The sequence below is a fragment of the Bacteroides timonensis genome (assembly GCF_000513195.1).
Lineage (GTDB): Bacteria > Bacteroidota > Bacteroidia > Bacteroidales > Bacteroidaceae > Bacteroides > Bacteroides timonensis.
In genome coordinates this window covers 1-46,085 of sequence record NZ_CBVI010000171.1, presented here as the reverse complement: position 1 = coordinate 46,085, position 46,085 = coordinate 1, and the positions used below count along the sequence as shown (strand labels likewise).

General features: G+C 41.2%; 34 protein-coding genes and 2 tRNA genes. 29 read left to right on the top strand and 7 right to left on the bottom strand.

The window, feature by feature from the left end:
• Positions 1 to 463: 463 nt before the first annotated feature.
• Together BN161_RS26960 and BN161_RS26955 are read right to left on the bottom strand one after the other, a co-directional pair.
• The gene (locus tag BN161_RS26960; RefSeq protein WP_044272183.1) at positions 464 to 1,831 is read right to left on the bottom strand and encodes a sensor histidine kinase; all 1,368 of its coding nucleotides are present in this window, start codon (positions 1,829 to 1,831) and stop codon (positions 464 to 466) included.
• Entirely contained in the window at positions 1,828 to 3,180 is a 1,353-nt protein-coding gene (locus tag BN161_RS26955; RefSeq protein WP_044272182.1) for a sigma-54-dependent transcriptional regulator, read from the bottom strand. The genes BN161_RS26960 and BN161_RS26955 overlap by 4 nt, the downstream gene beginning before the upstream one ends.
• 207 nt (positions 3,181 to 3,387) lie before the next feature.
• Between BN161_RS26955 and BN161_RS26950 the strand changes: the two genes are divergently transcribed.
• Genes BN161_RS26950 through BN161_RS26935 form a run of 4 tightly spaced genes read left to right on the top strand, consistent with a single transcriptional unit; the run spans position 3,388 to position 8,360 of the window.
• Positions 3,388 to 4,173: a UDP-2,3-diacylglucosamine diphosphatase gene (locus tag BN161_RS26950; RefSeq protein ID WP_044272179.1), complete on the top strand. Its 786-nt coding sequence runs from the start codon at positions 3,388 to 3,390 to the stop codon at positions 4,171 to 4,173.
• A gap of 45 nt (positions 4,174 to 4,218) precedes the next feature.
• A complete protein-coding gene (locus BN161_RS26945) occupies positions 4,219 to 5,334 on the top strand; it encodes a glycosyltransferase family protein (RefSeq protein ID WP_044272178.1) in 1,116 nt (371 codons plus the stop codon).
• Complete coding sequence (locus BN161_RS26940; RefSeq protein ID WP_044272176.1) at positions 5,327 to 7,420, top strand: RNA degradosome polyphosphate kinase; 2,094 nt, start codon at positions 5,327 to 5,329, stop codon at positions 7,418 to 7,420. The genes BN161_RS26945 and BN161_RS26940 overlap by 8 nt, the downstream gene beginning before the upstream one ends.
• A gap of 28 nt (positions 7,421 to 7,448) precedes the next feature.
• Complete coding sequence (locus BN161_RS26935; protein ID WP_007218577.1) at positions 7,449 to 8,360, top strand: Ppx/GppA phosphatase family protein; 912 nt, start codon at positions 7,449 to 7,451, stop codon at positions 8,358 to 8,360.
• On the opposite strand, the gene BN161_RS26930 is transcribed toward BN161_RS26935, so the two are convergent.
• The gene (locus BN161_RS26930; protein WP_244436633.1) at positions 8,357 to 13,024 is read right to left on the bottom strand and encodes a translocation/assembly module TamB domain-containing protein; all 4,668 of its coding nucleotides are present in this window, start codon (positions 13,022 to 13,024) and stop codon (positions 8,357 to 8,359) included. The two genes, BN161_RS26935 and BN161_RS26930, sit on opposite strands and share 4 nt — an antisense overlap.
• Before the next feature lie 32 nt (positions 13,025 to 13,056).
• Between BN161_RS26930 and tsaD the strand changes: the two genes are divergently transcribed.
• From tsaD to BN161_RS26840, 19 genes are all read left to right on the top strand, one after another.
• Complete coding sequence (gene tsaD / locus BN161_RS26925) at positions 13,057 to 14,079, top strand: tRNA (adenosine(37)-N6)-threonylcarbamoyltransferase complex transferase subunit TsaD (RefSeq protein WP_044272174.1); 1,023 nt, start codon at positions 13,057 to 13,059, stop codon at positions 14,077 to 14,079.
• Between the two features lie 173 nt (positions 14,080 to 14,252).
• Positions 14,253 to 14,720: a CinA family protein gene (locus BN161_RS26920; protein WP_044272172.1), complete on the top strand. Its 468-nt coding sequence runs from the start codon at positions 14,253 to 14,255 to the stop codon at positions 14,718 to 14,720.
• Between the two features lie 121 nt (positions 14,721 to 14,841).
• The gene (gene rpmB, locus BN161_RS26915; RefSeq protein WP_007214256.1) at positions 14,842 to 15,102 is read left to right on the top strand and encodes a 50S ribosomal protein L28; all 261 of its coding nucleotides are present in this window, start codon (positions 14,842 to 14,844) and stop codon (positions 15,100 to 15,102) included.
• 21 nt (positions 15,103 to 15,123) lie between these two features.
• Positions 15,124 to 15,312: a 50S ribosomal protein L33 gene (gene rpmG, locus BN161_RS26910; protein WP_002560155.1), complete on the top strand. Its 189-nt coding sequence runs from the start codon at positions 15,124 to 15,126 to the stop codon at positions 15,310 to 15,312.
• 13 nt (positions 15,313 to 15,325) lie between these two features.
• Positions 15,326 to 15,484 carry a DUF4295 domain-containing protein gene (locus BN161_RS28990; RefSeq protein WP_074435197.1) on the top strand — a complete coding sequence of 53 codons (159 nt, stop codon included), beginning with the start codon at positions 15,326 to 15,328 and terminating at the stop codon, positions 15,482 to 15,484.
• 139 nt (positions 15,485 to 15,623) lie between these two features.
• Entirely contained in the window at positions 15,624 to 16,583 is a 960-nt protein-coding gene (gene ftsY / locus BN161_RS26905; RefSeq protein ID WP_007214254.1) for a signal recognition particle-docking protein FtsY, read from the top strand.
• The gene (rimO, locus tag BN161_RS26900) at positions 16,580 to 17,878 is read left to right on the top strand and encodes a 30S ribosomal protein S12 methylthiotransferase RimO (RefSeq protein ID WP_044272169.1); all 1,299 of its coding nucleotides are present in this window, start codon (positions 16,580 to 16,582) and stop codon (positions 17,876 to 17,878) included. Before ftsY ends, rimO begins: the two co-directional genes overlap by 4 nt.
• Positions 17,879 to 17,955: 77 nt before the next feature.
• Entirely contained in the window at positions 17,956 to 18,228 is a 273-nt protein-coding gene (locus BN161_RS26895; protein ID WP_007218570.1) for an HU family DNA-binding protein, read from the top strand.
• 31 nt (positions 18,229 to 18,259) lie between these two features.
• Positions 18,260 to 19,675: an HU family DNA-binding protein gene (locus BN161_RS26890; protein WP_044272167.1), complete on the top strand. Its 1,416-nt coding sequence runs from the start codon at positions 18,260 to 18,262 to the stop codon at positions 19,673 to 19,675.
• 264 nt (positions 19,676 to 19,939) lie between these two features.
• Complete coding sequence (locus BN161_RS26885; RefSeq protein ID WP_044272165.1) at positions 19,940 to 20,935, top strand: AAA family ATPase; 996 nt, start codon at positions 19,940 to 19,942, stop codon at positions 20,933 to 20,935.
• Between the two features lie 129 nt (positions 20,936 to 21,064).
• Complete coding sequence (locus tag BN161_RS26880; protein ID WP_044272163.1) at positions 21,065 to 21,934, top strand: DUF58 domain-containing protein; 870 nt, start codon at positions 21,065 to 21,067, stop codon at positions 21,932 to 21,934.
• Positions 21,935 to 21,942: 8 nt separating this feature from the next.
• Positions 21,943 to 23,022 carry a membrane exported protein gene (locus BN161_RS26875; RefSeq protein ID WP_044272161.1) on the top strand — a complete coding sequence of 360 codons (1,080 nt, stop codon included), beginning with the start codon at positions 21,943 to 21,945 and terminating at the stop codon, positions 23,020 to 23,022.
• 58 nt (positions 23,023 to 23,080) lie between these two features.
• The gene (locus BN161_RS26870) at positions 23,081 to 24,064 is read left to right on the top strand and encodes a vWA domain-containing protein (protein WP_044272160.1); all 984 of its coding nucleotides are present in this window, start codon (positions 23,081 to 23,083) and stop codon (positions 24,062 to 24,064) included.
• A 42-nt stretch (positions 24,065 to 24,106) separates the two neighbouring features.
• Complete coding sequence (locus BN161_RS26865; RefSeq protein ID WP_044272158.1) at positions 24,107 to 25,153, top strand: VWA domain-containing protein; 1,047 nt, start codon at positions 24,107 to 24,109, stop codon at positions 25,151 to 25,153.
• The gene (locus BN161_RS26860; RefSeq protein ID WP_007214244.1) at positions 25,137 to 25,853 is read left to right on the top strand and encodes a tetratricopeptide repeat protein; all 717 of its coding nucleotides are present in this window, start codon (positions 25,137 to 25,139) and stop codon (positions 25,851 to 25,853) included. Before BN161_RS26865 ends, BN161_RS26860 begins: the two co-directional genes overlap by 17 nt.
• Positions 25,854 to 25,875: 22 nt before the next feature.
• Positions 25,876 to 27,720 (top strand): BatD family protein, encoded by a 1,845-nt coding sequence (locus BN161_RS26855; RefSeq protein ID WP_044272156.1) that lies wholly within the window; start codon positions 25,876 to 25,878, stop codon positions 27,718 to 27,720.
• A gap of 12 nt (positions 27,721 to 27,732) precedes the next feature.
• The gene (locus tag BN161_RS26850) at positions 27,733 to 28,572 is read left to right on the top strand and encodes a tetratricopeptide repeat protein (RefSeq protein ID WP_044272154.1); all 840 of its coding nucleotides are present in this window, start codon (positions 27,733 to 27,735) and stop codon (positions 28,570 to 28,572) included.
• 197 nt (positions 28,573 to 28,769) lie between these two features.
• On the top strand, positions 28,770 to 29,042 hold the full coding sequence (locus BN161_RS26845; protein ID WP_007218563.1) for a hypothetical protein: 273 nt from the start codon (positions 28,770 to 28,772) through the stop codon (positions 29,040 to 29,042).
• Positions 29,043 to 29,125: 83 nt separating this feature from the next.
• Positions 29,126 to 30,256 (top strand): universal stress protein, encoded by a 1,131-nt coding sequence (locus tag BN161_RS26840; RefSeq protein ID WP_044272153.1) that lies wholly within the window; start codon positions 29,126 to 29,128, stop codon positions 30,254 to 30,256.
• A gap of 323 nt (positions 30,257 to 30,579) precedes the next feature.
• On the opposite strand, the gene BN161_RS26835 is transcribed toward BN161_RS26840, so the two are convergent.
• Together BN161_RS26835 and gyrA are read right to left on the bottom strand one after the other, a co-directional pair.
• The gene (locus BN161_RS26835) at positions 30,580 to 31,839 is read right to left on the bottom strand and encodes a tetratricopeptide repeat protein (protein ID WP_007214239.1); all 1,260 of its coding nucleotides are present in this window, start codon (positions 31,837 to 31,839) and stop codon (positions 30,580 to 30,582) included.
• On the bottom strand, positions 31,823 to 34,390 hold the full coding sequence (gene gyrA, locus BN161_RS26830) for a DNA gyrase subunit A (protein WP_044272151.1): 2,568 nt from the start codon (positions 34,388 to 34,390) through the stop codon (positions 31,823 to 31,825). The genes BN161_RS26835 and gyrA overlap by 17 nt, the downstream gene beginning before the upstream one ends.
• 333 nt (positions 34,391 to 34,723) lie before the next feature.
• Here gyrA and BN161_RS26825 point away from each other — a divergent pair, with 333 nt between their 5' ends.
• From BN161_RS26825 to BN161_RS26805, 5 genes are all read left to right on the top strand, one after another.
• The gene (locus BN161_RS26825) at positions 34,724 to 37,246 is read left to right on the top strand and encodes an ATP-dependent Clp protease ATP-binding subunit (RefSeq protein ID WP_044272149.1); all 2,523 of its coding nucleotides are present in this window, start codon (positions 34,724 to 34,726) and stop codon (positions 37,244 to 37,246) included.
• Positions 37,247 to 37,371: 125 nt separating this feature from the next.
• The gene (gene htpG / locus BN161_RS26820; RefSeq protein ID WP_044272148.1) at positions 37,372 to 39,417 is read left to right on the top strand and encodes a molecular chaperone HtpG; all 2,046 of its coding nucleotides are present in this window, start codon (positions 37,372 to 37,374) and stop codon (positions 39,415 to 39,417) included.
• Between the two features lie 186 nt (positions 39,418 to 39,603).
• Positions 39,604 to 41,895, top strand: a complete 2,292-nt coding sequence (locus tag BN161_RS26815) for a patatin-like phospholipase family protein (protein ID WP_044272147.1) — start codon at positions 39,604 to 39,606, stop codon at positions 41,893 to 41,895.
• Positions 41,896 to 41,970: 75 nt separating this feature from the next.
• Positions 41,971 to 42,044 (top strand) — tRNA-Arg (locus tag BN161_RS26810).
• A gap of 17 nt (positions 42,045 to 42,061) precedes the next feature.
• Positions 42,062 to 42,135 (top strand) — tRNA-Arg (locus BN161_RS26805).
• Between the two features lie 227 nt (positions 42,136 to 42,362).
• Here the strand turns inward: BN161_RS26805 and dapA are convergent.
• Together dapA and ligA are read right to left on the bottom strand one after the other, a co-directional pair.
• Positions 42,363 to 43,256, bottom strand: coding sequence for a 4-hydroxy-tetrahydrodipicolinate synthase (dapA, locus tag BN161_RS26800; protein WP_044272146.1), 894 nt, complete (start codon positions 43,254 to 43,256; stop codon positions 42,363 to 42,365).
• A 104-nt stretch (positions 43,257 to 43,360) separates the two neighbouring features.
• The gene (gene ligA, locus BN161_RS26795) at positions 43,361 to 45,358 is read right to left on the bottom strand and encodes an NAD-dependent DNA ligase LigA (protein ID WP_044272145.1); all 1,998 of its coding nucleotides are present in this window, start codon (positions 45,356 to 45,358) and stop codon (positions 43,361 to 43,363) included.
• Between the two features lie 79 nt (positions 45,359 to 45,437).
• On the opposite strand from ligA, the gene trmD reads away from it, so the two are divergent.
• Positions 45,438 to 46,085, top strand: a 648-nt coding sequence (gene trmD, locus BN161_RS26790; RefSeq protein ID WP_044272185.1) for a tRNA (guanosine(37)-N1)-methyltransferase TrmD, incomplete at its 3' end; no start/stop codon positions are given.

Sequence of the window (46,085 nt, the reverse complement as noted above, 5' to 3'; positions counted from 1 at the left end):
GGATAACCCGGATTATCCAAACTTTTGGATAATTTAGCTGAAAAGTAAGATAGAACCAATTAAAAGAATGTTTTCTGCTGTAAAAATCATAAATTCGGTATTATTTAAGTTGTCTATTCAAAGATTTAGTTGCTCGCAAAGCAAAGTTACGTCTATTTTTAAACAAATGCAAGATGTAAAATGTTCAGATTGGGAAAGAAAGGAACAAAAAGTAATAAGGTGGTAAGGTGATAGGGTGATAAAGTAGCTGCGCTATATATCACAGGGCGTTATCCCGCTATCACTTTATCACTTTACCATCTTATTACATTTTGTTCATTACCGCTCAATAATGAACATAATCCAAATCTTGGTTCGCATTATTAGTCTATCATTGAATTATTTTTCTCCTATTGGGAAAGAGTTTTTCTCTTACTGGAGAAAATAGAATTCCATTAATACCACTTTGTTTTTTAGACGTTACTTAATTGAATTTTAGTACAAACATGGTTTCCTTTCCGGGATGTAGGGAAAGGCTGCCACCTGACAGGCGCATAATCTGACGGGAAATGCTCAATCCGATGCCGCTGCCACCTTCTTTTGTGGTGAAGAAAGGTATGAAAATGTGTTCTGCTACTTCAGGAGGAATGGCAGGACCGTTATTGGACACTTCGATGAGTACGGCTTCATTTTCATTGCAATAAGCGTGTAAGGTGATGATACCTTCTTGAATTCCTGCTGCCTCGATGGCCTGAATGGCATTTTTCAATAAGTTGATGAGTACCTGTGAGATAAGGTTTTCATCTGCATAAAGAATAAGGTCATCCGGAGTGATGTGGGAGTGGAAGGTGATATGGGAATCAGGATATTGATGCCGTGCCAGTTCTACCATACGATTGATAAAACCTTTGACATAGAACAAGGAAGGTTCCGGTTTGGGGATACGGGTGAAACGGCGGTAATTTTCTACAAAAGAGAGAAGTCCTTTGCCTGTAGTGCTGATGGTGTGCAGGCCATTGCGGATCTCGTCAGCAGTTTCTTTGTCGGAAGAGATGGATTCACTTTTCGCTTTTAATTCTTCGCTTCCTTGTATCAGTGTCAGCAATGTGTCGCTCAATGAAGTGATGGGAGTGACGGAATTCATAATTTCATGTGTCAGTACACGAATCAGGCGTATCCAGGAGTCGATTTCCTTTTCGTCCAGTTCGTTATTGATATCATTTAGGGCAAGGATACGGAAATGCTCCTGACGGATAGTTATGTCGGAGACGCGGATGGAGAGATTGACCGTACCGCGTTCGTTGGACAGGCGGGTTTGCAGCTTATCTCCGGGACGGCAATGGGTGAGAAGTCCCATAAGGTTTGCATCAATACGGCTTAGTTGGCTGACATGGGTGAAGACTTCCAACCCTAACAGGCGGAGGGCTTCATTATTTTTCTGGTAAACAGCACCTGCATCGTTCAGCACCAGGATACCGGTATTGATGCAGTCGAGAATGAGTTCGTAATATTTTTCCTGTTGTGCCGTTTCGCTCTTTACATTATATAATATAGAAGCAACGCGATTCAGGGCCTGGTTTACAATACGGTTGTCCGGAATGTCTTCGTGTTCGGAGAAATGGATGGATGCATCGTTGTTTTCAATGGCATCGAGTAGAAACAGAACCTTCTGCGTATGCCGACGATACAGTTTCCATTGCCAGCGCAGACTTGTCAACAGCAGCAAGGAAGAAATGACGCTCCATAGAAGGTCTTTATAAATAATGGATACCGTGACAGCTCCTGCCAGCAGGAGAGAGATGACGATACGGAGAAGGTAGCGGTCGGTGATGTATCGGTAGTAATGTTTCATAATCCGAACTTTTTCATTTTGTTATAGAGAGTTTGCCGGGTGATGCCGAGTTGTGCGGCAACAGCGGATAGATTGCCGTTACAGGTGTCCAGAGCTTTCTGTATCATTTTTCGTTCCATTTCTTCAAGGGTGGCTGCTTCTGTACCGGCATCGCTTCCGGTGCGTGAGGTTTCGGTACGTTTGGGCAACTGGAACAGTTCTGCCGGCAGTTCGTAGCCATCGCAGATAATGACTGCTTTCTCTATGGCATGCTCCAGTTCGCGGATATTTCCGTACCAGGAGTGTGTTTTCAATTTGGTACAGGCAGCATCGGAAAGCCGTAATAATGCTTTGTCATATTGCTTGCAGAAGCGTGTTATAAAGCGTTCGGCAAGAGGAAGAATGTCTTCCGGCCGTTCGCGCAAAGGCGGAATTTCAAGATGGATAGTATTGATACGGTAAAGCAAGTCTTCACGGAATTCATTGCGTTGTACCATCTCGTTCAGATTGCGGTTGGTGGCACAAATCAAACGGATGTCAACGGCGATAGGCTGGTTGCTGCCTACACGGACAATACAGCGGCGTTGCAACACAGTCAGTAGTTTGGCTTGCAGGTGATAGGGTAAATTGCCGATTTCATCGAGAAACAGAGTGCTATGGTCTGCTGTTTCGAACTTACCGGGACGGTCAGCGTATGCATCTGTGAAAGAGCCCTTTGTATGTCCGAAAAGCTCACTTTCAAAGAGGCTTTCGGTGATGGCTCCCATGTCTACGGCAACCATTTCCTTCGTACGGCGGGAAGAAAGTGCATGAATTTCACGTGCCAGCATCTCTTTTCCCGTACCGTTTTCTCCGGTGATAAGGATATTTGCATCGGTTATGGCGACTTTTTCCACCAGCGAGCGCAGTTGCTGCATGATGGGACTTTCTCCCCAATGCATGGCAGGGGTTACGGGAGAGGCGCTTTTCCCGTTATTCTTATTATGAATGGCTTGGGCTGCATTCAGTAAGGTCTCCACCAGTTTTTGATTATCCCATGGCTTGACAATAAAGTCCGTAGCCCCTTCTTTAATGCCACGTACCGCAAGGTCGATGTCTCCATAAGCAGTGAAAAGAATCACAGGCAAGGAGGGACGAAGGCGTTTGATCTCCTGCAACCAGAATAATCCTTCGTTTCCGGTATTGATGCCTGATGTAAAGTTCATGTCAAGTAATACCACCGATGGAGTTTCTTCACGCAACACAGAGGTGAGTGTGACAGGTGAAGTGAGCGTGATGATCTTTTCGAAATGGGGTTTCAACAGCAGTTGCACAGCGGTGAGCACACCGCGGTTATCATCAACAATGAGGATATTTCCGGACTTTTTCATACGAGAGTTTCTTTTGAGGGAGTAAAGATAATGCAAATCGAAGGTATAACTTTCATGCTTGCATGAAAAAGTTATGCTGAGATGCAGCTTATCTTCTGTAAAGATAAGGAAGTTCAGCGAAAAAAATGAAAGATACTTGTCATATTTTCTACATACCGGCGTAATACGAATAACTGACCTTTGCCTGCAACTAAAAATACAGGCACTATGAGATTACGTACTTTTTATTCTACCATTGTGTTGTCTGATATCCATTTGGGTACCTCTCACTCAAAAACTGTTGAAGTAAGCAACTTTCTGAAATCCGTCAACTGCCGGCGATTGATACTGAATGGTGACATTATTGACGGCTGGGCTTTGAGCAAAGGCGGCACCCGGAAATGGCAGGCAAAACATACGGATTTCTTCAAAGTTATCATGAAGATGATGGAAAAACAGGGAACAGAAGTGATTTATGTTCGTGGCAACCACGATGATTTCTTGGATGGGTTGGCACCGATGACATTCTATAATATAAAGATTGTAAGGGATTTCATTCACGAGAGTCACGGCCGGCGTTATTTTGTGACGCATGGAGATATTTTTGATACCGTCACTACACGGATGAAGTGGCTGGCACAGTTGGGAGATGTGGGATATACGTTTATATTATGGCTGAACCGTATTTATAATGTGTATCGTGCGCGTCATGGACAACCTTATTATTCTTTGTCACAAGCGATTAAACAAAAAGTAAAATCCGCTGTTTCTTATATTTCCGATTTTGAAGAGGAACTGGTGAAGTTTGCCCGTACACGTAAATGCGACGGTATCATTTGCGGGCACATTCATCATCCGGCAAATACTTATTATGATGATATACATTATCTTAACTCCGGTGACTGGGTGGAAACTCTTTCGGCACTCGTAGAGGATGAGGAAGGAAATTGGGAAGTGTTACGGTATGAGGATATGCTGATGAACGAAAAGCCTGAAGAGCGCCTCTGTAGTTGAAGTCGTGAATTACAAATCGTAAATTACTAAATTATAAATATAAAGATGAAAGTTCTTTTTATAGTTCAAGGAGAAGGCCGCGGTCATCTGACGCAAGCCATCACGCTGGAAGAAATTCTACGGCGCAACGGGCATGAGGTAGTAGAAGTACTGGTGGGGAAGAGCAATACTCGTCGCCTGCCGGGTTTCTTTAACCGTAGCATACAGGCACCTGTGAAACGCTTTCTCAGTCCGAACTTTCTGCCTACGCCTGCCAATAAGCGGGTCAGTATGTCTCGCAGTATCGCATATAACCTGATGCAGGTTCCTGCTTATCTGCGTAGCATCTGTTATATTCACCGGCGTATCCATGAAACTGATGCGGACCTCGTAATCAACTTTTATGAGTTGTTGACGGGCTTGACTTATCTTTTTTTCCGCCCTTCTGTACCGCAGATCAGTGTCGGCCATCAGTATCTTTTCCTGCATCATGACTTTGAGTTTCCCCAAAAGAATCCCGTGAGCCTGCTGATGCTCCGTTTTTTTACGCGACTCACGTGTATCGGAGCCAAAGAGAAGCTGGCTCTCTCATTCCGTCCGATGGATACGGATGAAGAAGCGCATATACACGTAGTACCGCCTTTGCTGCGGCGCGAAGTGCTTTGTTGTGAAGCTGCTGCCGGAGAGTATGTGCATGGCTATATGGTTAATGCCGGATTTGGAAAAAGTATCTCCCAGTGGCATGAGCAGCATCCAGAAGTGCCTTTGCACTTCTTCTGGGACAAACCGGATGAGCCGGAAGTATGCAGGATGGATGAAACATTGTCATTTCATCAGTTGGATGACGAAAAATTCCTTCGCTATATGTCGGGTTGCCGGGCGTATGCCACTACGGCAGGTTTTGAATCCGTTTGCGAGGCTATGTATCTGGGTAAGCCTTTGCTGATGGTACCGGCGCACATTGAACAGGATTGTAATGCTTATGATGCGGCACGCGGCGGAGCAGGTATTATTTCCGATAATTTTGAGGTAGACCGTTTGTTGGAATTCGCCCGGAGTGAGTATCAACCCGAAGAGAATTTCCGTAGCTGGGTACGCAGTTGCGAGTGGCGGTTACTGAACTGTATAGAAACGGTGGAAGGAATAGGCTTTATAAATGATTATAAATTGATATATGAATAAGAAAATAGCCTCTGCTCCACATATAGATCGTGATTTAAGCTGGATGTATTTCAACCGTCGTATCTTGCAGGAAGCGATGAAACCGAACGTTCCTTTACTTGAGCGACTTTCTTTTCTTGGAATTTATTCGAATAATCTGGATGAATTTTTCCGTGTGCGTATGGCAACTCTCAGTCGCATAGCCGAGTGTGAGGATAGAAGTTTACGCTCGGAAAGCGAACATGCCAAGCAGCTTATCAAGCAAATCAACAAACTGAATAACAGGTATGCCAAAGAGTATGAACGGACTATCCATGAAGTGACCGACCGCTTGCGTGAAGAGAACATCTTTCTTCTAAAGGAAAATGAGCTGGACGAAGAACAACAAACTTTCGTCAGTGACTTCTTCCGCCGCCAGCTCAGTGGTTTTGTCAGTCCTGTTTGGCTTTCTGCCGTGAAACAACTGACGGAAGCAACGGATGAGAATATCTATCTTGCTGTAAAAATGCAAGTTTCCGAAGCTCGGAAGGCATCCGTTATGCGGAAGTTACCGACTCGTACCGATTATGCTCTGATAGAGCTTCCGGTTTCTGTTTGCGGACGTTTCATTCGTCTGCCCGATCGTGAAGAACGCAGTTATCTGATGTATCTGGATGATGTGATCCGTTTTTGCCTGCCGATGATTTTTTCCGGTATGGAATACGATTGCTTCGAGGCGTATGCTTTCAAGTTTACAAAAGATGCTGAAATGGAGATAGATAATGACCTGCGCAATGGCACGCTTCAGAAGATTTCGAAGGCGGTAAAGAGCCGTAAGAAAGGAGATGCCCTGCGGGTTATCTACGATGCGGAGATGCCAAAGGATTTACTAAAGAGGGTGATGAATCGCCTGAATCTGGATAAGTTGGATACTGTGCTTGGCGGAGGGCGTTATCATAATCATAAAGACCTGATGGCTTTTCCCGATTGCGGGCGTTGCGATTTGAAATATCCGCGCTGGCTTCCTATATTGAAGCCGGAACTGAAAGAGAATGTGAGTTTGCTGCGTCTTATTCAGAAGCAGGACAGATATATCCATGTACCTTTTCATTGTTTTGATTACTATATCCGTGTGCTTCAGGAGGCGGCTCTTAGTAAGGATGTCAAGAGTATAAAGACGACTCTTTACCGTCTGGCAAAAGACTCTAAAGTGGTGAAAGCGCTGATTTGTGCTGCACGGAACGGTAAGAAGGTGACTGTAGTAATCGAACTCCTGGCACGTTTTGATGAAGCATCCAATATCGATTGGTCCAAGAAAATGCAGGATGCAGGCATTCATGTGATTTTTGGGGTGGAAGGGCTGAAAGTCCATTCCAAAATAACCCATATCGGAATGAAGACGGGAAGTGATATTGCTTGTATCAGTACAGGGAACTTCCATGAGGGAAATGCACGCATGTATACGGATTATATGCTGATGACGGCATCCCGTTCCGTAGTACGTGATGTAAATTCTGTGTTCACTTTTATAGAGAAGCCTTATTCGCCCGTTCATTTCAAAGAACTACTGGTATCTCCCAATGAAATGAAACTACGCTTTATCCGCCTGATTAATGATGAAATAAAGAACCGGCAATCAGGGCGTCCGGTGTATATCCGCGTGAAAGTGAACCATATAACGGATTCTGCTATTGTCAAGAAGCTATATGAAGCTTCGGCTGCCGGAGTGCCTGTAGATATGTTAGTGCGTGGAAATTGTTCGCTGGTAACGGGGATTCCCGGAATAAGTGATACTATCCATATCAGTGGTATTATCGACCGGTATCTGGAACATTCACGCATCTTCATCTTTGCTGCCGGTGGTGAGAATAAGACATTTATCGGTTCGGCGGACTGGATGCCCCGCAATCTCGATAATCGTATAGAAGTGATAACTCCTGTCTACGATGCCCGAATCAAAGAAGACTTGTGGAAGGTAATAGATTTCGGTTTACGTGATACTTGCCAGGGAAGTGTTGTAGATGGGACAGGGGAGAATCGTCCCTGGATGGGAGAAGATGGAAGCGGTGCGCCGTTCCGTTCACAAGAAGAATTATATAAATATTATCTTGCAGTAAATGAATTATAGTTTATCTGCATAATTTTAATAAATAGATATGCCAACTACTCATACTTGCTATGCCGCCATTGATATCGGCTCTAATGCCGTGCGGCTTTTAATTAAGAAAGTAAAAGAAGACGAGACTGTATTGAATAAGCGTCTCTCCAAAGTTTTGTTGCTTCGTGTGCCATTACGGCTTGGTTTCGATGTGTTTTCTTTAGGCGAAGTGTCCGAAACGAAGGCTGTAAAGCTACGCCGGTTAATGAAAGCTTTCCGCCAACTGATGAAGATTTATGATGTGACGGATTACCGTGCTTGCGCCACTTCGGCCATGCGGGATGCCCGTAATGGGAAATCCATTATCAAGAAGATATTGAAAGATACCGGTATCTCTATTGAAGTCATTGACGGTCAGGAAGAAGCTAGAATGATCTACAACAACCATATCGAGTGTATGGCCGACCGTACAGGTAATTATATTTATGTAGACGTCGGTGGTGGCAGTACTGAGATCAATCTGCTAGTTGACGGAGAACTGCAACATTCCCTGTCTTACAATATTGGTACGGTACGTATGCTTAGTGGCGCGGTCCGCGAGGAGGTGTGGGGACAAATGCATGATGATCTGGAGCGATTGACTGAAGGTTTGGGAGAGGTGAATATCATCGGTTCCGGTGGCAATATCAATAAGCTCTATCGATTGGCGGAGAAGAAAGATAAGAAGAAGCTGCGTTTACCCGTCACTTCACTGCAAACGCTGTATGATAAACTGGTGCCTTTGACACCTGAACAGCGTATGGATACATTTAGTTTGAAAGCTGACCGTGCAGATGTTATAGTTCCTGCTGCTGAAATCTTTCTGACTATAGCCAAGGTGGTACGTTCCGAATATATACATGTTCCGGTGATTGGATTGGCGGATGGTATTATAGATAGTTTGTATGAAAATAAAGAAGGGGAAAATTAACTTCCCCCTCTCTTTTCTTTTGCTTTTGCTGCCGCCTGGGTAGCAGTGGTTTCAGTTTCTTCGGTTTGTTCTTCGGTATTCTTTTCCGCTTCCTTTTGTTCCATTTCCCGTCTCAGTCTTTTCAACCTCCATTTATTCCAGAACATAAGCTCTTTCCATCGGTTGAAGTCCTTCTTGAAAATGATACCGATGCCTTGCGTTGTCAGATTGGTTCTTGTGTAATAGCGGTCGTTCGTCTCATTATACGCTTTCAGTCGGATATCTCCGCTACGGTTCACAAGCCATTCGGCTTCAAAGTCACCTACAAAGTTTGTATTTGCCATTGGATTGTCGCGGTATCCGAAGTTACCATTGATAAGCAGACGATTGTTCAGTAATTGCCCCGATAGCATTCCTTCGAATTCCATATCCGTCCAGCCTTTTTCTCCGGTGCTGAGGTTGGTACCTATATTCCAGTTGTTACTATTAATAATGTTGGAAAGTGCATTATTTAGTTGTCCCGAAAGGGTGGATGAAAGTACAGAAGTCATCATGTTCGAATTTTGTGTGGCATCTACATTCTCGGGTGTATAGAATTTGCCGATACCTAACAGATAGAGAATCTGCATATTCATTTGTTCGTCCGTTGAAATGTAGTTACGGATAAGGGCTTGTACTTCATCCCGTTCATTAGGCACTTCCAGACTTAATTTGATGTCCGGAGAAGTTAGTTGCCCCGTCAGGTTCATGATACAGTTTACACGGATACTCGTTGGAATTCCGTAGTTGCTTACATTCGGCACCAAGTCATTCAAGGATGCGGAATTCACCATATAACTTGCTTGGATATCCATGGTGGCATCCAACGGAGGACCATTGAAACTGATAGTACTTCCATCTTTGATGGTAAAGTCCTTGCGTATTACCTCTTGCAGGCTGAATTTATAAACTCCCTGGCTGATACGATAATTACCGAACATCTTCACATCGTCAGCCTTGTTATAAAATTCCGTGCGGATATTTCCGGATCCTCGTCCACTGATGTAATCACCGGCGATGGGATCCATCACTATCTTCATGCTTGCATCCGGTGTAGCTTCTACAAGCAGGTTCAGGCGGATATCCGTGTCACTTTCTTCCTCCTGCTGTATCTCCTGTTGCGCCAGTTCATAGTCGGAAATCAGATTGATAGAATCCAGCACAGCCCGGCGTGGTGTCTTGTCCACGAATTTGATGAATTGGTTGCTGGCGGCTGAAGATACATTATCCTTTATATATACGAAGTTGGTATTCCGGTTGGTCGTCATGGCTACATCGATATTGACTCCATCCCTTGCGTTACCTGCTATCAGGGCATTACCCGTTCCGTATACCGTTCCATAAAAAGGAAAATCCAGCGACTCCTTCGTATTCATTACCAGCATGTTGTTCACTCCAAACTGGAAACGGTATTCCAGGTTCTTGAAGTGTTCATAATGCAGATAGCCGTCTACATGTCCTTGATTGCCTTGTGTATCGAATATCCGGTTATCTTGGAAAGTCAGTCCATTCGGTTCTATACGAATACTGTCTTTTATAAAGAAAGTGGTATTCAGTACGTCTACCTTCATGGAGGCATTGCCAAGTACGCGCCCTTCCATGGTAAGCCCTTTGAATTTGCCATAGAAATGTACGTGACCGCTGGCACGTCCGTTAAATTCAGGTGTGATACTGCTCATGTAGTGTTCTATGAACTTCAGGTTGGTGTTGTCAGCTTCAATCTGTAAGTCAAGCGCACTTTTAGGTTTTATGGGATATATGTAGCCATATACATGACTTTTGGCTGTATCTTTTTCATGGATATGGGCATCGAGATAGATGCCTTCTACTTCATGGTGCCATTCTCCGTGAATGTTGGCATCGCCCAATAAACCGTCATTTAGTCCAAGGCCCCGGATGAAAAGGTCAGTATACATAACAGGCTTCTCCAATATTCCGCTGGCATAGGCAGGACCAGTAGCTTCTCCTTTAAAATTCACTCCAAGGTCGGCAATATCAAATACGTAGCCTATATTGATATCTTTTAAATCCAGGCGTAGCGTATCCTGAGATTGTTTTGAGATAGTTCCGTTGATGCGCAGGTATCGGTCTTTATGGCTGAAATAAAAATCGTCTATATATATCTTTCCGGAGTCGATTACCACTTTTGACGGATGTATTTCCCATAAAGTGTCATTCAGGATAATATCCGTTTTTTGAACATCGACGACGGTTTTCAAAGCCGGAATACTCTTGTTTGAGCGGGAACGCTTTTTGTTCTGATCCTCAGCTTGTGTGCGGATGAAATGTGTAGCAGCAGCTAATTTGCCACTATATGTGACAGCGCTACTGTTTCCCCAATTCAAAGAGGTCTGAATAAGGTCATCTTTGGCTTGTGCGTCTAACGATACGTTGATGGAACCTTCCGGTTTACGATTGCTGAATCGTACACGTGCATGAAATTTATCACCGGGATTCTCACACAAGATCATACCCGATTCAAGGAACTTGTCTCCATAGCGCAGACGCGGGAAATATCCTTCTACTCGCAGGCGCTGTGCTTTGTCATTAAAGTATCCTTTTAGGGTAGAATGTGTATAGACCTTAACCGGAATATTAAAGATGGTGGAGAATAAATCCGTATTAAAGATATTTATGTCGAAATGGAAGTTATTCTCACTTTCTATGGGGTTCTTGTCCGGCAATATTAGAGCAGGAATATATCTTCGCATGATGTTCAGTACACTGGCGGGCAGTGTACGATAGGAATAATCTCCTTCAATACTTGCATTCAGGAAATTAGAGGCTATTTTTAATTGTTTATGCGATTCATCTTCCCGGGTGGCGATTATTTTTAAGTTGTCCAGAAAATAGTTTCTATCGGGTGCTGTGAATTGCAGGCTGTCAATATTGATCTCTCCATTCATTTCATCGATGGAACCACCGGTGAAATCAGCCGTTAACTGAATAGAAACTGCCGTATCTTCATATTTAGGTGTCAGGTGAAGCTCGTGGGGGCGTACATTACGGATATCGGCATGGAAATTAAAAGTCGGTACACGACTGGCTGTATTAATGCTACCATTTAGCAGAACAGAACCGTTTTCGTCATCCAATGCTACCTTTCCGTTGAAACCGCCTTGTTTATATTCTCCGTCGAGTGTGATGTTCTCATAGTTATAATCACTATAGTCAATGGAAGCGATTAATCCCTTCATTACTATGGAAGGATATTGCTTTTCGTAGTGGCTGCCTTCGACTTTGAGATTGAATGTAACCTTTCCTAAATGGTCGTTTGCCAGCATATTGCCTAACTCAAACTCTTCAGTCTTTACTGCACCCGAATAAGAAAAATAACCTTTTTCTTTATTTGAACTTAATTTTAAGTCGGTCTTGATAGAACCTATATCGGTACGCACCAGACCATAAGTTACAATATCTGTGAAATATCCCGAGACTTCCCCATTAAACGAGATGGTGCCTAAGCGTTGCAGTACCGGAGGAACACCTTCGTAGTTCTTACTCAAATTGCGAACGAAAAATGCAATGCCTTCCGGATCAGCATATAAACTGGAAAGGTTGCCGAATACGAATGCATCCTGAGGATGCGACAGGTCTTGCAAGGAAACATCTCCCCTTAAATGAAAATGCTGGTTTCCTGTAATCGACAGATGAGGACAATTCAACTGGTTGATAGTACCGTTAGCTTCCAAAGCCACTTGCAAATTTTCCTTGAAAGGGGAAAAGGCCGGAACAAAAGGGGCGAGGTCACAAAGAGTAATGTCCGAAGGCAATATCCGCAAGGAAAAGCGTACATCATTGGTAAAGTTTCTAAAAGCTCCCAGACTGTCATATTCCATACGGATGGTATCCATTGCAAGCGAAGTATTCGGCAAATCAATCGCGAAGTTCTCAATGCTCATCTTCTGATTGTTTGCTACAATCTTGAGACTTAGTTTTTTTAACTCAAAACCGGAATTTTCTTCTTCAATGCTCAGGCGCTTCACAGCTGCATTGACAGAGTCATTTTGGAGCGCTTTCAACGAGATATTGGCGATGATGTTTCGTAGCTGTATATGCTGTGCATTGAATTTTCCGGGTGTCTCTTCTGCCGACAATACGTTATAAGACATCTTACCGCGTCGTATCAGCAACGAGTTGATACGTATGTCCAGATTACTTTCCTTTTTTATGGTATCTTTAGAGGCAAATGCATCGAGTACGAACTGGAAGTTAGGTATGTCTTCCGGTGTCTTTTTTTCCAGGTTGATGTTGAAGCCGAATAACTGTACGTTACTGATCGATACTTTGCCCTTGAACAAAGGAAGTATATCGAATTTTGCAGAAAGGCGGGATACTTTTAGCATTTCCTTGCCTGACTGGTCGTTTAACAATAAATCGTCAATAATAATGCGGTTCAGTAGTCCCATATTGATCCGCCCGATGGTTAGTTGTGTACCCAGTACATTAGCCAGTTCGTTCGCAACAAGCACAGATATTTGTCGCTGAACGTAAGGAATGTTCAACAACAATATAGTCCCGATATACAAACTAAGTATAATACCGAGCACCCAGCGAACTGTCTTCTTTAACTTTCTGATAGGCGGTTTGTTTGAATTAGCCAACAAAAATATGAAATAATACGTTATCAATCCTACTTTTATCACTACTTTTGCAGCGTTTAAACGTAAATAACGATATGAGTACAATAATTTTAGGAATAGAAAGCTCTTGTGACGACACCTCTGCTGCCGTCATCAAAGATGGGTATCTGCTATCGAATGTCGTTTCCAGTCAGGCGGTGCATGAGGCCTATGGCGGTGTGGTTCCCGAATTAGCTTCACGTGCACATCAGCAAAACATCGTTCCAGTGGTTCATGAAGCATTGAAACGTGCCGGAGTAACTAAAGAAGAATTGAGTGCGGTGGCGTTTACAAGAGGACCGGGATTGATGGGTTCTTTGTTGGTAGGCGTGTCGTTTGCCAAAGGTTTTGCCTGTTCTTTAGGTGTTCCAATGATTGATGTTAATCACTTGACTGGCCATGTTTTAGCTCATTTTATTAAAGCAGAAGGTGAGGATGCTATTCAGCCTGAATTTCCTTTCCTTTGCTTGCTTGTATCAGGGGGAAATTCACAGATTATCCTGGTGAAGGCATACAATGACATGGAGATTTTGGGCCAGACAATTGATGATGCTGCAGGGGAAGCTATTGATAAGTGTTCGAAAGTGATGGGGCTTGGGTATCCCGGTGGTCCGATTATTGATAAACTGGCTCGCCAGGGCAATCCGAAGGCTTTTACTTTCAGTAAACCTCATATTCCCGGATTAGATTATAGTTTCAGTGGCTTGAAAACCTCATTTTTGTATTCTTTACGTGATTGGATGAAGGAAGATCCTGATTTCATCGAACATCATAAGGTTGATCTGGCTGCTTCACTCGAAGCTACTGTTGTAGATATTCTGATGGACAAACTTCGTAAGGCAGCAAAGGAATATAAGATTAAGCAAGTAGCCGTGGCTGGTGGGGTTTCTGCTAATAACGGCCTGCGTAATGCTTTCCGTGAACATGCTGAAAAGTATGGATGGAAGATATTTATCCCTAAATTCAGCTATACAACGGATAATGCTGCCATGATTGCCATTACCGGTTATTTTAAATATCAGGATAAGGATTTCTGTTCGATAGATGTGCCGGCTTATTCGCGTGTCACATTGAAGTGAAAGGAGTTTTAGAACATTTCTTTGTCCGCACCGCACCCGGTCCGTGTCTGGCCCGTACCTGCTCCGTATCTGCTCCAAGGCTATAGATACGGAGCAAATACGGTCCGGACACGGTTCGGGTAATATTAGCAGGAAAAATAGAACAAAAATATAAATTATATATAATAAGGTATATGAAACTGGAAGAAGAGGTCGGGGAATTACTAAAATCGAAGAATTTATCCCTTTCCACCGCAGAAAGTTGTACAGGAGGAGGTGTTGCTGCTTTAGTGACTTCCGTTCCGGGAAGTTCGGAATACTTCAATGGGGGAATTGTGGCTTATTCCAATGAGGTAAAGATCTCTCTGCTTCATGTTTCTGCTGAAACATTGGAAAGGCATGGAGCCGTCAGTCAGGAAACAGTGATTGAAATGGTGAAAGGTGCGATGAAAGCATTGAAAACAGATTGTGCTGTTGCCACATCCGGGATTGCCGGTCCGGGAGGAGGTACATCCGAAAAACCTGTCGGAACAGTGTGGATTGCGGCTGCCTATAAAAATGAAATTGTAACTTTCAAACAAGAGGGAGATGACGGAAGAGCCAGGAATGTGCAAAATGCTATTCAGAATGCTTTAAAGATGCTCCGTACATGCTTAAAATGAAGAAAAAATGCTATCAGACAGTGAATTATTTTATGAAAAACTTGTTTGGTATCGATAAAAGTACTTACTTTGCGCTCTGTTTGAAATAAGTATAGATAAAAACTATAAAAATAAGATAGAAATGTCGAAGATTTGTCAAATTACCGGAAAGAAAGCCATGATTGGCAACAATGTTTCACACTCAAAGAGAAGAACAAAGAGAACCTTTGATTTGAACTTGTTTAACAAGAAGTTCTACTATGTAGAGCAAGATTGCTGGATCAGCCTTAGCATTTGTGCTAACGGTCTGCGTATTATTAATAAGAAAGGACTGGACGCTGCTTTGAACGATGCAGTAGCAAAAGGTTATTGTGATTGGAAAAGCATTAAAGTAATTGGCTAAAAGTAGAGGAGAATACTGATTATGGCAAAGAAAGCAAAAGGTAACAGAGTACAGGTGATTCTGGAATGCACAGAACACAAAGATAGTGGTATGCCGGGAACTTCTCGTTATATCACTACAAAAAACAGAAAGAATACAACTGAAAGATTGGAATTGAAGAAATATAACCCGATCCTGAAGAGAGTAACAGTACATAAAGAAATTAAATAATAAGGTATAACCCATGGCAAAGAAAACTGTAGCAAGTTTGCACGAAGGTTCTAAAGAAGGTCGTGCTTATACAAAGGTTATCAAGATGGTTAAGTCACCCAAAACTGGTGCTTACACTTTTGATGAACAGATGGTATTGAACGAAAAAGTGCAAGACTTTTTCAAGAGATAAGATAGTCCGTCGAAAGACGTTTGAATATAAAATCCTCTTATCGTATTCCGATAAGGGGATTTTTTTTGTACTTTATCCCTGTACTTTCATTACTTTGTTATATCTTTGTGGCATAATGTATTGTATTAATAGATAGAATATGGGATTTTTTAGTTTTTTCTCAAAAGATAAAAAGGAAACATTAGATAAAGGATTATCTAAGACAAAGGAAAGTGTGTTCGGAAAAATTGCCCGTGTTGTGGCAGGAAAGTCGAAAGTGGATGATGAAGTGCTTGATAATCTGGAAGAGGTGTTGATAACATCGGATGTAGGCGTGGAAACGACATTGAATATTATTCAACGTATAGAGAAACGCGCTGCGTCAGAGAAATATATGAATGCGCAAGAATTGAACACCATTTTGCGCGATGAAATCGCTGCCTTATTGACGGAAAATAATTCAGATGATGTGGATGACTTTGAAGCTCCGATTGAGAAGAAACCTTACGTTATTATGGTAGTGGGAGTGAATGGAGTCGGTAAAACGACTACTATTGGTAAATTGGCTTATCAATTTAAAAAAGCTGGTAAAAGTGTTTATCTGGGTGCTGCGGATACTTTCCGTGCGGCAGCTGTCGAACAATTGGATATTTGGGGAAGTCGGGTAGGAGTACCTGTAATCAAACAGAAAATGGGCGCTGATCCAGCTTCTGTGGCTTATGATACTTTGAATTCTGCTGTTGCTAATAATGCCGATGTGGTAATCATTGATACTGCCGGACGTCTTCATAATAAAGTTGGCTTGATGAACGAGTTGACTAAGATTAAGAATGTAATGAAGAAAGTGGTTCCTGATGCTCCTAATGAGGTTTTGCTGGTTTTGGACGGTTCCACCGGACAAAATGCATTTGAGCAGGCTAAACAGTTCACATTGGCTACAGAAGTGACTGCGATGGCTATTACTAAATTAGATGGCACTGCGAAAGGGGGAGTTGTTATTGGCATTTCCGATCAGTTCAAAATACCGGTAAAATACATTGGTCTGGGTGAAGGTATGGAAGATCTGCAGGTGTTCCGTAAGAAAGAATTTGTTGATTCGTTGTTTGGAGAGAATGCATGAAGCGGAAAACCATTGATATTATAACGTTAGGATGTTCTAAAAACCTAGTGGACTCGGAACATTTGATGCGGCAATTGGAAGAAGCCGGATATCATGTGACTCATGATACGGAAAAGCCTGAGGGAGAAATTGCAGTGATCAATACTTGTGGTTTCATCGGTGATGCAAAGGAAGAGTCCATCAATATGATTTTGGAATTTGCACAGGCAAAGGAAGAAGGGAATTTAGAAAAATTATATGTAATGGGATGTCTTTCGGAGCGTTATCTGAAAGAATTAGCTATCGAAATTCCACAAGTAGATAAATTTTATGGTAAATTTAACTGGGCGGAGTTGTTGCAGGATCTTGGTAAGGCATATCACGAAGAGCTTCATATAGAACGTACACTTACCACTCCTAAGCACTACGCATATCTGAAAATATCAGAAGGTTGTGATCGGAAGTGTTCGTATTGTGCTATTCCTATTATTACAGGAAAACATGTCTCACGTCCGATGGAAGAGGTCTTGGATGAAGTTCGTTATCTGGTAAGTAAGGGAGTGAAAGAGTTTCAGGTTATTGCTCAGGAATTGACATATTATGGAGTGGATTTATATAAGAAGCAAATGCTCCCCGAATTAATAGAACGTATTTCTGAAGTCCCTGGTGTGGAGTGGATTCGGCTGCATTATGCTTATCCGGCACATTTTCCTATGGATTTATTTCGGGTCATGCGTGAGCGTCCTAATGTGTGCAAGTATATGGATATCGCCCTTCAGCATATCAGTAATCCGATGCTGGAGAAGATGCGGCGACATGTGACTCAGGAAGAAACCTATCATCTGATAGAGCAATTCCGTAAAGAAGTACCGGGTATTCATCTGCGCACTACTTTGATGGTAGGACATCCGGGAGAAACGGAAGCTGATTTTGAGGAATTAAAAGAGTTTGTTCGTAAGGCTCGTTTCGATAGAATGGGGGCTTTTACTTATTCCAAAGAAGAAGGTACTTATGCTGCTGCACACTATGAGGATGAAATTCCTCAGGAAGTGAAACAAGCACGCCTGGATGAGTTGATGTCAATTCAGCAAGGGATTTCGGCAGAACAGAGTGCAGCAAAGGTCGGTCAATGCCTTAAAGTAATTATCGATCGTTTGGAAGGAGATTATTATATTGGCCGTACGGAATTTGACTCCCCAGAAGTAGATCCGGAAGTTCTGATAGAACAGGGTAAACAGAAATTGCTTATTGGTAACTTTTACCAGGTAGAGATTATAAATTCCGATGATTTCGACCTTTTTGGACGAGTTATTTAAATAATTTTCCTGAAGAATTTGTGTATGTGCGGAAGTTTTGCTAATATAGCACCGAACTTTATAAAAATAGCTGGATTTTGAATAATAAAGAATTTACTTCAGAATTGTCACGAAGATTGGGATATACCATAAAGGACACATCCGAACTGATTGCATCTTTGCTGTCGGATATGACGCAACAGTTGCAAGAAGGAAATGCCATTTCTGTACAAAGTTTCGGTACGTTCGAGGTAAAGAAGAAAGCGGAGCGTATCACTATCAATCCTACAACCAAATTACGCATGTTGGTTCCACCTAAATTAGTATTAACATACAGACCCAGCACGGCTCTGAAAGATAAGTTTAAGTAATCCTCTTTTACTCAAGTAATCTTCCATAAATATGAATGAGAAGCTGAATATACAGAATTTAATAGAATTGCTCGCAGAAAAACATGGCATGGATAAGGCGGATGCCGAGAGCTTCGTGAAAGAGTTTTTTCAGTTGATTGAAGAATCGCTGGAGAATGATAAGTATGTAAAGATTAGAGGCTTGGGCACATTTAAACTGATTGATGTAGAGAGCCGTGAGAGCGTAAATATAAATACAGGGGAACGATTTGAAATACAGGGGCATACAAAAGTTTCATTTGCTCCGGAACCTGCCTTGAAGGACTTGATAAACAAGCCTTTTTCTCACTTTGAGACTGTGGTATTGAATGATGAAACCGTGTTAGAAGATACACCGGTGGAGGATAATTCCGAAGAGGAGGAAAAAGAAGAGGTGTTTGTGGAATCAGAAACGTCTGTCGTTAATACAGAAGTGGCAGACGTTGTTTCAGAGGAAACTATAGAGACTGTAGAAGAATCAATAGAAGTATCAGCTGAAACTGTAGAGGAGTCTGTGGAAGTGGTAGAAGTACCAACTGAGATCATTGAGGAAACTGCTGAAATTGTTAAAAAAGAATCTGTAGTAGTAGCTGAGGAACATATTCAGGTAGTTGAAGAAGTAATAGAAACTACAGAACAACCTGTTCGGGAAGAAGAAATTCAGGTTGATCAGACGGACCCCGTCATTCAGATTGAAGAGTCAGAACAGCTTGTAGAGGCACCTGGCGTTCTATCTGGAGAAGTGAAACAGCCTGTAACGGAGATAATTACTCCGGTGGGTGAGTGTGTAGAAGAACCTCTGACAGAACAAAAGGATCAAGAAGATTTGGTGCCTACTTATGAAGTTCCTGAACCTCCATCACCTCCTGTGAATAAAGCAGATAGTTCTACGATGAAGTTTTTCATTGGAATCGTAGTACTTGTTGTCTTATTATGTGTAGGTGCTGTTACTTTTATGTATTATCCGGATTTATTTGACAGAATATCTCCACCGCCAACAGAGAAAGTTGCTGATGAAAAGGTGGAGAAGCCGGCCGCTCCGGTCGCTCTGACGGATAGTATTGTTCGAAAAGATACCACAACTGTGGTTGCGAAGAAAGATACTGTGGCAGAAGTTGTTACTCCTAAAGTTGTTGAAGAGCCGAAGCCGGTTGCAAAACAGGAGACTCCTGCTACTGCTCCTAAAAAAGAGACAAAGAAAGCTGCTGCAACTCCTTTTGAGCCAGACTCTGTAAATTATAAGATTGTAGGTACGAAAGCTACCTATACTATCCAAGAAGGAGAAACTCTGACAAAGGTTGCACTTCGCTTTTACGGAACTAAGGCCCTGTGGCCCTATATTGTGAAGTATAATTCGGGTGTTATAAAGAATCCCGATCATGTGCCGTATGGTACTGTAATCAAGATACCGGAGCTCGAAAAGAAATAAAAGAAAATATTGCACCCCTGCAAGTTAATAATACTTCACTTGCAGGGGTGATTTGCTATTTATTCCTGTCTGCGAATTTGAAATTCTTTTCAGAAACTATTGTTAACTACTAAACTCTATGAAAGTAGTTTAATCTAATCGTTTTTTAATAAAAATTAGTTGGTATGGTTAATTTATTCCTGTACTTTTGGGAGCGAAAAAAATAATTACCAGTAGCATACTGGAGAAATCAATGGAATTCAAACAATAAAAATAATAGTATTTATGGCTGAAACAATTGATATCCGCGAACTGAACGAGCGGATTGAAAGACAAAGTTCTTTTGTTACCAACCTTACTGCTGGTATGGACCAGATTATCGTAGGACAAAAACATCTGGTAGAGTCATTGTTAATCGGTTTGCTGTCCGATGGACACGTATTATTAGAAGGTGTACCCGGTTTGGCAAAGACATTAGCGATTAAGACGCTTGCCTCACTGATCGATGCACAATACAGTCGTGTACAGTTTACTCCCGATTTGCTGCCTGCCGACGTTATCGGTACAATGGTTTACAGTCAGAAAGACGAAACGTTTCAAGTAAAGAAAGGACCTGTTTTTGCCAACTTCGTTCTGGCAGATGAAATTAACCGTGCTCCGGCCAAGGTACAGAGTGCTTTGCTGGAAGCAATGCAGGAACGTCAGGTAACTATTGGTACGGAAACATTCCCGTTGCCCGAACCTTTCCTTGTACTTGCTACACAGAATCCTATCGAACAGGAAGGTACTTATCCGTTGCCTGAAGCCCAGGTGGACCGTTTCATGCTGAAAGTGGTTATCGACTATCCGAAGATGGAAGAAGAAAAACTGATTATTCGCCAGAATATCAATGGCGATAAATTCAATGTGAAGCCTATTCTGAAAGCTCAGGAGATTATTGAAGCACGTAAAGTTGTTCGTCAGGTATATCTGGATGAGAAGATTGAACGCTACATTGTTGATATTGTATTTGCTACCCGTTATCCGGAGAAATATGATCTGAAGGAACTGAAAGATATGATTGGTTTTGGTGGTTCTCCCCGTGCCTCTATCAATCTGGCATTGGCTGCCCGTACTTATGCTTTCATCAAACGTCGTGGTTATGTGATTCCTGAAGATGTTCGTGCTGTGGCTCATGACGTATTGCGTCATCGTATCGGATTGACATACGAAGCAGAGGCCAGCAACCTGACTTCTGACGAGATTATCAGCAAAATACTGAATAAGGTTGAAGTACCTTAATTCAGTAAGCATTTTTAAAAAGGTCTTCCGAGACCTGTTAATAAATGATGTGAACGTTTTTAAAGAATCTTGCCAACGTTTTTAAAAAACGTTGCCGGTATTTATTAACGGAATTATTTAACGATATAGATGGAAACAAGTGAACTGTTAAAAAAAGTCCGTCAGATTGAAATCAAGACGCGCGGATTATCCAACAATATCTTTGCCGGTCAGTATCATTCGGCCTTCAAGGGTAGGGGTATGGCATTTTCCGAGGTGCGCGAATATCAGTTTGGCGATGACATACGCGACATTGACTGGAACGTGACCGCTCGCTTCAATAAGCCTTACGTGAAGGTGTTCGAAGAAGAGCGCGAGTTGACCGTTATGTTGCTGGTGGATGTTTCCGGTAGTTTGGAATTCGGTACGGTGAAGCAGATGAAAAAGGATATGGTGACGGAAATAGCTGCAACTTTGGCTTTTTCGGCTATACAAAACAACGATAAAATCGGGGTTATTTTTTTCTCTGACCGGATAGAGAAATTCATTCCGCCTAAGAAAGGGCGTAAGCATATCTTATATATTATTCGCGAACTGATTGACTTTAAAGCGGAGAGTCGGAGGACTGATATCCGGCTGGGACTGGAATATCTGACAAATGTAATGAAGCGTCGTTGTACAGCCTTCTTGTTATCCGATTTCATTGATCAGGGGAACTTTAAGAATGCAATGACTATCGCCAACCGGAAACATGATATGGTGGCTATCCAGGTGTATGACCGCAGGGTAGAGGAACTGCCGGCTATCGGTTTGATGAAAATAAAGGATGCTGAGACCGGACATGAGCAGTGGATTGATACTTCGTCGCGTGCTGTTCGTCGTGCTCATCACGACTGGTGGGTGAATAAACAGGTGGAACTGAACGAAATATTCACTAAAAGTAATGTCGATAATGTGTCGGTACGCACCGATCAGGACTATGTCAAAGCATTGATGAATTTGTTTGCGAAACGAAATTAATCGGAAAAATGAAAAGATATCTATTTCTGATAACCCTATTGGGGATGTTGACTGGCAAGGCAGTGGCTCAGTCGGTAACAGTGGATGCTACCATTGACTCTCTGCAAATTTATATCGGTGACCAGGCGAAGATTAAACTTCAGGTAGCCTTGGATGCCGATAAACGGGCTATTTTCCCTGTTTATACGGATACACTGGTAAGTGGTGTGGAGATTATAGATGTTGCAAAGCCGGATACGCAGTATATAAATGATGATAAACGAATGCTGATTACGCAGGAGTATACTGTTACATCATTCGACTCGGCATTGTATTATCTGCCACCGATGGAAGTATCGGTGGATAATAAGGTATATCGTTCGAAGGCGTTGGCACTGAAGGTATATTCGATGAATGTGCCATTGGATCCTGAGAATCCAGAACAGTTTTTTGGTCCGAAGACAGTAATGCAGCCTCCTTTTGTGTGGGAAGACTGGTATGGGATTATCACCTGTGGTATATTGCTTATTCCGATTGCATTATTACTTATCTATCTGATCATGCGTATCTGTGACAATAAACCTATCATCCGTAAGGTAAAGGTTGAACCGAAGTTACCTCCGCATCAACAGGCTATGAAAGAGATAGAGCGCATAAAGGGTGAGAAAGTATGGCAAAAGGGACAACCGAAGGAATATTATACCGAATTGACAGAGACTTTGCGTACGTATATTAAAGAGCGCTTTGGTTTCAATGCTTTGGAAATGACCTCTTCGGAGATTATAGAAAGAATGCTTGAAATGCAAGATAAAGAAGCTATTGCAGATTTACGTTCTCTTTTTGAGACTGCCGATTTGGTGAAGTTCGCTAAACATAATCCATTAATGAACGAAAATGATGCGAATCTGATCAATGCCATCGAATTTATCAATGAAACCAAGGAGAAGGAAGTGGAGAATGCAAAACCGCAACCCACTGAAATTACCATTATTGAGAAACGTTCATTGCGTACTAAAATATTGCTGGGCATAGGCATCGTAGTATTGTCGGTTGCCTTGATTGGTTCGTTCGTTTATATTGGAATGCAGTTATACAATTATTTTGCATGATAGCAGAATTTAAGGGTAACTCCAATCTTAAATTGTAAATTGTTAAATAGTAAATACAATGGTTTTTGCCAATATTGAATATTTGTTTTTGCTGCTGTTGCTTATACCTTATATAATATGGTATATCATGAAGCGGAGGAATAATGAAGCTACACTTCAGATTTCGGATGCTCGTGTATATGCTCATACGCCGAAGAGTTATAAGAACTATTTGTTGCATGTGCCTTTTATGTTACGTATTATTGCCCTGGCATTGATTATCGTAGTGTTGGCGCGTCCTCAAACTACTAATAGCTGGCAAAACAGTGAAATTGAAGGTATAGATATTATGATGGCCATCGACGTATCTACCAGTATGCTGGCAGAGGACTTGAAACCGAATCGTCTGGAAGCTGCTAAAGATGTGGCTGCGGAGTTTATCAATGGTCGGCCCAATGATAATATCGGTATAACTTTATTTGCCGGTGAAAGTTTTACGCAATGTCCGTTGACGGTGGATCATGCAGTGCTTCTGAATCTGTTTCAAGGCATTAAGTGTGGTATTATTGAAGATGGAACAGCAGTCGGTATGGGTATTGCTAATGCAGTTACTCGCTTGAAAGATAGTAAAGCGAAGTCTAAAGTAATCATTCTGTTGACGGATGGTACAAATAATAAAGGAGATATATCTCCGCTGACTGCGGCAGAAATAGCTAAGAGTTTTGGTATCCGGGTTTATACAATTGGTGTAGGTACAAACGGAATGGCTCCGTATCCTTATCCGGTGGGTAACACTGTGCAGTATGTCAATATGCCAGTGGAGATTGATGAAAAGACACTGACGCAGATTGCGGCTACCACAGAAGGTAATTATTTCCGTGCCACCAGTAATTCTAAGCTGAAAGAGGTATATGAAGAGATCGATAAGTTGGAGAAAACCAAGTTGAATGTGAAGGAATACAGCAAGCGCCAGGAAGAATACCGTTGGTTTGCTTTGGCGGCATTCTTGTGCGTGTTACTTGAAGTATTGCTTCGTAATTCTATCTTGAAGAAGATACCTTAAAACAATGCATTAATTGTAAATTACTAAATTGTACATAGAAAGATGTTTCGATTTGAAGAACCTACATATTTATACCTGTTGCTCCTGTTGCCTTTCTTGGCGGCTTTCTACCTGTACTCCAATTATCGGAGACGGAAAGCGATCCGCAAGTTTGGCGATCCGGTGCTAATGGCACAGTTGATGCCGGATGTATCTAAATATCGTCCGGATGTGAAGTTTTGGCTGGTGTTTGCTGCAATCGGACTGTTTGCTGTATTGCTGGCACGTCCGCAGTTTGGCTCTAAGCTGGAGACTGTGAAGCGTCAGGGGGTAGAGGTAATGATTGCGTTGGATATTTCTAACTCTATGTTGGCACAAGATGTACAACCCAGTCGTCTAGAGAAAGCCAAGAGATTGGTAGCACAGTTGGTTGACAAAATGGAGAATGATAAGGTAGGTATGATTGTGTTTGCCGGTGATGCCTTTACACAGTTGCCTATTACAAGCGATTATATTTCTGCCAAGATGTTTTTGGAATCTATTAATCCGTCGTTGATATCCAAGCAGGGTACGGCTATCGGTGCAGCTATTAATCTGGCTATCCGCAGTTTTACACCCCAGGAAGGAGTAGGGCGTGCCGTCATCGTTATTACTGACGGTGAAAACCATGAAGGCGGAGCTGTGGAAGCTGCCAAGGCTGCTGCAGAAAAAGGTATTCAAGTCAGTGTTCTGGGGGTGGGTATGCCTGATGGTGCACCTATTCCCGTAGAAGGAACCAATGACTTCCGCCGTGACCGTGACGGAAACGTGGTTGTAACCCGCTTGAATGAGCAGATGTGTCAGGAAATAGCTCAGGCAGGAGATGGGATTTATGTGCGTGTAGACAATTCAAATGCTGCGCAAAAGGCAATTGCTCAAGAAATTAATAAAATGGCGAAAGCGGATGTGGAAACACAGGTTTATACAGAGTTCAACGAACAATTCCAGGCTGTTGCATGGATTATATTGTTACTGTTGTTGGCTGAAATGCTGATTTTGGAACGTAAAAACCCGTTATTCCGTAATATCCATCTGTTTAAAAAGGAAGAAAGGTATGATGATGAGAAATAGAACTATCGGAATTATCTTGCTGCTACTGACGGCTATTTCAGTTTCTGCACAGAAAGCGGAACGCGACTATATTCGTAAGGGAAACCGTGCTTATAAAGATAGTACGTATGTAAATGCTGAAGTGAATTATCGGAAAGCTATTGATGTGAATCCGAAGTCAGCGATATCCATGTATAATCTGGGTAATACGCTTATGCAACAGAATAAGTTGCAGGAGGCTATGGAGCAGTTTGTTGCTGCCACTAAAATGGAGAAAGATAAGGGTAATCTTGCTCAAATCTATCATAATATGGGAGTAATATTCCACTCCGGTAAGGATTATGCCAAAGCTGTGGAAGCATACAAAGAGTCGCTACGTAATAATCCGAAAGATAACGAGACGCGTTATAACTTGGCTTTGGCTCAGAAAATGCTGAAAGATCAGGAACAGAATCAGCAGAATCAAGATCAAAACCAAGATCAGAATCAGGACAAAAAGGAGCAGGAAAAAGAACAAGATAAAGACAAACAAGACCAAAATCAACAAGATCAGCAGAATCAGGATCAACAGCAGCAACCTCCTCAGCCACAAGAAAATCAGATGTCAAAGGAAAATGCTGAACAACTTTTGAAGTCGGTGATGCAGGATGAGAAAGATGTACAGGATAAGGTGAAGAAACAGCAAGTTATCCAGGGTGGTCGTTTGGAAAAGGATTGGTAAATAATAAAAGATACGATAATATATGAGAAAATTAATTTTCTTATGGATAGCACTGGTAGTAGTCAGTCTGCAAGCTTTGGCTAATGACAAGGTGTCATTTACTGCGTCAGCTCCTGATGCTGTAGCGGTGGGTGACCAGTTCAGACTGGCATATACAGTGACTACACAGAAGGTGAGAGATTTCCGTGCTCCCTCTATTAAGGGATTTGACGTACTGATGGGACCCAGTCGCTCTCAGCAAAGTAGTATGCAAATAGTTAATGGGGTATCGACCTCAACCAGCAGTATTACTTTCACTTATATACTGATGGCTACTGCTGAAGGTAGTTTCACAATTCCGGGAGCTACAATCACGGCTGATGGTAATCAGATGGTTTCTAATTCTGTGCAAATCAAGGTTCTGCCAGCAGATCAGGCCGGAGCAGCTTCTTCAGGCGGAGGTAATAGTAGTCAGCAGGGCAATACCAGCCGTGCTTCTTCAGGAACTTCTGTTTCCAATCAGGACCTCTTTATTTTGCCTACTATTAGTAAGACCAATGTGTATGAACAAGAAGCATTCTTGCTGACTTATAAAATTTACACTCTGGTTGACCTTCGCGGTTTTGACAATGTTAAACTTCCTGATTTTAAGGGATTTCATTCACAAGAAGTAGAACTTCCGGGTGATAGAAAATGGAGCTTGGAACATTATAAGGGACGGAATTATCAAACTACCGTTTACCGGCAATTTGTGCTGTTTCCGCAGCAGTCTGGTAATTTGACTATTGATCCGGCACGTTTTGATGCTTCTATTGCTAAAGCTACTCATGTATCTGATCCGTTTGAAGCTTTCTTTAATGGTGGCAGTAACTACATTGAAGTCAAAAAGACATTGATGACACCGAAACTAACTGTAGATGTAAAACCCTTACCAAGCGATAAACCTGCTGATTTTTCCGGTGGAGTGGGAGAGTTTAGCATTTCTTCTTCCATTAATAGTACTAATGTAAAGACAAACGATGCTGTAACTATTAAACTCGTCATTTCCGGTACAGGCAATTTGAAGTTAATAGGTGATCCTGAGGTGAAATTCCCAGATGACTTCGAGGTGTATGACCCTAAAGTTGATAATAAATTCAGGCTGACAAGTGCAGGACTTTCGGGTAGTAAGGTTATTGAATATCTGGCTATTCCACGCAATGCCGGAACATTTAAAATACCAGCGGTGAAATTCAGCTATTTTGATATCAAATCCCGTACTTATAAGATATTGACTACCGAAGAGTATGAATTGCATGTAGAGAAAGGTGAAGGAAATGCAGCGCAAACTATTGCTAATTTTACGAATAAAGAGGATTTGAAAGTCTTGAATGAGGATATTCGCTTCATCAAGCAAAATGATGTGACGCTTTCTCAAAAGGGAGACTTCTTCTTTGACTCTATGTTGTACTGGTTGCTCTATTTAGTACCTGGCGTTGCGTTTATCATTTTCTTTATCATTTACCGTAAACAGATAGCAGCTAATGCTAACGTTGCGAAAATGCGTACGAAAAAGGCAAATAAGGTTGCTGTTAAACGTATGAAGTTAGCTGGTAAATTGTTAGCTGAGAATAAAAAAGATGTTTTCTATGATGAAGTATTGAAGGCTCTTTGGGGATATATAAGCGATAAATTGAATATTCCGGTTTCTCGACTTTCAAAAGATAATATTGAAGAGGAACTTCGTAAATATGGAGTGGAGGATGCTTTGATTAAAGAATTCCTGGCTGCATTGAATGATTGTGAGTTTGCTCGTTTTGCTCCTGGCGATGATAACCAGGCTATGGATAAAGTCTATTCGGCTTCATTAGCAGTAATAAGTAAAATGGAGAATTCGATTAAACATTAATTAGGAGGTTATATGATGAAAAAAATACTGTTTTTTACTTTTGTTGGCTTGTTAATGGCATTGACCTCTTTTGGACAGACTGCATCGGATACATTACAACAAGCGAATGATTCGGTAACAATAGGTTCACACACTGAATTTTCAGCTGCTGCGCAAGAGAATAGTGTGACAAAAGCAGAAGGAGATAGCGCATATGTGAAGAATGATTATGCCTCTGCTATTCAGATATATGAAGCTCTGCTGAAAGAAGGAGAAGCGGCTGAGGTATACTATAATTTAGGAAATAGCTACTATAAGGCTGGTGATATAGCAAAAGCCATTTTAAATTATGAGCGTGCACTTTTAATACAGCCAGGCAATGCTGATATTCGGGCTAATTTGGAGATTGCTCGTGCAAAAACAATTGATAAAGTGATTCCCGTACCCGAGGTTTTCTTTGTATCTTGGACGAAATCATTGATTAATTGTTTGAGTGTGGATGCTTGGGCAAAGGTAGGCGCTGTTTGTTTCTTTTTGTTGCTTGCATCTCTTTACTTCTTCTTCTTTTCCAAGCAAATCGTGTGGAAGAAAATAGGATTTATTGCAGGGATAGTATTTCTGGTGTTAGTTATATTAGCGAATGTCTTTGCTTTTCAACAGAAAAATGAGCTATTGAATCGTAACAATGCTATCGTACTAACTCCAAGTGTAACAGTACGTAGTACTCCGAGTGAAAGTGGCACCAGTTTGTTCATATTGCATGAGGGACGGAAGGTTGAAATTAAAGATAACTCCATGCGTGAATGGAAAGAAATCCGCTTAGAGGATGGTAAAGTAGGATGGGTACCTGCGTCATCTGTTGAAGTTATCTGATAGATATAATTCTTTCATAATAAAATAGTTAATAATAAAAAGAAGCCTGTTGAAAGGGAAAATACAAATCTCCTTTTGACAGGCTTCTTTATTTTTGTAAAAAAGACACTGAAATAGTTTGTTTTATCTTTTTTTTCCTTAAGTTTATAGCGTGATAAGTGAAACTCACAGAGTTATTAACCATTAAATTTATAAATATGAGAACAATAACATTTAATGAACTTCGCAGAATTAAAGATTCATTACCTACTGGTAGTATGCATAGAATAGCCGATGAGCTCGGATTGAACGTCGATACAGTTAGAAACTTTTTTGGCGGTCACAATTTCAAAGAGGGTAAGAGTGTTGGGATACATTTAGAGCCTGGTCCAGATGGTGGTTTGGTTATGTTGGATGATACTACCGTCCTTGATAGAGCTCTAAAAATTCTGGATGAAATGAATGCCAGTGCTGAGCCTGTTCGAGCTTAAGAAAAGAAAGTTATAAATGAATCCCAATTGATAGACAAACAATTGGGATTTCTTATTTGTTTATAAAGTAAAAACAGTTGATTATGGAAGACAAGTTAGTAACCTTAGCTATTCTGACTTATGCAAAAGCTCAGATATTGAAGAATGTGCTTGAGAATGAAGGTATTGAAACCTATATTCATAATGTAAATCAAATACAACCTGTAGTGTCTTCAGGTGTGCGCTTACGCATAAAAGAAAGCGATCTACCGCGTGCATTGAAGATAACTGAGAGCTCGGCTTGGCTTTCTGAAGAGGTAGTGGGAGGGAAGTCACCCAAAGTAGAAAAGGAGAGTAACAAGGTCTTAATTCCTGTAGACTTTTCTAATTATTCAATGAAGGCATGTGAGTTTGGTTTTAATTTTGCTCAGAATATGGGAGCGGAAGTCGTGCTGCTTCATGTTTACTTTACACCAATCTATACCACATCATTACCTTATGGAGATGTTTTTAATTATCAGCTTACAGATGATGAAAATGTGAAAAGTATATTACAAAAAGTTCATGCAGACTTAAATTCTTTATCTGACAAGGTAAAAGCAAAAGTAGCTTCAGGAGAGTTTCCGAATGTAAAATATAATTGTGTGTTGCGTGAAGGTATTCCAGAAGAGGAAATTCTTCGTTATTCGAAGGAATATCGGCCACGTATTGTTATTATGGGGACTCGTGGTAAAAATCAGAAAGATATAGATTTAATTGGTAGTGTAACTGCTGAGGTAATTGAGCGAAGCCGTGTACCAGTTTTAGCCATTCCCGAGAATACTCCATTTAAACAGTTGGCAGAAGCTAAACGTATTGCATTTATCACCAATTTTGATCAACGGGATTTAATAGCATTTGATTCTTTGATTGCAGCTTTAAAGTCATTTCATTTTTCTGTATCTTTGATTCATCTGTCAGATGTTAAGGACACTTGGAATGAAATTAAATTAGGTGGTATTAAGGAATACTTTCAAAAGCAGTATCCGGACCTGGAAATTCATTATGATGTTGTGATGAATGATGATTTCTTGAACAGCTTAGATAATTACATAAAAACTAATCATATTGATATAATTACGTTGACTACTTATAAACGGAATATATTCTCTCGCTTATTTAATCCTGGTATTGCTCGGAAGATGATTTTTCATTCTGATACACCGTTGTTAGTTATTTATGGACGCCCAAGCTAAAGTAAATAGCACAAGCATTTCGAACTATTATTATTAATAATCAGTATTATGTTTAATATACAACACTAATATTCTTTTTGGCAAAATTAAAGCCAACTTCTTTGGTCTATCCAATCTTTTGGCGGTCCTGCCCCGGTGTGTTGGGATTGACGGAGTGACGTGTAGCCCTTATTGCGGGTTAAACGTACCTAGTCCTCAAGTGCGGTGCGGCTTATACGGTATGTGTACTTAATCATATAAAATAAACCCTAAAAGTTTTTTGTCTAACTTTTAGGGTTCACTTCAAAAAAACTATTTTGAGACAGCTGTTTTTAAGTTTATACTTACATCAGCTTTTCAATTTCTTCAAATTCTGGTCCCATATCTAAATTATAATATACTCTGTAAAGACCATTCAACCATAAATCCTTTTGGTCAGGTTTTAATTCTCTTGCTTTTTCATAGCAAGGTTTTGCATTTTCATAGAAAGCTTTCAAGGTAATCTGATCTTCTTTATATTTAGGATCATTAACGTCAGTAGTAGCTTTTTCTGAGAAGTCTTGAGCTTGGAGACAGTAGATCAGTCCTAAATTGGAATAAGCTTCTGCATAAGTAGGATCTACTTCAATTGTCTTTTTGTAGTATTCAATAGCCTTATCATAATCCTTCATATTATGGTAAAGATATCCTTTTACGTACAGATAGAATGTATTATTGGGGTCTTTAGCTAACATCTCATCAGCGAATTGCATGGCTTCATCGTATTTATTGTTATTGCTATAATAATCAATTAAATGACCGAAGAAGAATGAATGTTGAGGGTATTTTTGCAAACCTTCTTTCAATGAAGCAATCCACTTAACAGTATCGCCTTGTGCTTTTAAAGCTGTAGAGATGAACTCCATAGCATACTGACCTACTTCTTTGTCGTTCTGTGCATAAGGAGCATATTTCAGAACACTGGGATAATCCTCCATCTTTGCTGCTGCCAAGCTTGCATAATAAGCAATCTGAGCTAAGAGTGTATCTGTCTGCAAGAAGTTTTCCTTTTCAAACATCGGATTCTGAGCAATTTCAATATAAGTTCCAAAGAAATCTAATGCTTCTTTGTTTTTCTCTAAGTTATAATATTGAATACCGCCATTGATCAAGTTTGGGCGTTCTGCTACAATAGCAGCAGCATTGGGTTTTCTGTATTTGTTCTTGATTTTTCCCTTTTCATTTGGAACCTGTGCGAGTTCATCGCACTTAAGGTAGTATTTGCACATATTCAATGCGCTATTATATACCTTAAGAGTATCATAAGGTTTTCTTAAATAGGCATTTTCCATCTGTTTTTCATTAATCCTTTTCTGAATAAAACCTGCTACATCCCAAGTATCGGCATTATCCTTTGTTTCAGGATTAGTCAAGGCTTGATTGATGAGCTGCTCGGCCTTATTAAAGTCCGGATTCACTTCATTTGCAATGCTTTTAGCTTCTTTCACAGTCTTTTCTTGAGCGAAAGTGAAGCCTGCAGCGAGCAATAAAATCACTGAAAATAATACTCTTTTCATGATAGTTGTAAAATTAAAATTAATATTATGTCTATTCTTCATCTTCATTATTGACTTTATTATCAGAGTTATAGTCTTCCTCCTCTCCTTCTACCTCATTTATAGTGGGAATCGGAGAATTTTCATCATCAACAGGAATCTCATCTTCCATGCTTTCTGATGTAACTTTACATACTGAACCGATCTCATCGTTTCTCTTTTCAAGATTGATCAGACGAACACCCTGGGTAGCACGACCCATAATACGGACATCAGCAACTTTCAGACGAATGGTGATACCAGATTTATTGATAATCATCAGGTCATTATCATCTGTTACAGACTTGATTGTTACCAATTTGCCGGTTTTATCGGTGATATTCATTGTCTTAACACCCTTACCACCACGATTAGTCTTACGGTAATCTTCGATATCAGAACGTTTACCATAACCTTGTTCAGAAACGACCATAATAGTTTCTGCTTCAAGATCTTTAATACAAATCATTCCTACTACTTCATCTTGTCCGTCTTCGTCAAGCGTCATACCACGTACACCGGTTGCAGTACGTCCCATAACGCGTACAGCACTTTCGTGGAAGCGAATAGCACGTCCATTACGGTTGGCAATGATGATTTCATTGTCACCATTAGTCATACGTACTTCGATAACGCGGTCGTCCTCACGGATAGTAATAGCGTTTACACCATTCTGGCGAGGGCGGGAATACTGTTCAAGTAATGTCTTCTTAATAACACCATTCTTGGTACAGAATAAGACATAATGACTGTTGATGAAGTCTGTGTCAGAAAGGTTTTTCACACGCAGATATGCATTTACAGCATCATCAGAATCAATATTCAGCAAGTTCTGGATAGCACGTCCCTTGGAATTCTTGGTACCTTCAGGGATTTCATATACTTTGAGCCAATAGCACTTACCCTTTTGAGTAAAGAACATCATGGTATTGTGCATGGTTGCCGGATATATGTGTTCAATGAAGTCTGCATCGCGGGTATCTGTACCCTTGGAGCCTACTCCACCACGGTTTTGAGCACGGAACTCACTCAATGGAGTACGTTTAATATAGCCCATATGAGAAATGGTGATAATCATTTCGTCATCTGCATAGAAATCCTCCGGATTGAATTCTTCAGATGAATAAACAATCTCAGAACGACGTTCATCTCCGTATTTTGCTTTTACTTCAATTAATTCATCAGTAATAACTTTGCGGCAAAGTTCGTCATTCGACAGAATTTCTTCGTAATAAGCAATCAACTTCATTACTTCTTCATATTCAGCGTGGAGCTGATCTTGCATCAGTCCGGTCAATTGGCGCAGACGCATTTCTACGATGGCACGAGACTGAATTTCTGTTAATTGGAAGCGTTCTATCAAGCCGGCAATAGCATCATTAGGTGTCTTTGCGGCACGGATGATACGGATTACTTCATCGATATTATCTGATGCTATGATTAAGCCTTCCAATATATGAGCGCGTTCTTTAGCCTTACGTAAGTCATATTGAGTACGACGGATAACCACCTCATGGCGATGTTCTACGAAGTACTTAATCATGTCTTTCAGATTCAGCAAACGAGGACGCCCGTGTACCAATGCTACGTTGTTCACACTAAAAGAAGTCTGTAACAACGTCATCTTATAGAGCTTATTCAAGACTACGCTGGCGTTGGCATCGCGTTTGATATCAATCACGATACGCATACCTTCACGGTCAGACTCGTCATTAGCATTGGAGATACCTTCTATCTTCTTATCATTGGCTAAATCGGCGATATTCTTAATCAGTTCCGCCTTATTGACACCATACGGGATTTCCGTGATGACAATTTTGTCATGTGTAGAACTGGTTTCAATTTCTGCTCTTGCACGCATGATAACGCGACCGCGACCGGTAAGATATGCCTCGCGTACGCCACTCATACCATATATATATCCTCCTGTTGGGAAATCGGGAGCTTTCACATAGTTCATCAACTCCTCTATCTCAATATCGTTGTTCTCGATGTATGCAATGCAAGCATCAATAACCTCTGAAAGGTTGTGGGTCGGCATATTGGTCGCCATACCTACAGCAATACCAGATGCACCGTTTACCAAAAGGTTTGGGATACGGGTAGGCATAACGGTAGGCTCCTGCAAAGAATCGTCGAAGTTGCTCTGCATATCAACGGTTTCTTTGTCGAGGTCTTGCATCATATCTTCACCGATCTTGCGCAAGCGACACTCGGTGTAACGCATAGCAGCTGCGCTATCGCCGTCTACCGAACCATAGTTACCCTGGCCATCTACCACCATGTAACGCATTGCCCAAGGCTGTGCCATACGAACTAATGCACCGTAAACGGAAGAGTCACCATGCGGGTGATACTTACCCAATACTTCACCTACAACTCTGGCTGATTTTTTATAAGGTTTATCAGACGTATTTCCCAGTCCCATCATTCCGAAGAGAATTCTACGGTGGACAGGCTTAAAACCATCTCTAACATCCGGAAGGGCACGCGAAACGATGACCGACATGGAGTAGTCAATGTACGATGACTTCATTTCCTCCTCGATGTTAATCTTTATAATTCTGTCTTGTTCAAGCATTTAAAAAGATTATTAATTATACATACTTTGGTTCATGAAAAACCACGCTAAAGTACTGCTTTTTTACGATATACAAAAGTTTTCGCCCATAAACTTTATTTCAGAACCATTCTCTCACCTACTTTGTTCTTGTAATATATAAATAAGGTATTAATAAAGAGCTTTTTCCCAAGAATGAAAGCACTTTAGTATGATACTGGTGGACGGATATTAAACTGTGGCACGGGTTTTGTATATAAATAATAAATAAAACGATAGAATACGTACTGGAAATTATAAATGCGTATCTTTGTATTAAGTAACACCTTAGAATAAGGAAGGAGAATATTAAGTATGAATAATCAGTTTTCACAAAGAGTTTCTGACATTATCACTTACAGCAAGGAGGAAGCTAACCGGCTGAAGAATAGATATATCGGTCCGGAGCATCTTCTACTCGGCATGTTGCGAGATGGCGGAGGGAAAGCTATAGAAATATTGCAGAAACTGGATATAGACCTAAACAGAGTTAAGAAACGTCTGGAAGGTTTTTTAAAAGAGATTGAAGATGATAACTTGTTGCCCGATGCAGACATTCCATTGTCTCCTATGGCAGCTAAAATATTGAAAATGTGTATACTCGAGGCTCGTCTGCTGAAGAGCGCCACTGCTGATACTGAACATGTATTGCTGGCTATCTTGAAAGACGGTAATAATTTGGCCGCTACGGTATTGGAAGAAAATAATATAGATTATAAGTCAGTGTTCGAACAGCTTTCTATGAAAGCCAGCCCTAATGCAGGTATGGGATTTACGGAAGATGATGACGAGGAAGAAGATGAAATGAATATGTCTTCACGTTCTTCTCAAAGTGGTAGTTCACAGTCTTCTACGCAAACAGCGTCTAAGAAACCATCCAATGATACTCCGGTATTGGATAACTTTGGTATGGATATGACCCGGGCTGCGGAAGAAGGTAGACTGGATCCTGTGGTAGGTCGTGAACGTGAAATCGAGCGGTTGGCTCAGATATTGAGCCGCCGTAAGAAGAATAATCCGGTATTGATAGGTGAACCTGGTGTAGGTAAATCTGCTATTGTAGAGGGATTAGCATTACGTATTGTTCAGAAGAAAGTATCCCGTATTCTGTTTGATAAACGTGTGGTAATGCTTGATATGGCTTCTGTAGTAGCCGGAACCAAGTATCGCGGACAGTTTGAGGAACGTATTCGTTCTATCATTAATGAGTTACAGAAGAATCCGAACGTAATTCTGTTTATTGACGAGATTCACACGATTGTGGGTGCCGGAGCAGCTGCCGGTTCTATGGATGCTGCCAATATGCTGAAACCTGCATTGGCACGTGGTGAAATACAATGTATAGGCGCCACTACCCTTGATGAATACCGGAAAAATATAGAAAAAGACGGTGCTTTGGAACGCCGTTTCCAGAAAGTGATTGTTGAACCGACCACTGCCGAAGAAACGCTCCAGATATTGAAGAATATCAAAGAGAAGTACGAAGACCATCATAATGTGACTTATACGGATGAAGCGCTGGAAGCATGTGTCAAGTTGACAGACCGCTACATTACTGACCGTAATTTCCCGGATAAGGCTATTGATGCTTTGGATGAAGCCGGTTCGCGCGTCCATCTGACAAACATTACTGTTCCAAAAGAGATTGAAGAACAGGAGAAACTGATCGAAGAAGCCCGTCAACAAAAGGCGGATGCGGTGAAATCGCAGAATTTCGAACTTGCTGCCAGCTTCCGTGATCATGAGAAAGAGTTTTCTGTTCGTTTGGAAGAGATGAAGGCTGAATGGGAAGCTCGCTTAAAAGATGACCGTCAGATAGTTGGTGAGGAAGAAATTGCGAATGTAGTTTCTATGATGTCCGGTGTGCCTGTACAGCGTATGGCGCAGGCTGAAGGTATCAAGTTGGCGGGTATGAAAGAAGAGCTGCAAGCTAAAGTTATAGCTCAGGACCCGGCTATTGAAAAGGTGACGAAAGCTATTCTGCGTAGTCGTGTAGGATTGAAAGATCCTAACCGCCCTATCGGAACATTCTTGTTCCTGGGGCCTACGGGTGTAGGTAAAACTCACTTGGCGAAACAGTTGGCGAAATATATGTTTGGTTCTGCCGATGCGCTGATACGTGTGGATATGAGTGAATATATGGAGAAGTTTACCGTTTCTCGCGTTGTTGGTGCACCTCCGGGATATGTAGGATATGAAGAAGGCGGACAGTTGACAGAGAAAGTGCGTCGTAAACCTTACTCTATCGTATTGTTGGACGAGATTGAGAAAGCCCATCCGGATGTATTCAACATCTTGTTACAACTGATGGATGAAGGTCGTCTGACTGACAGTTATGGCAGAACTGTAGACTTCAAGAATACAGTGGTTATCATGACTTCAAACATCGGTACACGTCAATTGAAAGACTTCGGTCGTGGTGTAGGTTTTGCCGCCCAGAATCGTACGGATGATAAAGAATATTCACGTGGCGTGATACAAAAGGCTTTGAATAAGTCGTTTGCCCCTGAGTTCCTGAACCGTGTCGACGAGATTATTACTTTCGACCAGCTTTCGCTGGATGCTATCGAAAAGATTATCGATATCGAGTTGAAAGGCTTGTATGAGCGCGTGGAATCTCTTGGATATAAGCTTGTTATTGATGCTAAAGCCAAGGCGTTCATGGCATCTAAAGGATATGATGTGCAGTTTGGTGCCCGTCCGTTGAAGCGTGCCATCCAGACTTATCTGGAAGATGGACTTTCGGAATTGATTATTTCTTCCGAATTGCAGACGGGTGATACGATTTCTGTCTCTTTGAACGAAGAAAAAGGAGAACTGGACATCAAGAAAGCATGAAAATGAAGTCTTCTTAGAAGATGATAAACAGTCAAAATGTCAGTCTTTATGGGCTGGCATTTTTTTTGCATTACACTTGCCAAACGATTAAATATATAAACTTAAAAATATAAATCATAAGTAGTATGCAAAAAGGAAATATTGGGGTAACTACCGAAAACATTTTCCCCGTTATCAAAAAGTTCTTGTATAGCGATCATGAAATTTTTCTCCGCGAGTTAGTTTCTAATGCCGTAGATGCTACGCAGAAGTTGAAAACCTTAGCCTCTATTGGCGAGTTTAAAGGTGAGGTTGGCGATTTGACCGTACATGTGTCTTTAGGAAAAGATACAATTACTGTTTCAGACCATGGTATTGGTTTGACTGCCGAAGAAATCGACAAATATATCAACCAAATTGCTTTTTCAGGTGCCAACGATTTCCTGGAGAAGTATAAGAATGATGCTAATGCAATTATCGGTCACTTCGGTTTAGGCTTTTATTCAGCTTTCATGGTGGCTAAGAAAGTGGAAATTATCACAAAATCCCATAAAGAAGGTGCTCAAGCTGTGAAATGGAGTTGCGATGGCAGTCCGGAGTTCACCATTGAGAACATTGATAAAGCTGACCGTGGTACAGATATAGTACTTTACATTGACGATGAAAGTAAAGAATTCCTGGAAGATGCCCGTATTTCTTCTCTGTTGAAGAAATATTGTAGTTTCCTTCCCATACCTATTGCTTTTGGTAAGAAGAAAGACTGGAAAGATGGAAAACAGGTTGAAACAGACGAAGATAACATCATCAATGACAGCAATCCATTGTGGACATTGAAACCCAGCGAACTGAAGGATGAAGATTATAAGAAGTTCTATCGTGACCTGTATCCGATGTCTGATGAACCTTTGTTCTGGATACATCTGAACGTAGATTATCCGTTCCATCTGACAGGTATCCTCTACTTCCCGAAAGTAAAGAGCAATATCGAACTAAATAAGAATAAGATACAGCTTTATAGCAACCAGGTATACGTTACGGATTCAGTAGAAGGTATTGTACCTGACTTTCTGACACTGTTGCATGGTGTGCTCGATTCTCCGGATATTCCGTTGAATGTATCCCGTTCTTATCTACAGAGCGACTCTAACGTGAAGAAGATTTCGACATATATCACGAAGAAAGTATCTGATCGTCTGCAATCTATCTTTAAAAATGATCGTAAACAGTTCGAGGAAAAGTGGAATGACCTGAAGATTTTCATCAATTACGGAATGCTTACTCAGGAAGACTTCTATGACAGAGCAAAAGATTTTGCCCTTTTCACCGATACGGATGGTAAATGCTATACATTTGAAGAGTATCAGAAGCTGATCAAAGATAATCAGACTGATAAAGATGGCAATTTGATCTATTTGTATGCTAATCATAAAGATGAGCAATTCAGCTATATCGAGGCTGCTAAGAATAAGGGATACAATGTGTTGCTGATGGATGGTCAACTGGACATTGCTGTAGTAAGCATGTTGGAGCAAAAGTTTGAGAAATCTCGCTTTACCCGTGTAGATAGTGATGTTATCGATAATCTGATTATCAAAGAAGATAAGAAAGGTGAAACTCTGGAAGCAGGCAAACAAGAAGCTCTTTCTGCTGTGTTCAAGAGCCAGTTGCCTAAGCTGGAAAAGGTTGAGTTTAATATCACTGCGCAGGCTTTGGGTGAAAACTCTTCTCCTGTGATGATTACCCAAAGTGAATATATGCGCCGTATGAAAGAAATGGCTAATATTCAGGCGGGTATGAGTTTCTATGGAGAAATGCCCGATATGTTCAACCTGGTGTTGAATTCAGATCATAAATTGGTGAAAGAAGTTCTTGCAGACGAAGAAAAAGAATGCGACTCTGTTGTAGCTCCTATTCAGCAAGAAATGAATGACGTAGACAAACGTCGTAATGAGCTGAAAGATAAACAGAAAGGTAAGAAAGACGAAGAAATTTCTACTGCTGAAAAGGACGAAGTGAACGGATTGGATCAGAAGTGGGAAGAATTGAAAACAAAGAAAGATGAAGTATTTGCCGGATATGCAGCTAAAAATAAAGTTGTCCGCCAATTGATTGACCTGGCATTGCTGCAAAATGGCATGCTGAAAGGTGAAGCTTTGAATAACTTTGTGAAGAGAAGCATCGAGCTAATCTAAATACGCCCTTTATTCACAATCTATATGCCGGGAGCATTGCAACTTTTATAAGAGTTGTAATGCTCCTTTTTTCGTATATTTTGTGTGGGAACGCTTGTTTTTTAGCGTTGGATACGTCCAATTTCGAAACAATTGCATATATTTGAGCTTTAATAATAATATATTTTCAGCTCGGAACTTTGAAGTATGAAAAGAATTCTTTTGCTTTTATCGTTTTGTTTCTTGTTACTGCCCATGTTGCATGCCCAAAAAGTTGGACTTGTATTGAGTGGTGGTGGTGCGAAAGGTATGACGCATATCGGCATCATTCGGGCTTTGGAAGAAAACAATATCCCTATCGATTATATTACCGGTACATCCATGGGAGCCATTATCGGTTCGTTGTATGCCATGGGATACTCTCCCGATGATATGGAGGCTTTGCTGCGTTCAGAAGATTTTAAACGCTGGTATTCGGGAAAAGTAGAACCTAAATATGCCTATTATTTCAAGAAAAGTATTCCTACACCGGAGTTTTTTAATATCCGCTTTGATTTTAAGGACTCCTTGAATGTCAAACCGCAATTGCCGACCAGTATGGTTAACCCCATCCAAATGAATCTGGTGTTTGTGGAGCTGTTTGCCCGTGCTACGGCTGCTTGTGACGGTGATTTTGATAGGTTGTTTGTTCCTTTCCGCTGTATCGCTTCTGATGTATACAATAAACGGCAAATAGTGTTAGGGAAAGGTGACCTGGGAGATGCTGTCCGTGCTTCCATGAGTTTCCCGTTTGTTTTTAAGCCTATTGAGATAGATAGCGTGCTGGCTTATGATGGTGGTATTTACAATAACTTTCCAACGGATGTAATGCGGGATGATTTTCATCCGGATATTATTATTGGTAGTGTGGTGGCCGCCAATCCATCCAAGCCTAAAGAAAATGACCTTATGAGTCAGATTGAGAACATGGTGATGCAGAAGACGGACTATTCTATTCCGGATTCTGTCGGCATCCTCATGACATTCAAGTATGATGATGTGAACTTACTTGATTTCGACCGTCTTCAGGAACTCCATGATATAGGTTACAATCGCACTCTTAGCTTGATGGATTCTATAAAGGGGCGTATTCATCGTAGGGTAAATGCAGATAATGTGCGTTTACGCCGTCTGGTTTATCGCAGTAATTTGCCGCAGCTCTATTTCCAGAAAATTTATATTGATGGAGCTAACCCCCAGCAACAGGCTTATATTCAGAAGGAATTTCATGATGAAGAAGATGAACCATTCACCTACGAAGATCTGAAGCGTGGATATTTCCGTTTACTTGCGGACAACATGATATCGGAAATCATTCCGAAGGCGGTATTTAATGAGGAAACCGATATGTACGATTTGCATCTGAAAGTAAAGATGGAGGATAATTTCTCTGTCCGCTTGGGCGGTAGTGTGTCTACGACGAGTTCCAATCAGATATATCTGGGACTGGGCTATCAGAACTTAAATTATTATGCCAAAGAGTTTACGTTTGATGGCCAATTGGGTAAAGTTTATAATAATGCCCAACTGATGGCGCGTATAGATTTGCCTACTCATATTCCTACTTCATATCGGCTTATTGCGTCTATCAGTACTTTTGATTATTACAAGAAAGAGAAACTGTTCTCTAAAAACGATAAACCTTCCTTTAATTCAAAGGATGAACGATTTCTGAAGTTGATTATCGCTTTACCATTCTTAGCGAATAAACGGGCTGAATTTGGCTTTGGTATTGGAAAATTGCAAGATAACTATTTTCAATCCAGTGTGATAAACTTTGAAGAAGACCGTTCGGACAGGAGTTTATACAGGCTTATAGGTGGTTCTATTAGTTTTTATGGAAGTACACTGAATTCTCGTCAATACGCTACAAAAGGGTATAACGAGAAATTAATAGCTCAGATTTTTACGGGAAAAGAAAGATATAAGCCTGGAAATCCGGCAGAACAGCCTGTTACACAGGAGCGGCAATCATGGTTACAGATTTCTTATATGAAAGAAGCATATCATAGTATGGCTCCTAAATTTGTTTTGGGGTGGATGGCGGAAGCGCTGTATTCATCGAGGAACTTCTCGGAGAATTTTACGGCAACAATGATGCAGGCTGCAGAGTTTTCGCCGACTCCGCATAGTAAGCTGATGTATAATGAGGCTTTCCGTGCCAATCAGTTTCTGGCTGCCGGTATCAAGCCTATGTTTATTTTCAATGATATGTTTCATCTGAGAGGAGAATTTTATGGATTTATGCCTATTTTTCCTATCGAGAAGAATACGCAAAACAAAGCATTTTATGGAAAAGCTTTCTCAAAGGTAGAATATATGGGAGAAATTTCTGTTATTTGCCAATTACCTTTTGGAGCGATCTCTGCTTATGTAAATCATTATAGTTCACCGAGAAGGGAGTGGAATGTGGGGCTGAGTATCGGCTGGCAACTGTTTAATTACCGTTTCATCGAATAATTTTCTTCAAAAAAAGTTTGTAGAATACTTGCAGTTTCGGAAAAAGTCCGTATCTTTGCACCCGTTAAACAAAAAGGCCGCGTAGCTCAACTGAATAGAGTAGCTGACTACGGATCAGCCGGTTACAGGTTTGAATCCTGTCGCGGTCACATCTTTTTAACAACAAGGTCGCGTAGCTCAACTGAATAGAGTAGCTGACTACGGATCAGCCGGTTACAGGTTTGAATCCTGTCGCGATCACAAAAAACCTCTGCAAAGTAATTTGCAGAGGTTTTTTGTGATACACCGTAGGATACAGTTATATCTGTGTAGACTCATGCAAGTGTGTATGTGAGTTGATACTGATATAATCGCGTGCTTATGTAGATATAAGTATTAATTTCTTTCCTGAGACGAAAAAAAACATCCCCTGAGATGAAATAATCTATCTCAGGGGATGTTTTACAAAGAAGTATCTTCGTTTTTTCTTAGCACTTAATGTTTAACTCATCCAAAATCTTCCGCATGGCTTCAAAAGTAGTAATCCTAGTAGGCACAAGCGGAAGGCGGAGTTTATTCTCAATCATTCCCATAACGTTCAACATTGCTTTTACGCCTGCCGGATTGCCATCCACAAAAAGAAGCTTGAATAACTCGGCAAATTTATGGTGGATAGTCAATGCATTTGCATAATCTCCTTGCAATGCCAGTCTTACCATGCGGCTAAATTCGCGTGGAAATGCATTTCCGATGACTGATATGATTCCAACAGCTCCCAAAGTAATCAAAGGGAAGGTAATACCATCATCTCCCGAAATAACGTCAAAATTGGCCGGTTTATTCTTGATGATATCATCCATTTGAGTAATGTCACCGGAAGCTTCCTTGACAGCAATAACATTTTTGAAGTCACGGGCAATGCGCAGCGTGGTTTCTGCTTTCATATTTACACCAGTACGACCGGGAACATTATAGAGTACAATTGGGAGCTCTGTAGCCTCTGCAATTGCTTTATAATGTTGATAAATACCTTCCTGAGAAGGTTTATTATAATAGGGAACAACAGACAGAATGGCATCTACTCCGGTAAAATCGTCGTTTTGAAGCGTATCTACAATGGCACGCGTATTATTTCCACCAACACCGAGCAGGATAGGTATCCGACCATTTACGCGTTCGATGACCATTTTCTTGATTTTCTTTTTTTCTTCTTCCGTCAGTGTCGGAGTTTCTGCCGTGGTGCCCAGCACACACAAAAAATCAGTATTGTTTTGAAGTTGATAGTCCACCAAACGTATCAATGCATCGTAATCAACGCTTTCATCCTCTTTAAAAGGAGTAATCAGCGCTACCCCCATTCCTTTCAATTTAGTCTGTATCATGAGTGAAATTTAAGTAATCTCTAATTAAATGACTCGCAAAAGTACGAATATTTTCGATTTCTACAGCAAATATAAGCTATAAAAAAGATTTCACTGGAAAAATGTTACGAAATGAGCGCCAAAAACTCATCTTCGCTCATTATCTGTACACCCAGTTTTTGCGCTTTTTCCAATTTGGCGGGTCCCATATTTTCTCCTGCCAGGATAAAACTGGTCTTGGCAGAAATGCTACCTACATTTTTTCCTCCATTCTTCTCTATCAAGTCTTTATATTCGTCTCTGGAGTGATGGGTGAACACACCGCTGATTACAATAGACTGTCCGGTAAGCTTATCAGTATAGCCGCTCAGATCTTCTTCCTTCCGGTTAAACTGTAATCCGGCAACTTTCAGTCGCTCTATTAATTCTCTATTCAGAGGATTAGCGAAGTAGGAAATAATGCTTTGCGCTATTTTCTCACCGATTTCATCGATATTTATCAATCTTTCAAGATCTGCATTTTCCAGTTCTTCTATGTCGGTGAAGGACTTAGCTATTTTCTTTGCTACAGTTTCACCGACAAAGCGGATACCCAGGGCGAACAACGCTCGCTCAAAAGGCACTTCCTTACTTTGGGCAATACCCTTGACGATATTTTCCGCCGACTTATCTCCCATACGGTCCAGATTCTTGATATCGTCTACAGTCAGCTTGTACAGATCTGCCGTATCCTTAATTAGTCCTAACCGGTAGAACATATCCACAGTTTCCGGGCCTAATCCGTCAATGTTCATAGCCTTCCGGCTGATGAAATGCTCGATCTTTCCTTTTATCTGAGGTGGACAAGCCGTTTCGTTGGGGCAATAATGCGCAGCTTCTCCCTCGTAACGGATTAATTTGCTGCCACATTCAGGGCAATGAGTGATGAACTTCACTTTTTCACCTACCATCATACTCCGGGCATCTTTGTCTACTCCGGTAATTTTGGGTATGATTTCGCCACCTTTTTCTACATAAACCATATCACCGACATGCAAGTCGAGCCCTTCAATGATATCCGCATTATGCAGAGAGGCGCGTTTTACGATTGTACCCGATAATTGTACCGGATCCAGGTTGGCAACAGGGGTTACTGCTCCGGTTCTTCCCACCTGGTAAGTCACCTTGTTTAAGCGGGTCAATGCACGCTCTGCTTGGAACTTGTATGCGATGGCCCAACGAGGAGATTTTGCGGTGAAACCGAGGTTTTTCTGCTGTTTCAGGCTATTAACTTTCAAAACAATGCCATCCGTGGCTACAGGTAAATTTTTCCGTTCCGTATCCCAATAATGGATGTAATCAAACACTTCCTGCAGGCTGTGACACTTCTTCATATGGTCGGAGATTTTGAATCCCCATTGTGCAGCTTTCTGCAGGTTTTCATAATGTCCGTCGCAAGGAAGTTCTTCGCCTAATAAATAATAAAGGTAGGCATCCAGTTTGCGGGAAGCAACTATAGCAGAGTTTTGTAATTTCAAAGTGCCTGATGCGGCATTGCGCGGATTAGCGAAAAGAGATTCTTCGCGTGCCTCTTTTTCGCGGTTTAGTTCCTCAAAGACTTCCCACGGCATTAGTATTTCCCCTCTAATCTCAAATAATTGGGGATAATCACCATGCAAAACAAGGGGGATAGTACGGATTGTCTTCACATTATCCGTTACATCATCGCCCTTTTCACCGTCGCCACGGGTTACGGCACGTGTTAATTTACCGTTTTCGTATGTCAGTGAGATGGAAGTACCGTCATATTTAAGTTCGGCACAAATTTCAAAATCTTCGTTCAGGGCTTTTTGAGTGCGATCATAAAAGTCAGATACCTCACCTTCGGAATAGGTATTACCCAACGAAAGCATTGGATATTTGTGTGTCACTTGCGTGAAATTCTTATTCAAATCGCTTCCTACGCGCATGGTTGGCGAAGTTTCGTCCTGATACTCAGGATGTTCTCGCTCTATTTCCTGCAATTCCCGCATCATGTCATCGAACTCTTTGTCGGAGATTTCGGGAGCATTCAACACGTAATAATTGTAGTTGTGCCGATGCAGTTCGGCACGGAGCTGATCTATCTTTTCTTTTGCAGTCATAGCTATTTCAGATTGTTTGAACGCAAAAATACAGGTTTCTCCTCTAATATTTGTACTTTTGCAGAAAATTAAAATTAATATGCGCATTGATATAATAACAGTTCTACCGGAGATGATTGAAGGCTTTTTCAATTGCTCCATAATGAAACGTGCTCAGAATAAAGGGCTTGCAGAAATACATATTCATAATTTACGTGATTATACTGAAGATAAATATCGACGGGTGGATGATTATCCTTTTGGCGGTTTTGCCGGAATGGTGATGAAAATAGAGCCTATAGAGCGCTGTATCAATGCCTTGAAGGCAGAACGGGAGTATGATGAAGTCATTTTTACGACTCCTGATGGTGAGCAGTTCAATCAGCCAATGGCCAATACACTTTCACTTACCCAGAACCTTATTATCCTTTGCGGACATTTTAAAGGTATAGATTATCGTATTCGCGAGCATCTGATCACTAAAGAAATCAGTATTGGAGACTATGTGTTGACCGGTGGAGAACTGGCGGCAGCAGTGATGGCGGATGCTATTGTCCGCATCATCCCCGGTGTTATTTCCGATGAGCAATCAGCGTTATCCGACTCATTCCAGGATAATCTTTTGGCTGCTCCGGTCTATACAAGACCTGCCGATTACAATGGTTGGAAAGTTCCGGAAATTTTATTGTCCGGACATGAGGCTAAGATTAAGGAATGGGAGTTGCAACAGTCTTTGGAACGGACGCGC

Bases quoted from the DNA above. Each gene is read 5' to 3' on its own strand.
- dapA (WP_044272146.1), bottom strand. From the start codon at position 43,256: ATGATACAGACTAAATTGAAAGGAATGGGGGTAGCGCTGATTACTCCT.
- BN161_RS28990 (WP_074435197.1), top strand. From the start codon at position 15,326: ATGGCAAAGAAAACTGTAGCAAGTTTGCACGAAGGTTCTAAAGAAGGT.
- BN161_RS26890 (WP_044272167.1), top strand. From the start codon at position 18,260: ATGAATGAGAAGCTGAATATACAGAATTTAATAGAATTGCTCGCAGAA.
- BN161_RS26870 (WP_044272160.1), top strand. From the start codon at position 23,081: ATGGTTTTTGCCAATATTGAATATTTGTTTTTGCTGCTGTTGCTTATA.
- BN161_RS26865 (WP_044272158.1), top strand. From the start codon at position 24,107: ATGTTTCGATTTGAAGAACCTACATATTTATACCTGTTGCTCCTGTTG.
- ftsY (WP_007214254.1), top strand. From the start codon at position 15,624: ATGGGATTTTTTAGTTTTTTCTCAAAAGATAAAAAGGAAACATTAGAT.
- htpG (WP_044272148.1), top strand. From the start codon at position 37,372: ATGCAAAAAGGAAATATTGGGGTAACTACCGAAAACATTTTCCCCGTT.
- tsaD (WP_044272174.1), top strand. From the start codon at position 13,057: ATGAGTACAATAATTTTAGGAATAGAAAGCTCTTGTGACGACACCTCT.
- BN161_RS26945 (WP_044272178.1), top strand. From the start codon at position 4,219: ATGAAAGTTCTTTTTATAGTTCAAGGAGAAGGCCGCGGTCATCTGACG.
- BN161_RS26840 (WP_044272153.1), top strand. From the start codon at position 29,126: ATGGAAGACAAGTTAGTAACCTTAGCTATTCTGACTTATGCAAAAGCT.
- ligA (WP_044272145.1), bottom strand. From the start codon at position 45,358: ATGACTGCAAAAGAAAAGATAGATCAGCTCCGTGCCGAACTGCATCGG.
- gyrA (WP_044272151.1), bottom strand. From the start codon at position 34,390: ATGCTTGAACAAGACAGAATTATAAAGATTAACATCGAGGAGGAAATG.
- rimO (WP_044272169.1), top strand. From the start codon at position 16,580: ATGAAGCGGAAAACCATTGATATTATAACGTTAGGATGTTCTAAAAAC.
- BN161_RS26825 (WP_044272149.1), top strand. From the start codon at position 34,724: ATGAATAATCAGTTTTCACAAAGAGTTTCTGACATTATCACTTACAGC.
- rpmG (WP_002560155.1), top strand. From the start codon at position 15,124: ATGGCAAAGAAAGCAAAAGGTAACAGAGTACAGGTGATTCTGGAATGC.
- BN161_RS26960 (WP_044272183.1), bottom strand. From the start codon at position 1,831: ATGAAACATTACTACCGATACATCACCGACCGCTACCTTCTCCGTATC.
- BN161_RS26850 (WP_044272154.1), top strand. From the start codon at position 27,733: ATGATGAAAAAAATACTGTTTTTTACTTTTGTTGGCTTGTTAATGGCA.
- BN161_RS26845 (WP_007218563.1), top strand. From the start codon at position 28,770: ATGAGAACAATAACATTTAATGAACTTCGCAGAATTAAAGATTCATTA.
- BN161_RS26955 (WP_044272182.1), bottom strand. From the start codon at position 3,180: ATGAAAAAGTCCGGAAATATCCTCATTGTTGATGATAACCGCGGTGTG.
- BN161_RS26815 (WP_044272147.1), top strand. From the start codon at position 39,604: ATGAAAAGAATTCTTTTGCTTTTATCGTTTTGTTTCTTGTTACTGCCC.
- BN161_RS26935 (WP_007218577.1), top strand. From the start codon at position 7,449: ATGCCAACTACTCATACTTGCTATGCCGCCATTGATATCGGCTCTAAT.
- rpmB (WP_007214256.1), top strand. From the start codon at position 14,842: ATGTCGAAGATTTGTCAAATTACCGGAAAGAAAGCCATGATTGGCAAC.
- BN161_RS26940 (WP_044272176.1), top strand. From the start codon at position 5,327: ATGAATAAGAAAATAGCCTCTGCTCCACATATAGATCGTGATTTAAGC.
- BN161_RS26860 (WP_007214244.1), top strand. From the start codon at position 25,137: ATGATGATGAGAAATAGAACTATCGGAATTATCTTGCTGCTACTGACG.
- BN161_RS26885 (WP_044272165.1), top strand. From the start codon at position 19,940: ATGGCTGAAACAATTGATATCCGCGAACTGAACGAGCGGATTGAAAGA.
- BN161_RS26880 (WP_044272163.1), top strand. From the start codon at position 21,065: ATGGAAACAAGTGAACTGTTAAAAAAAGTCCGTCAGATTGAAATCAAG.
- BN161_RS26875 (WP_044272161.1), top strand. From the start codon at position 21,943: ATGAAAAGATATCTATTTCTGATAACCCTATTGGGGATGTTGACTGGC.
- BN161_RS26950 (WP_044272179.1), top strand. From the start codon at position 3,388: ATGAGATTACGTACTTTTTATTCTACCATTGTGTTGTCTGATATCCAT.
- BN161_RS26855 (WP_044272156.1), top strand. From the start codon at position 25,876: ATGAGAAAATTAATTTTCTTATGGATAGCACTGGTAGTAGTCAGTCTG.
- BN161_RS26835 (WP_007214239.1), bottom strand. From the start codon at position 31,839: ATGAAGATGAAGAATAGACATAATATTAATTTTAATTTTACAACTATC.
- BN161_RS26920 (WP_044272172.1), top strand. From the start codon at position 14,253: ATGAAACTGGAAGAAGAGGTCGGGGAATTACTAAAATCGAAGAATTTA.